Source organism: Paraflavitalea devenefica (genome assembly GCF_011759375.1).
Classification (GTDB): domain Bacteria; phylum Bacteroidota; class Bacteroidia; order Chitinophagales; family Chitinophagaceae; genus Paraflavitalea; species Paraflavitalea devenefica.
Genome location: NZ_JAARML010000003.1, coordinates 865,071 through 910,984, shown reverse-complemented (window position 1 = coordinate 910,984; position 45,914 = coordinate 865,071). Strand labels below are relative to the sequence as shown.

Here is a 45,914-nt window from a genome sequence, read left to right as displayed (position 1 = left end):
CATGGACTGCTACTGACGCCTGCGGCAATACGGTGACAGCTACACAAACGCTGACTGTAACTGATAATACGCCACCGGCACTTTCTGGTGTTCCTGCCGATGCGACTGTTCAATGTGGAAGTATACCAGCCGCTGCGACAGTTACAGCGACAGATAATTGTGATCCGACAGTATCTGTAACTTTTGCAGAGACCAGTACCGTTGTTGACGGTTGTGGTACTATTACGCGTACCTGGACAGCCACCGATGCCTGCGGCAATACCGTTACTGCTACGCAGATATTAACTGTAGTTGATAATACACCACCAGTACTCTCCGGTGTTCCTGCCGATGCGACTGTTCAATGTGGAAGTATACCAACCGCTGCTACAGTTACAGCGACAGATAATTGTGATCCTACAGTTCCTGTGACCTTTAATGAAATAGTTAGTGTTACCGATGGTTGCGGAACTATCACCAGAACCTGGACTGCCACCGATGCCTGTGGCAATACGGTGACTGCCACACAAACGCTGACTGTACAAGACAATATACCACCGGTATTAACGGGCGTTCCTGCAGATGCTACAGTTCAATGCGGTGCTATTCCTGCTGCAGCAACAGTCACCGCAACAGACAATTGCGATCCTACTGTGCCGGTATCAATGACCGAGACTAGCGCTATTGTTGATGGTTGCGGTACGATTACCAGAACCTGGACTGCTACTGATGCCTGCGGTAATACAGTGACTGCAACTCAAACGCTGACTGTCGTTGATAATACACCACCAGTATTAACCGGTGTACCAGCTGATGCAACGGTTCAATGCGGTGCAATACCTGCAGCAGCAACAGTGACTGCCACAGATAATTGCGACCCGACAGTACCGGTTACAATGACCGAGACCAGCATTGTGGCTGATGGTTGTGGCACTATAACCAGGATCTGGACTTCGACCGATGCTTGCGGTAATACCGTGACTGCGACACAAACGCTTACTGTACAAGACAATGCACCCCCAGTTCTCACCGGTGTACCTGCTGATGCGACAGTGCAATGCGGTTCAATACCAACCGCCGCCACAGTAACTGCGACAGATAATTGCGATCCGACTGTGCTTGTAACCTTCAATGAAGTAAATAGTGTAACCGATGGTTGTGGAACCATTACCCGCACCTGGACAGCGACCGATGCCTGTGGTAATACCGTTACTGCAACTCAAACACTGACAGTACAAGACAATACTCCACCGGTATTAACCGGTGTTCCAGCCGATGCCACTGTTCAGTGTGGCGCAATCCCAACTGCCGCAACCGTAACCGCCACTGATAATTGTGACCCGACCGTGCCGGTTACAATGACAGAAACAAGCGCCGTAACCGACGATTGTGGCACGATTACCAGAACCTGGACAGCGACCGATGCCTGCGGCAATACGGCGACTGCGACTCAGACATTAACTGTTGTTGACAATATTCCTCCGGTATTAATCGGTGTACCTGCCAATGCAACCGTTCAATGTGGTAGCATCCCTGCAACAGCCACAGTGACTGCTACTGACAATTGCGATCCGACTGTGACGGTTACAATGACCGAGACCAGTACTGTTGTTGATGGTTGCGGCACGATTACCAGAACCTGGACAGCTACTGACGCCTGTGGTAATATGGTAACAGCAACTCAAACGCTGACTGTTGTTGACAACACTCCACCTGTATTATCTGGTGTGCCGGCTGATGCGACTGTGCAATGCGGCAGCATCCCTGCTATAGCTACAGTTACTGCCGCAGACAACTGTGATCCAACAGTTCCTGTAACGATGACAGAGACCAACACTGTAGTTGATGGATGTGGTACAATCACGAGAACCTGGACTGCAACCGATGCCTGCGGTAATACGGCGACTGCAACTCAGACATTAACCGTAGGAGATAATACGCCGCCAGTATTATATGGTGTTCCTGCCGATGCCACCGTACAATGCGATGCTATACCAACCGCCGCAACAGTGACCGCTACAGATAATTGTGATCCAACAGTACCTGTAACTTTTGGGGAGACCAGTACTGTGGCGGATGGATGTGGTACGATTACCCGCATCTGGACCGCCACCGATGCCTGTGGCAATACGGTGACTGCGACTCAGACCTTAACTGTAGTCGATAATACTCCACCTGTATTATCTGGTGTGCCCGCTGATGTAACGGTTCAGTGTGGAAGTATACCCACCACTGCTACAGTGACTGCAACAGACAATTGCGCCCCAACTGTCCCTGTAACCTTTGCTGAGACTACTACCGTTGTTGATGGTTGCGGTACGATCACCAGAACATGGACCGCTACGGATGTTTGTGGCAATACAGTGACTGCGACTCAGACTTTAACGGTTGTTGACAATACGCCACCGGTATTAACCGGTGTACCTGTAGATGCGACCATTCAGTGCGGTAATATACCAGCCGCAGTTACGGTGACTGCTACTGACAATTGCGATCCTACTGTACCGGTGACAATGACTGAAACAAACGCCGTAACTGATGGCTGTGGCACCATTACCCGCACCTGGACAGCTACCGACGCCTGCGGCAATACAGTGACTGCGACACAAACACTGACAGTAGTTGATAATACGCCACCGGTATTAACCGGTGTTCCAGCTGATGCGGCTGTTCAGTGTGGCGCTATTCCTGTTGCAGCAACTGTGACTGCCACAGATAATTGTGATCCGACTGCGGCTGTAACATTTAATGAGACTACCACAGTTGTTGATGGCTGTGGCACCATTACCCGCACCTGGACAGCTACCGACGCCTGCGGCAATACAGTGACTGCGACACAAACACTGACAGTAGTTGATAATACGCCACCGGTGCTCTCTGGTGTTCCTGCCGATGCCACTATTCAGTGTGGTTCTATTCCTGCTGCAGCTACCGTAACTGCAACAGATAACTGCGATCCTAGCGTTCCTGTAACTTATAATGAGACCAGTACTGTTGTTGATGGTTGCGGCACGATCATCAGAACCTGGACAGCTACTGACGCCTGCGGCAATATAACGACAGCTATTCAGGCACTTACTGTAACCGATAATACACCGCCAGTATTGACCTGTCCACCTGTACAAACTTTCTGTAAAGTACCAGGTAATAACTATAATATCCCCATTTTAGTTGCATCTGATAATTGTAGTGGGAGTGTGGTAATCACATTTGATATCACAGGAGCAACAACGGGAAATGGATCTGGTAATAATGCTAGTGGAACATTTAATGAAGGGACAACAATAATAATCTGGACTGCAACAGATAAATGCGGTAATACTTCCACATGTACAACATCTGTAACAGTAAATCCAATTGTTACCACTGCAATAAATGCTACCATTTGCTCTAATCAATTACCATATACCTGGAATGGCAATAATTATAATGCCGCCGGAACATATAAAGATACTTTAACCAGTGCTGCCGGTTGTGATTCTATCATAACGCTGACATTGAATGTAAACCCGGCCGTAACAGGAACTCAGGCTGTTACAATTTGCAGCAATCAATTGCCATATACCTGGAACGGAAACAGCTACAATTCCGCTGGCATTTATAAAGATACGCTGGCCAACGCTGCCGGTTGCGATTCTGTAGTTACTTTAACATTGAATGTGACCCCAGTAGTAACCGGTGCACAGACAGTTACTGTTTGTAGCAATCAAATTCCATACATCTGGAATGGCAACAGTTATAATTCAGCTGGCACTTATAAAGATACCCTGACCAGTGCTACCGGTTGCGACTCTATCGTAACGCTGACATTGAATGTTAATCCTGTAGTAACCGGTTCACAAACAACTACTATCTGTGACAATCAAATTCCATACATCTGGAATGGCAACAGTTATAATTCAGCAGGTACTTATAATGATACTCTGACCAGTACTACTGGTTGCGATTCTATCGTAACCCTGACATTGAATGTGAACCCAACAATAACCGGTTCACAATCGACTACCATTTGCGCCAATCAATTACCATACACCTGGAACGGAAATAATTATAATATCGCAGGTACCTATACCGATACACTGATCAATGCCGCCGGTTGTGATTCTATTGTAACTCTGATCTTAAATGTCAATCCTGTAGTAACCGATGCTCAGACAGTTACAATCTGTAGCAATCACTTACCCTATATATGGAACGGCAACAGCTATAATACAGTCGGTACTTATAAAGACACTTTGATTAGTTCCACTGGTTGTGATTCTATCGTCACTCTTACATTGAATGTCAATCCTGTTGTGATCAGTACCCAGACCGCAACAATATGTAGCAATCAACTGCCTTACACCTGGAATGGCAATAGCTACAATGCCACCGGAACTTATAAAGACACATTGACCAGTGCCGCCGGTTGTGATTCGATCGTAACCCTGACTTTGAATGTTAATCCAACAGTAACTGGTTCTCAGACAGTTACTCTGTGTGCTAATCAACTTCCATACTCCTGGAACGGCAACAGCTATAACGCAGCAGGTACTTATAATGACACTTTGACGAGTGCCACTGGTTGTGACTCTATTGTAACCCTGACCTTGAATGTGAACCCTGTATTGACCAGTGCTCAGGCGGTTACTATCTGTAGTAATCAACTCCCCTATAGCTGGAATGGCAACATCTATAATGCGACCGGTACTTATACAGATACACTGACCAGTGCTGCAGGTTGCGATTCTGTAGTGACACTAACCTTGAATGTGAACCCAACACTGACTGGCTCAGAAACTATCACAATCTGTAACACCCAATTGCCATACATCTGGAATGGTAACAGTTATAATGCAGCTGGAACTTATAAAGACACATTGACAAGTACTGCAGGTTGTGACTCTGTAGTTATACTGACATTGAATGTTAATCCTACAGTAACCGGCTCACAAACGATAACTGTGTGTGCAAGCCAATTGCCATACACCTGGAATGGCAATAGCTACAACGTGGCAGGTACCTATAAGGATACATTGGCCAGTGCCAGCGGTTGTGACTCTATCGTCACGCTGATCTTGAATGTGAACCCGACACTGACTGGCTCAGAAACCATTACAATCTGTAATAATCAACTGCCATACACCTGGAATAGCAACAGTTATAATGCAGCAGGCACATATAAAGACACTTTGACCAGTGCTGCCGGTTGTGACTCCATTGTAATCCTGACCCTGAATGTGAACCCGACACTAACAGGTTCAGAAACCATCACTATCTGCAATAACCAATTGCCATATATATGGAATGGCAATAGCTTCAATGCCGCAGGCACATATAAAGACACTTTAATGAGTGCAGCGGGTTGTGATTCTGCCGTAACCCTGATTTTGAACATAAACCCGACCGTAACAGGAACTCAGACTGTTACAATTTGCAGCAATCAATTGCCATACACCTGGAATAGCAATATTTACAACGCAGCTGGTACATATACAGATACTTTGATCAGTGCTGCTGGTTGCGATTCGATTGTAACCCTAATATTGAATGTGAACCTAGCAGTAACCGGAGTGCAGGCAGTTACTATCTGTAGCAATCAACTGCCATACACCTGGAATGGCAATAGTTATAATGCAGCAGGCGCTTATAAAGACACCTTGATCAGTGCTGCTGGTTGTGACTCTATTGTAACCCTGACCCTGAATGTGAGCCCGACACTGGCAGGTACAGAAACCATCACAATATGTAATAACCAGTTGCCCTATACCTGGAATGGCAATAGCTACAACGCAGCAGGGACCTATAAAGATACTCTGACCAGTGCTGCCGGTTGTGATTCTATCGTAATACTTACTTTGAATGTGAACCCGACAGCAACGGGTGTCCAGACAGTTACTGTTTGCAGCAATCAACTTCCATACAACTGGAATGGCAACAGTTACAATATCGCAGGAACCTTTAAAGATACTCTGGTCAGTGCCGCCGGTTGTGATTCTGTTGTAACTCTGACCCTGAATGTTAATCCGACATTGACGGGTAGTCAAACAGCAACGATTTGTTCAAATCAACTTCCATATATCTGGAATGGCAATAGCTATAATGTTGCAGGAACATATAAAGATACTTTGATCAGTGCAGCGGGGTGTGACTCTGTGACAACTCTTACATTGAATGTTAATCCAGCATTGACTGGTAGCGAAATAGTCACAATTTGTAGCAATCAGCTACCGTACACTTGGAACGGCAATAGCTACAATTCTGCAGGAACTTACACAGATACATTGACCAGTTCCGCTGGTTGCGATTCTGTAGTGACTCTAACGCTGAATGTGAACTCAGTTGTGACCGGTTCGCAAACAGTTACAATCTGCGCTAACCAATTACCATATACCTGGAACGGTAACGGCTACAATGCAGCCGGCATTTATCAAGACACATTGATCAGCGCTGCCGGCTGCGATTCTGTAGTGACACTGATATTGAATATTAATCCGACATTGACTAGTACGGAAGCTATCACAATATGTAATAATCAACTGCCTTATACCTGGAACAGCAATATCTATAATGCGGCGGGAACCTATAAAGATACTCTGACTAGTGCAGCAGGTTGTGATTCTATCGTAACTCTTACTTTGAATGTGAACCCGGCACTCTCCGGCACTGAAAGCATTGCAATATGCAACAATCAATTGCCATACACCTGGAATGGCAACAGCTATAATGAAGCAGGTACTTACACAGATACGCTGGCCAGCACCGCTGGTTGTGATTCGATCGTCACTCTGACCTTGAATGTGAACCCGACACTGACAGGCTCGGAAACCATCACAATATGCAACAACCAGTTGCCTTACACCTGGAACGGTAACAGCTACAATGCAGCAGGCACCTATAAAGATACTTTGACGAGTGCTTCCGGTTGCGATTCTGTAGTTACGCTTATGTTGAACGTTAATGCTGTAGTAACCGGTGCACAGACAATTGCAATATGCGCAAATCAACTTCCGTACACCTGGAATGGTAATAGCTATAATGCAGCTGGATCTTATAAAGATACTCTGACGAATGCTGCTGGTTGCGATTCTATCGTAACGATGACTTTAAATGTAAACCCGGTACTTACAGGTTCAGAGACAATAACCATTTGTAACAATCAACTGCCGTATACCTGGAATGGCAATAGTTATAACGCAGCTGGCACATATACTGATACATTGATTAGTGCTGTTGGCTGCGACTCAGTAGTTACTCTGACATTGAACGTAAACCCAACATTGACTGGTACTAATACTATCACTATTTGTAACAATCAACTGCCATACACGTGGAATGGCAACATCTATAATGCAGCAGGTACTTATGCAGATACGCTGGCCAGTGCTGCCAGTTGTGATTCTATCGTAACTCTGACTTTAAATGTGAATCCTGTATTGACTGGCGCAGAAACGGTTACTATCTGTAACAATCAACTACCATACACCTGGAATGGTAGCAACTACAGCGCAGCAGGAACCTATAAGGATACATTGACTAGCTCTAGCGGTTGTGATTCAGTAGTTACGCTCACATTAAATGTTAATCCAATACTAACCGGTTCGCAAACAGCTACGATTTGCTTTAATCAACTACCATACACCTGGAATGGCAACAGCTATAATGCGGCCGGCACTTATACCGATACTCTGACCAGTACCGCTGGTTGCGATTCTATTGTCACTCTGACATTGAGTGTTAATCCAACAGTAACCGGTACGCAGACAGCTACGATCTGTACTAATCAACTGCCATACACCTGGAATGGCAACAGCTATAATGCAGCAGGTACTTATACAGATACTCTGACTAATGCCGTCGGTTGTGATTCTGTAGTTACACTGACATTGAATGTAAACCCGATACTGACAGGTACAGAGACAATCACCATCTGTTCTAATCAACTTCCGTATATATGGAATGGCAATAGCCACAACGCAGCAGGTACTTATAAAGATACGCTGACCAGTGCCGCTGGTTGCGACTCTGTAGTTACTTTGACATTGAATGTTAATCCAACCTTGACCGGCGCACAGACAGTTACGATCTGTTCTAATCAGTTACCCTATACCTGGAATAGTAATAGTTATAATGCAGCAGGCACCTATAAAGATACTTTGACGAGTGCAGCTGGTTGTGACTCTATCGTCACGCTGACCCTGAATGTGAATCCGACACTGGCAGGTACAGAAACCATCACAATATGTAATAACCAGTTGCCATATATCTGGAATGGCAATAGCTACAACGCAGCAGGGACTTATAATGACACTCTGACCAGTGCTACTGGTTGTGATTCTGTAGTTACGCTGACGTTAAATGTAAACCCTGGAGTAACCAGTACCCAGGCCGTTACAATTTGTAACAACCAGTTACCCTATACCTGGAACAGCAATATCTACAACGCAGCAGGAACATATAAGGATACTTTGACAAGTACTGTAGGTTGTGATTCTATTGTAACTCTGATCTTAAATGTCAATCCTGTAGTAACTGGCGCTCAGACAGCTACAATCTGTACTAATCAACTGCCATACACCTGGAATGGCAATAACTATAATGCAGCAGGCACATATCAAGATACCCTGACCAGTACCGCTGGTTGTGATTCGGTAGTTACGCTCACATTGAATGTGAACCAGACACTGACTGGCTCAGAAACTATCACAATTTGTAACAACCAATTGCCATACACCTGGAACGGCAATAATTATAATACATCCGGAACTTATAAAGACACATTGACCAGTTCCGCTGGCTGTGACTCTATTGTGACACTGACATTGAACGTTAATCCGGCATTGACTGGTTCAGAAACGATTACACTCTGTAACAATCAATTGCCATACACCTGGAATGGAACCAGTTATAATGTAGCAGGTACTTATAAGGACACTTTGACGAGTGAAGCGGGTTGCGACTCTGTAGTAACCCTCACATTGAATGCAAATCCTGTAGTAACCGGCGCCCAAACAGTTACAATTTGTGCTAACCAATTACCGTATAGTTGGAATGGCAATAGCTTCAATGCCGCAGGCACATATAAAGACACTTTGCTGAATGCAGCGGGTTGTGATTCTGTAGTTACTCTGACATTGAATGTCAATCCTGCAGTAACCGGTTCGCAGACTGTTACAATCTGTAGCAATCAACTGCCGCACACCTGGAACGGCAACAGTTACAATGCAGCAGGAACCTATAAGGATACTTTGATCAGTGCAGCTGGTTGTGACTCAGTAGTTACACTGACATTGAATGTAAACACAACATTGACTGGTTCAGAAACCATTACTATCTGTAACAATCAATTGCCATACACCTGGAATAGCAATATTTACAACGCAGCAGGTACATATACTGATACTTTGATCAGTACGACCAGCTGTGACTCTATAGTAACTCTGACCTTAAATGTGTACCTGGCATTGACTGGCTCAGAAACCATTACTATCTGTAACAATCAACTTCCTTACACCTGGAATGGTAATAGTTATAACACAGCTGGTACGTACACTTACACTTTGATCAGTGTTGCGGGTTGTGATTCTGCGGTTACCCTGACCCTGAATGTGAATCCGACTTTGACCGGTTTGCAGGCAGTTACTATTTGCTCTAATCAACTTCCATACTCCTGGAATGGAAACCAATACAATGTTGCAGGCATTTATGCCGATACGTTGACTAGCTCCACTGGTTGTGATTCTGTGGTTACGTTGACCTTGAATGTAAGCCCGACGCTAACTAGTTCAGAAACCATCACAATATGTAGCAATCAACTTCCATACAACTGGAATAGCAATATTTATAATGTAGCAGGTACTTATACAGATACACTGACCAATGCTGCGGGTTGTGATTCTATTGTCACGCTGACTTTAAATGTGAACACAACTGCCACAGGTTCTCAGACTGTTACGATCTGTAACAACCAGTTGCCATATATATGGAATGGCAACAGTTATAATACGGCTGGAATCTATACAGATACTTTGATCAGTGCGACCGGCTGTGACTCTGTAGTTACCCTTACACTAAACGTTAATCCAACTGTCACGTATTCTCAGACCGTTACGATCTGTAGCAACCAGTTGCCATATACATGGAATGGCAACAGCTATAATGCTGCCGGAACATATAAAGATACTTTGATCAGTATCACTGGTTGCGACTCTATTGTTACTCTAACCTTGAATGTGAACCCAGCATTGACTGGCACAGAAACTATCACAATATGTGATAACCAATTACCGTACACCTGGAATGGAAACAGTTATAATGCCGCTGGAACTTATAAGGATACTTTGATCAGTACTTCCGGTTGTGATTCTGTGGTTACCCTGATCTTGAATGTGAATCAAACTTTGACCGGTTTGCAGGAAGTTACTATTTGCTATAATCAACTTCCATACTCCTGGAATGGTAACCAGTACAATGTTGCAGGCACTTATGCCGATACACTAACTAACTCCACTGGTTGCGATTCTATCGTAACTCTGACATTGGTTGTGAACCCTGTAGTAACCGGCGCACAGACAGTTACAATTTGTAGTAATCAACTCCCATACACCTGGAATGGAAACAACTACAACACAGCTGGCATTTATAAGGATACTTTGACGAGTGCTGCTGGTTGCGACTCCATCGTAACATTATCCTTGAATGTAAATCCGACCCTGACTGGTTCAGAGACTATCACAATCTGTAACAACCAATTACCGCATAGCTGGAATGGTAACAGCTATATTACGGCTGGAACCTATACAGATACATTGATAAGTGTTGCCGGGTGTGATTCTATAGTTACATTGATCCTGAATGTAAATCCGATACTGACCGGTACAGAAACGATAACCATCTGCAACAATCAATTGCCCTATACCTGGAATGGTAACCAATTCACAGCCGCTGGAATTTATGCTGATACGCTGACCAGCGATGCCGGTTGCGACTCTATAGTTACCCTTACATTGAACGTTAATCCAACTGTCACGGGTTCTCAGACTGTTACGATTTGCAACAACCAGTTGCCATATACATGGAATGGCAACAGTTATAATACGGCTGGATTCTATACAGATACATTGATCAGTGCGACCGGCTGTGACTCTATAGTAACTCTGACCTTAAATGTGAACCCGATATTGACTGGCTCAGAAACCATCACAATCTGTAACAATCAACTTCCATACACCTGGAATGGTAATAGTTATAACGCAGCTGGTACATATACTGATACTTTGATCAGTGCTGCGGGTTGTGATTCTGTAGTTACGCTGATCTTGAATGAAAATCCCACACTGACAGGTACCGAAACTATCACAATATGTAATAACCAATTGCCATACATATGGAACGGCAATACATACAATGCGACTGGGACTTATACCGATACATTGATCAGTGCGACCGGCTGTGACTCTATAGTAACGCTGACGTTGAATGTGAACTCAATACTGTCCAGTACTGAGGCCATAACCATCTGTAACAACCAATTACCGTACGCCTGGAATGGCAATAGCTATAATACAGCTGGAACGTATACTGACACATTGACTAGCATTAGCGGTTGTGACTCTATAGTTACATTGACATTGAATGTTAATCCTATATTGATTGGGGCAGAAACTGTAACCATTTGTAACAACCAACTGCCGTATAATTGGAACGGCAACCAGTACAATGCGGCCGGAACTTACACAGATACGCTGACCAGTACTGCCGGTTGTGACTCTGTAGTTACGCTAACCTTGAACGTCAACTCAATTGCAACCGGAACAGAGACCATTACTATCTGTAACAGCCAATTACCATACACCTGGCACGGCGACAGCTATAACACAGCCGGAACCTATAAAGATACTTTGGTCAGTACATTTGGTTGTGATTCAATCGTTACACTGACGTTGAATGTGAACCCGACATTTACTAGCTCAGAAACTATCACAATATGTAACAACCAGTTGCCCTACACCTGGAACGGCAACAGCTATAGCGCAGCTGGTACTTATACAGATACTCTGACCAGTACAACCGGCTGTGACTCTATCATTATTCTGACTTTGAATGTGAACCCGACATTTACTAGCTCAGAAACCATCACAATATGCAACAACCAATTGCCCTATACCTGGAATGGTAACCCATTCATAGCCGCTGGAATTTATGCTGATACGCTGACCAGCGCTGCCGGCTGCGACTCTGTAGTTACCCTTACGTTAAACGTTAATCCTACGGTTACCGGTGCACAGACCATTACGATCTGTAGCAACCAATTACCCTATAACTGGAATGGCAATCAATACAACGCTGCCGGAACTTACACAGACACGCTGATAAGCGCTGCTGGCTGTGATTCTATAGCTATGCTGACCTTGAATGTAAATCCGATACTGACCGGTACAGAAACGATCACCATCTGCACTAATCAATTGCCATACACCTGGAACGGCAACAGCTATAATGCCGCTGGAACTTATAAGGATACTTTGATCAGTACTGCTGGTTGCGATTCTATTGCCACGCTGACATTGAATGTGAGCCCAACACTGACTGACTCAGAAACTATCACAATATGTAATAACCAATTACCATACACCTGGAATGGAAACAGTTACAATGCTGCCGGAACTTACACAGATACGCTGACCAGTGCTTCCGGCTGTGATTCTGTAGTGACTCTATCATTGAATGTTAACCCTGTAGTAACCGGTGCTCAGATAGTTACAATATGTAACAATCAACTACCATACACTTGGAATGGCAACCAGTACAATGTTGCAGGAACTTATGCTGATACCCTGATCAACATAGCCGGTTGTGACTCTATCGTAACCCTGACATTGAATGTGAACTCAACTGTTGCGGGTTCTCAGATTATTACAATCTGCAACAACCAGTTGCCGTACGTCTGGAATGGCAATCAATACAATGCCGCGGGAACATATATAGATACCCTGACCAGTTCTGCCGGTTGCGACTCAGTTGTTACCCTGGTGCTGAATGTCAGTCCAACGATAACCGGTATTGAAACCATCACTATCTGTAGCAATCTGCTACCTTACACATGGAATGGAAACACATATAATGCAGCAGGAACCTACACTGACACACTGATCAGTGTCGCTGGTTGTGACTCTATTGTAACGCTGACGTTGAATGTGAACCCGGTATTGACTGGCTCAGAAACCATCACAATCTGTAACAATCAACTTCCATACACCTGGAATGGTAATAGTTATAACGCAGCTGGTACATATACTGATACTTTGATCAGTGCTGCGGGTTGTGATTCTGTGGTTACGCTGATCTTGAATGAAAATCCCACACTGACAGGCACAGAAACGATCACAATATGTAACAACCAATTACCGTACATCTGGAACGGAAACAGTTATAATGCCGCTGGGACCTATACAGATACATTAACCAGTTCTGCCGGTTGTGATTCAATCGTTACACTGACGTTGAATGTGAACCCGACACTGACAGGCTCAGAAACTATCATCATCTGTAACAACCAGTTACCCTATACCTGGAATAGCAACATTTATAGCGCAGCTGGTACTTATACAGATACCCTGACCAGTGCTTCCGGCTGTGACTCTATCATTACTCTGACTTTGAATGTGAACCCGACACTTACTGGCTCAGAAACCATCACAATATGCAACAATCAACTGCCGTTTACATGGAATGGAAATCAGTACAATACAGGAGGGCTTTATACGGATACACTGATCAGTACTGCGGGCTGCGATTCGGCAGTTATACTGACATTGAACGTCAATTTAATTGTAACCGGTACAGAAGCCATCACCATCTGCAACAATGAACTACCATATACTTGGAATGGCAATAGTTATAATGCAGCAGGTACGTATACCGATACACTGCTCAGCGTTTCGGGTTGTGATTCAGCAGTTACTCTTACCCTGAATGTAAACCCGATATTAACCGGCACAGAAACCATCACCATCTGCAACAACCAATTACCGTACACCTGGAACGGTAGTAGCTATAATACTGCTGGCACTTATACTGATACATTGACCAGCGCCGCCGGCTGTGATTCAGTAGTTACACTGACATTGAACATTAACTCAATTATAACCGGTACACAAACCATCACAATATGTAATAACCAACTTCCATACATCTGGAATGGTAATCAGTACAATACCGCAGGCACTTATACAGATACCCTGATCAGTATTGCTGGATGTGATTCTATGGTAACCCTGACTTTGAATGTAAATCCGACATTGGCAGGTACAGAAACCATCACAATCTGTAACAACCAATTGCCTTATACCTGGAATGACAGCCAGTATAATTCTGCCGGAACCTACATTGATACCCTGATCAGTGCTACCGGCTGCGATTCTATTGTTATCTTGACATTGACTGTAAGTCCGGTAGTGACAGGTACACAGACCGCTACTATTTGCTCTAATCAACTGCCCTATACCTGGAATGGTAATCAATATACAGCCGCTGGAGTTTATACTGATACGCTGACCAGCGCTGCTGGATGTGATTCAGTAATAACCCTGACATTGTCCGTTAACTCAATTGTAACTGGTACAGAGACTATCACAATTTGTAGCAACCAATTGCCATACACCTGGAATGGTAATCAGTACAATGCCGCCGGAACTTATACCGATACCTTGTCCAGCGCCGCTGGATGTGATTCTGTGGTTACGTTGACATTGAATGTGAACCTAACACAGGCTGGCACAGAGACCATTACCATCTGTAACAATCAATTACCATACACCTGGAATGGTAACCAGTACAATACCGCAGGCACTTATACTGATACTTTGACCAGCGCTGCCGGTTGCGACTCAGTAGTTACTCTGACATTGAATATAACCCCGATATTGACCAGTGCTCAGACAGTTACTGTGTGTCCAAACCAATTTCCGTTTACCTGGAACGACAACAGTTATAATTCTGCAGGAACTTATACAGATACCCTGACCAGCGTTGCCGGTTGTGATTCAGTGATTACACTGACCTTGAATGTAAACAAAATACTGACCAGTACAGAAAACATCACCATCTGCAACAATCAATTACCATATGCCTGGAATGGCAATCAGTACAATGCCGCAGGCACTTATACTGATACTTTGATCAGCACTACCGGTTGCGACTCCGTAGTCACCTTGACCCTAAATGTAAGCCCGGCATTGACTGGCACAGAAATCATCACCGTTTGCAACAACCAATTGCCATACACCTGGGGTGGTAACAGCTACAATGCGGCAGGAACATACACAGATACGCTGACCAGTGTTACCGGTTGCGACTCTGTAATTACATTGATATTGAATGTGAACCCGATATTGAATGGCTCAGAAACCATCGCCATTTGCAATAACCAGTTACCTTACACCTGGAATGGCAATCAGTACAATGCTGCCGGAACGTATACAGATACGCTGATCAGTGCTGCGGGTTGTGACTCCGTAGTCACCCTGATATTGAATATCAATTCAATAGTAACCGGCACAGAAACCATCACAATCTGTAACAACCAATTGCCCTACACCTGGAATGGAAACAGTTATAATGCCGCCGGAACCTATACAGATACCCTCACCAATGCCACTGGTTGTGACTCTGTAATCACCTTGACCTTGAATGTAAATCCGATACTGACCGGTACAGAAACCATCACTATTTGCAATAATCAATTACCGTACACCTGGAATGGCAACGTTTATAATGCAGCTGGAACTTATATAGATACCCTGACCAGTGCAGCGGGCTGTGATTCTACCGTCACTCTTACTTTGAATGTGAACCCAATCCTGACAGGTGCAGAGACCATTACCATCTGCAACAACCAATTGCCATACACCTGGAATGGCAATACATACAACGCAGCGGGGACTTACATTGATACTTTAATCAGTGGTGCTGGCTGTGACTCCGTAGTTGCTTTGACATTGAGTATCAATTCAATAGTAACCGGTACAGAAATCATTACCATCTGCAACAATCAACTTCCATACACATGGAATGGCAATCAGTACAATGCTGCCGGAACTTACATGGATACATTGACCAGTACTTCCGGTTGTGATTCAGTAGTCACCCTGACCTTGAATGTGAACTCAATATTGACTGGTGCAGAAACGATTACTATATGTAACAATCAGCTTCCATATACATGGAATGGTAACAGCTATAGTACAGCAGGTACATACACAGATACGTTGATCAGTGCTGCCGGATGTGATTCCGTGGTTATGCTAACCTTGGATGTGAACCCGACCCTGACCGGCACAGAAACCATTAGCATCTGCAATAACCAATTACCATACACATGGAATGGTAATACTTACACTGCAGCGGGGGCCTATACCGATACGTTGATCAGCGTTTCGGGTTGTGATTCTGTTGTTACCCTGATCTTAAATGTGAACCCGATATTCACCGGCACAGAAGTTGTCAAAATCTGTAGCAATCAATTACCATACACCTGGAATGCTAACCAGTACAACGCCGCCGGAACTTATACAGATACGCTGACCAGTGCAACTGGTTGTGATTCCGTGGTGACGCTGTCACTGAATGTTAATCCGACCCTGGCTGGTTCAGAGACTATCTCAATCTGTAACAACCAATTACCGTATAGCTGGAATGGCAACAGCTACGTTACGGCTGGAACCTATACTGATACATTGATCAGTATTGCCGGGTGTGATTCTGTAGTTACATTAATCCTGAATGTAAATCCGATACTGACCGGTACAGAAACGATCACCATCTGCAACAATCAATTGCCATACACCTGGAATGGCAACCAATTCACAGCCGCTGGAATTTATGCCGATACGCTGACTAGCGCTGCCGGTTGTGATTCAATAGTTACCTTTACCTTGAATGTAAATCCAATATTGACTGGCACAGAGGTTGTCACAATCTGCACCAACCAATTGCCTTATAGTTGGAATGGCAACGCTTACAATACAGCAGGCATCTATATTGACACACTGGTTAGCGCTGCCGGTTGCGACTCAGTCGTTACCCTGGCGCTGAATGTCAACCCAACGATAACCGGTACTGAAACCATCACTATCTGCAACAATCTGCTACCTTACACATGGAATGGGAATACATACAATACTGCAGGAACTTATGCTGATACACTGACTAGCACAACTGGTTGTGATTCTGTGGTTACGTTGACCTTGAATGTGAGCCCGACACTGACAAGTACAGAGACCATCACAATCTGTAACAATCAATTGCCATATAGCTGGAACGGCAACAGCTATAATGTCGAAGGAACATATATAGATACGCTGACCAGTGCTGCCGGTTGTGATTCGATCGTAACTCTTAGTTTGAATGTGAACCCGACACTGGTTGGCACAGAAACAATCACAATATGTAACAACCAATTGCCGTACACCTGGAATGGCAACAACTACACCACAGCAGGAACTTATAATGATACTTTGACCAGCGCTGTCGGTTGCGACTCCGTAGTTACCTTGATCCTAAATGTAAGCCCGGTATTGACTGGTACAGAAACAATCACTATCTGTAATAACCAATTACCTTATAGCTGGAATGGCAACAGCTATGATGCCGCAGGTACTTATATGGATACATTGATTAGTATCGCCGGATGTGATTCAGTAGTTACGCTGACATTGAACGTTAACTCAATTGTAACTGGAACAGAGACCATCTCGATATGTAACAACCAGTTTCCATACACCTGGAATGGCAATCAGTACAATGCCGCCGGAACTTATACAGATACACTGGCTAGTTCCGTCGGTTGTGATTCTGTAGTTACCCTAACCTTGAATGTAAACCCAATTTTGACTAGTACAGAGGTTATCGCCATCTGCAATAATCAATTGCCGTACACATGGAATGGTAATCAGTACAATGCTGCCGGAACTTATACAGATACGCTGATCAGTGCTGCGGGTTGTGATTCCGTAGTCACCCTGATATTGAATATCAATTCAATAGTAACCGGCACAGAAACCATCACCATCTGTAACAACCAATTGCCCTACACATGGAATGGAAACACATATAATGCAGCAGGAACCTACACTGACACACTGATCAGTGCCGCTGGTTGTGATTCTGTGGTGACGCTGTCACTAAATGTTAATCCGACCCTGACTGGTTCAGAGACCATCGCAATCTGCAACAACCAATTACCGTACACATGGAATGGCAATGTGTACAATACCGCCGGTACTTATACCGATACGCTGATCAGTGCAGCTGGTTGTGATTCAGTAGCTACCCTAATATTGAATGTAAATCCGATACTGACCGGCGTAGAGACTATTACCATATGCAATAATCAATTACCATATACCTGGAATGGTAATCAATTCACAGCCGCTGGAATTTATGCCGATACGCTGACTAGCGCTGCCGGTTGCGACTCTGTAGTTACATTGACATTGAATGTGAACGCGATATTGACTGGCTCAGAAACCATCGCTATTTGCAATAACCAGTTACCTTACACCTGGAATGGTAATACTTACAATGCAGCGGGTACTTACAGCGATACTCTAATCAGTGCTGCTGGCTGTGACTCCGTAGTCACCCTGATATTGAATATCAATTCAATAGTAACTGGCACAGAGACCATCACCATCTGTAACAATCAATTACCCTATACCTGGAATGGTAATACATACAATACAGCAGGAACCTATACAGATACCCTGACCACTTCCGCGGGTTGTGACTCTATAGCAACCCTGACATTGCATGTAAACCCGACACTGGCAGGTACAGAAACTATCACTACCTGCGCCAACCAATTGCCGTACACCTGGAATGGCAACCAGTACAATGCGGCAGGAACTTATACAGACACCCTCACCAGTGCTGCCGGTTGCGACTCCCTGGTAACGCTGATTTTACATATCAACTCATCCTATACCAAAACAGAGAATATATCTACCTGCGCAAGTTCCTATATATTACCCAGCGGTGCAATAGCAACGGCCAGCGGGGTTTATACATCCGTATTTACAAATACCATAGGTTGCGATAGTACAATTATCACCAACTTAACATTACAAGGTTCACCAACGTTGATGGTAACCAACCCGGCTTCGGTTTGCGGACAAGGCACGGTGGATCTGACAGCTCCGGCCATTTCTGCCGGCAGTGACACAGGTTTGATCTATTCATATTGGTCAAATGCTGCGGCCACCTCACTAATGCCAAATCCCAATGCCATAACAACCAGCGGAACCTATTATATTAAAGCCACAAATGCTGCAGGCTGCTACACCATCAAACCGGTCGTTGTACAAATAATACCATTACCAACAGCCATTATAGCAGGAGGCAATATTTGTGCCGGCTCAAAAACCATTTTAAACATTACACTTACAGGAAAGGCGCCGTTTACGATCACTTATAACGACGGAACTTCCAACCGCACTATTCCTGCTATTACAGGAACAATTTATCGACTGGAAGTGTCGCCAACTACCAATACAACATATACCATAACAAGTGTTTCCGATGCCAATTGTACAAATAATGCAGTCAGCACTGCTGCGGTAGTCAATGTAACACCGGCGATTGCCTCCATCAGATATCCGGATGTAACCACTACGGTGAATGTTCCTACTCCACTGAAGGCAAGAGTATTGGGCAGCAATTATTCGTACAGATGGGCACCATCTATAGGATTGAGCAGAACCAATATTTACAATCCTGTGTACAAATATTCGCAACGGATAGAATACCTGATCTACATAACTTCTGATGCCGGATGTATTATCGTAGATACCCTGGTTGTAAAAGTTATTAGTCAGCCACGAATAGATGAACCGCCAAATCTTTGGGTACCCAACGCCTGGACACCCAACAAGGATGGTCATAATGACTTCCTGTTCCCGTTCACCCTCAACATCGTTGAACTTAAATATTTCCGTGTATTCAACAGGTGGGGGCAGTTGATGTTTGAAACACAGGAGTTGGGCAAAGGATGGGATGGAATATTTAAAGGGGTGCCGCAGGTAATGGATACCTATACCTGGACAGTAGAAGCTATTGGAAACGATGGTACCGTATTCAAGCGGGCCGGTAACGCAATGTTATTAAGATAAAAAATGTGCATTATGAAACAGCAACAAATTTTGAAATCATTTTTGTTTTTGCTCATTTTGCCGGGGTATGGATTTACCCAGGACCCGAGCTTTTCACAGTTCTTTTCATCGCCCTTAAATATCAACCCGGGGCTTACGGCAAATATCAATGGCAAATGGAGGCTTATCACCAATATCCGGGATCAATGGATCGGCCCTGCCAGCCCCTATGCCACGGGAACAATTTCTTACGACAGTAAGATCATGAAAGACAAACTTCCTGAAACAAGTACGTTTGGATTGGGAGGTATGCTGATGTATGATTATGCCATGTCGGGTATCCACAAAAGCATATATGCATCGCTCAACGTTTCGTACAATATAACACTGGCCAGGGATGCCGGCGATCACAGGTTTGGGATCGGAGTGGGTGGCATTTATGGCAGCAAAACGATAGATTTTGACCGGCTCGTTTTTGGAGAACAGTTTACCGGGCATGGTTTTAATACCAACCTGCCTACAGGTGAAGCAGCGCTGATCAACATGAAACCCTATATTTCCTCCAGTGCAGGAGCCACCTATAGCTATACCACCGATTATTCCAATATTGACCTGGGGGTTGCCTTTTTCCACCTGAATAAACCCAAACAAACCTTTTTGAACGATCCGCACCAATATCTTGCCATGAGAAAAGTGGTGCATGCCAATTTTGAAACACGCCTGAATAACAACATACTTTTTAATGCCAATGGCATTTATCAATATCAGTCGGCTGCGAATTATTTTTCCATCGGTGGCGCATTAGGGTTTTTCATTGATGAAACTGGCGATGATCAGATATTGAACCTGGGTGTTTGGTATTGGTCAAAAAATGCTATCATCCCCTATATCGGAATGCGGTACAAAAGCCTGCAATTCGGTTTCACCTATGATATCACCATTTCAAAACTCAGCGAGGCCGAGCGAAAGCCCAAGACCTTTGAAGTGTCATTTATAATAAGAGGAGATGACAATAAAAAAGGCTATATCTGGTGTCCCTGGAAATAGTCTTACTATTTCAAAAAATCCAGCACAGTTTTGTTGAAAAGCCGGGCATTTTCCTGTGGCATATAATGGCTGCCCTTGGAAAAAATAACCAGTTGTGCGCCATTGATGTGCTGTGCAATGCCTTTCGTATGTTGTTCTTTAATCAGGTCATTTTCCCCGGCCATTACCAATACCGGGCAATGGATGGCGGCCAGGTCGTCGAACTTCAAGTTCGGCTCCTCCAGCAACAGGTTCATTAGCCGTAGATCATTCCGGCTGCGGGCGGAAGTATCTTTGGCCAGTTGCTTTTGCCGGGCATGTATTTCTTTGAAAACAGCCGGTATCACTGCGTCCTTATTAATGAAAATATTGGCGCCCATCACCGCCAGCCTTTTTACTTTCCGGGGATATTGCATGGCCATGATCAGACCGGTATTTCCGCCATCACTCCACCCCAGGATGTTCACACTATCCAATTGAAGGTGATTGAGCAGTTCATACATATCACGGGCAAATAAATGATACGTATACCGGGTGCCATCTTCAGATGATTTACCCTGCCCACGGGTATCTACCGCAATCACTTTATAATGATCCTTAAAAAAGTCTATCTGCTGTTCGAATTCACCAATGTTCTGTCCATTGCCATGCAGCAGCAACAGGGGTTCACCCTGGCCATAGGTTTCATAATAGATGTTGGTACCATTAACGTGGGCAAACCGGCCTGCTGCCGGATTGTTACCATAGGTAACAGAGGCCGTATTGTTCTTGCCATCATACCAAAAAGAGCGGGCGCCTTCAACAGGATTGGCCAATGAAAAAGTAAGCGGCAGGATCTGTTGTGCATGAAAGAAATACCAGCCGCTGTTGGCAGGGACGGTATCTTCAAAGCCGGCATTGATGATGGGCACCGCTTCCCATTTACCCTGGTTATATACACTGAGCCGGAAATTGTCAAAATAAAACTGTCCCCTGCCCTGGAATAATCCGCCGAGTATGATCACATCAGCATCTTTTTTACTCACATTACCTTCGATGGTAAAGGTTTTCCATTCCGGCAGTACCGGCATATTATAGGTGTTCCTGAAGAAACCTATCTTTCTGTCTTTTTTATCTACGCGCAGCCATATCCCGGCCTTGCCGGTAGAGTCAAGCTGATCCATGCGCAGGTCGGCTTCCAGCTTTATCTTTTTGCCGGCATAGGGGGCAGCCTGGATGAGTTGGCGGAAAGCAAAGAAGTCCTGTTTACGTTGGGCATCAGACAATAAGGGGATCAATAAGCAAAGGAGACAGCCTAGGTACTTCATACAACCGGACAGATTTCGTGTTATTTTAATTATCCCTTTGACGAAAATAACAGCCGTAAGGTTGGGTATCTTTTGAGGAATCGTATCAAGCACTTTTGATTATAATAATTTGGCTTTAAATGTATTAGAATTCGGCAAAAGTCCTGTCATCCTTGTACCATCCATGTACTGAGTGCGCTTTAACCTACCAGGATGACACAAGGTTGGTACCAGGATGGCAGAAGGATTATCGGATGTCCATTATATTAATTTATTTACTAATTTTAAGCAAATAAGCATGGCGCGCTACGACACCATACCACCGGTAACGGGTACCATTGGTCCCATCTGCATCTATAAGATGTATGGGCAGTATTTTTTGCGTTCCCGCAGCTCGCTTACCGGCGAGCGGGTGAAGAAAGATCCCGCTTTTCGCAAAACGATGCAATATGCTGCCCTGCTGACTAAAGCTTCCCGAATTGGTTCTGCTGTGTATGCTTTAGTGTCTGCAGAGCGAAAGCAACATACTCTCTACCGCAAACTCACCGGTGAAGCCATGACCTGGCTAAAGTACCAATGGAAGGAAGAAGACATCATCGCTTATTTGACCAAACAATACACCGGTAAAGAGATGCCGGTGCAGGAGCCTGCCGTAACAATACTGAAAGCGCCCCATCGTCGCCGCTCACGGCGCATCAGAAGCACACTACGGGACCTGCTGGAAACAACACCGGTAAAGAAGCTGTCGCGCCACCTGCTTGACTGGCGTGAACGGGAGCGGGCATGCCGAAGGCGATATAATGAAACGATTAGGGCGTATCCCTGGGGGGAATATGTGATGACGTGAATACTAAAAATTGTATCCAACTCTAAACTTCACCGCTTGTGCCCGCGGTTGCTGCTGATAGCTGAGGAAGTCCCACAGCAATTGCAGTTTTGTTTTCTTGAATGTTTTACTTTTTAAGGAAATGATCTTGCTGATGCCTACCAGGCCGCTTTGCTGCCATTTGTCGCCCTGCGCTGCTATGTCCGGCGTAACCGTTTCGTTGGTGGTCAGCGGCTGGTAGTTGTATTCAAAGCCACCGGAAGCAAAGAAGCTGCCTTTGAGCTTTACGTCGAGAAAAGAACGCAGGCCCGCTCCCTGGCTGCTAATGGCGATGTTTCGGATGTCTTTACCCCAGCCTACCTTGTAACTGCCGCCAAGGCCTATGACGCTTTTATCGCTGAGTTTATACCCTACCGACAACCCGACATCGGAGGTAGTCGGGAAGAAGTTATTGGATTTCTGGGTTTGCAGGTTGGTGCCATATTCCAGCCGTTTCCAGAAGGATTTTGTTTTTTGGTTGTTCGGCTTAAAATCAGGCATGTCCATATCGGCCCCACCGGCGCCCAGCTTGTTGATCTTGTCTTTGAGCTGGTTCAATTGCGCCTGGGCGGCCTGCAGATTTTGCTGCAGCATTTGCTGGGCATTGGGACCTGCAGCCGCAAACTGGGTTTGCATGAGTTGCTGTACCTGGCTGCGGGTTTGCAAACCGGCCAGGCTTTGGTTGCTGCCATAACCCGCCGGCACGGAAAAGAGTCCGGCCAATTCGGAGTGCTGTTGCATAAAGCTCTGAAAAGCAGGGAGTTTATTTAAAAGCCCCAATGCTTTTTGCAACATTTTATCGGGATCGTTCAGCATGTCTTTGTATTCCTGTACCTGCTGGGAATAATAAAATAGTTCCTTGTTAAAATCCTGGTAGCCTTTGGTAAGCCCCTTCGGAAGATTCGTATAGCGACTGAGGGTGGCCTTGATCTGTTCTTTGCGTTGCCTGATGAACGCTTTTATCTGTTCAGTCTGCTGCAGTTTGCCCTGTAATTGCTGTACCTGCTGCAGGGAGCTGGTAACCTGTTTGGCTTGTTCGGACTGGAGCAGGTTACTGTTCTGTTGAAGAAAGGACAGGGAAGTTTTTAATGAATCTACATAGGGCAGGTATTGGCCGCCTGCACGGCCGGTAACAGTTGTTGGATTTTTGAGTTGTTCACCAAGGCGTGCATACTGTTCAGCAGAACCCTCAAAGAGTTGTTTGGCGGCGGCAGAATCGGTCTTTTGTAATTTCCTTCTGAGCTTTTCTTCCTTCCTGGCCAGTCTTTGCAGGTACTTTTCGGTTTGCCGCGTGAGTTGGGCCTCTAGCTTTTCCGTCTTCTTTTGAATACGGTCGTTAAAACGGGCAGGGAAGTTGATGAGTTTATCTGTAAAAGAGGGAGACTCCTGTGCAGCAACATATTGCAGACAGGTAAGGTTTATTAAGAGGATAAGCAGCCATGGACTTCTCATGGACTATCAGGGTTTGGTTGTGATCGACAAAGGAAACGCTTTTACAAACAGTAACAATACCCCGAAGGGGTAATTGTTGTTTTATTAATACGAACGGTATAAAAACCAGAAAGGTGAATAGACGTCAATCTTTTCACCTTTCTACAGCGGGAAATATCACCCGCCTGCTTTAAGTAGTACAAAGACTACATTCACTATTTGAATACTGTTAAGTTACAACAATTCAGCATTTCATTCCAAATTCTGGAAGACGTACTTATGCACACAACTGTTAAACGTGTAATTTCTCTTTCTTGGCCATCAGCTCTTCCACTGTTTCCACATACATTTCATCGGGCACACAGCAATCGACCGGGCAAACGGCCGCACATTGCGGTTCTTCGTGAAAGCCCTGGCATTCAGTACATTTATTGGGCACTATATAATAAATATCCACACTAACGGGCGCCATACGTTGGTCGGCATCCACTAAAGTTCCATCCATCAGGGTAAAAGATCCTTTTATAGTGGTACCGTCGGAAATGGCCCATTCAACGCCCCCTTCATAGATGGCATTGTTGGGGCACTCAGGCTCGCAGGCGCCGCAATTGATGCATTCTTCAGTTATTTTAATAGCCATATTTTGCTTGAATTTAATGGATCGAATACAGTTATTTTGCACGACAAATATACGCTGTAATGAATTTACAACAACGGATAGATTTGCTGAAGCGGTTGGGAGAATATATTTTATCGACTGACAATCAATGGATGGCAGCAAAGGAGCGGGCCTTCCGGGAAAACGGCTGGTTTACGCCGGCCTTTATTGAACTGGCTACCCACAGCATTTCCCATACTTTTCTAAACCCGGCGGCGCTTACCGGCTGGGCTACCCAATATGCCATCCCTGCCGTACAGGTTGCCCCCAAAAATGTGGGCATCGTGATGGCCGGCAATATCCCCCTGGTGGGGTTTCATGATTTCCTGTGTGTATTCATTTCGGGCCACCGGCAAACGATTAAACCCTCTTCCAAAGATGAAGTATTGATCAGGCACCTGGTGGAGCAACTGCATGCCTGGGAACCTGCCACCCAATCGCTCATCGGCCTGCAACCGATGCTGAAAGGGTGCGATGCCTATATTGCCACCGGCAGTAATAATTCGGCCCGCTATTTTGATTATTACTTCGCCAAATTCCCGCATATTATCCGGCGCAACCGCACTTCCGTGGCCATCCTGGATGGTAATGAAACCGTGGAGCAACTGGCTTTACTGGCCGACGATGTGTACCAGTATTTTGGCCTGGGTTGCCGGAATGTGACCCAGCTTTATGTGCCCGAAGGGTACGATTTTGTGCCCCTGCTGGAAACCTTCAAGAAGTACAATGAGCTGGCCGACCACCACAAATACAAGAACAACTACGATTACCAACTGGCGATCCTCATTCTCAATAAGCAGTATTATATGACCAATGGAAGTATTATCCTGCATGAAAACCCCTCCCTCTTTTCCCCCATCAGCCAGTTGCATTATACGTTCTATATGGTGGATCGTGAGACACGAACCACGGCTGAGCAGGAGATCGCAGCTTCCTTACAGAACCATGCGGATATTCAATGCCTTGTAGGCAAAAAATGGCTTCCCTTTGGCCAGGCGCAGCAACCGGGCTTAACGGATTATGCCGATGGGGTAGATACCCTGCAATTTTTACTGTCGTTATGAAATAAAGACAGCTGGAGGGAGACAAATTAACCGGTCCGAAGGACTCCTTTCGGTCCGCAGGACTCCTATGGAGAAGAAGGCGGTAAATAGTCCGAAAGTCCGGAAGTTAAAAGGTCGTCTAACCTCCCTGATCATTAGGATAAGCGTGCAGTTTTCGTATGCATAACTCACTGAGTTCCCGACTTTATTTGTTAGATTTGTATCAGCAAGTACGAAGACTTTAGTAAATTAATTGTTAAACCGGCTGCCCGGTATAACCCTTATAGATTTTGTGGTGTTAATTTGTTTGTGATCGGGCATATAATTTGAATTTGTATTTTCAATCAGAAAAAATTACACAGTATATGAAGTTTAAACAGATAGCAGCTATTGTATTGCTGAGTGCAACCACAACGTTTGCTACTATGTGGGGATACCAACGGTATGCAAAACAGGATACCTACGTTTACCAGAACGATAATAACGACAGCGGTAAGGTGCCGGCTAATTATGCCGACTTTAAAGGAATGACAAACGCTCCGGCCGATTTTGTGCCGGCTGCCAATGCTGCCATACCTGCCACTGTACACATCAAAACAAAAGCTACCCGTACGGCCAGCAATAACCTGCCCCGCAGGAGCCCCTTCGGCGATCTGTTTGATATGGACCTGGATGATTTCTTTGGCGACCGCTTAAGGTCTGTTCCGCAGATGGCTTCCGGTTCAGGTGCTATCATCAGCGAGGATGGATATATTGTTACCAATAACCACGTGGTAGATGGTGCCGATGAGATCAACGTTACGCTGTACAATAAAAAAACTTTCAAGGCAAAGCTGCTCGCTTCCGACCCCAGCAGTGACCTGGCTGTTATTAAGATTGAGGCCAAGGGTCTCCCCTTCCTGATCTATGGTAACTCAGACGAGGTGAAAGTAGGTCAGTGGGTACTGGCAGTAGGTTATCCCTTAACGCTCGAAACTACGGTTACAGCCGGTATTGTGAGCGCCAAAGGAAGGACCCTGGATATTAACGCCCGCCAGAGCCGTACTCCTGTAGAATCATTTATACAAACTGATGCTGCGGTGAACCCCGGCAACAGTGGTGGCCCGCTGATCAATACAGATGGCAAACTGATCGGTATCAACTCAGCCATTGCTTCCCCTACAGGCGCTTATGCCGGTTATTCTTTCACCATCCCGGTAAATATTGTGAAGAAGATCGTAGCCGACCTGATGAAGCATGGTACCGTGCAAAGGGCTTACCTGGGTATTGAATATCCCCGTGAAAACCTGAGCGATGAAGTGAAAGAACAAAATGGTATTAGAGAAGGTGAAGGTGTATATGTACTGAATGCCCGCACTGAAGGCGCTGCCGCCGCTGCAGGTATCAAGAAAGGTGATATCATTACCAAGATCAATGGCGTGCCTGTAATAAGTGGCGCCGATATGGTAGGACAAATTGCAACTTACCGCCCCGGCGATAAAGTAAATATTTCCTACAAACGTGATGGCAAGGAATACTCCGCTGCAGTAACCCTGCGCAATGAGTCGGGCTCTACCGATATCGTACGCACTTCTGTGCTGGATAAACTGGGCGCCGAACTGCAAACGCTGAGCAAAGAAGACGCCAAAGAACTGGGTGTGAATGGTGGCGTGGTGATCAAAGCCATTACCGGTAAAGGAGCCCTGAGCAAAGTAAGGGTACAGGAAGGATATGTGATTGTAAAGGCCGACGGCAAGGAAGTAAAAACAGTAGATGATTTCAGGAAGATCATGGAAAGCGCCAGCGGCAATGTGAAGGTGGAAGGTATGTATCCCGGTTACGAGGGTATCTATCCCATCGTGATCCCCATGAACAGCGCGAACTAAGCTTTAATCATAATAAAGGTGCCGCGGGACTTTCGAAAGGAGGTCCCGCTTTTTTTATTTAATCGGTTAACACCAGGTAATCCCAGGGTTTACAGCCGATGGTGAGTTGCGGGGTAATGATGAACGGCCGCTTATCGAAGATATTGGTGAAGGTACCCTGTACCTTGCCTTCGGGCAATTGTATGGATGCAGGTTGCGGGGAAAGGTTCAGCACTACCAGCACCTGCCTGTTTTCATAATAACGTGCATAGGCAAATACCTGCTCATTATTCGTGGTAGCTATGCGTACAGGCCGCGTTTCGAGGGTATTGCCCAGAGCCGGATGCTGCTTACGCAACTGGTTGAGGATTTTATAGAAGTCGTGCAGTTGATTACGGCCGGTCCACTCAATCGTATCCCTGTCAAAGAATTTCAGCCGTTTCAGGTTGGGCAGTTCCTGTCCGCTGTAAATAAGGGGTATACCATGCCAGGTGGCATCAAAAACAGCGAGGGGCCTGGCAGCGCCGTCATACTTTTCGTATTCGGTGCCATTCCAGCTATTTTCATCGTGGTTGGCAGTAAAGAACAATGGACAAGTGAACGCCGGATAATCCTCCCGGTACACCTGCAACAGCCCCACCAGGTTTTCCAGGGTCAGTTGCCCCTTGCAGAATTTTTCTGTATGGTGCATCCAGCGCCAGGCATAGCAGGTATCAAATACATCGAGGTAAATAATGTCTTCAGTTTCGGCCAGCCAGAATAAATGCTTGACCTGATCCAGGGCGAGACGCGCCTGCCGCCAGAAATCGAGCGGCACCAGGTGCGCCATATCACAACGGAAGCCATCAATGTTGCATTCTTTTACCCAGAACTCCATGGCGCTGATCATGGCGGCCCGCATGGGCTGGTCGTAGTAGTTGAGGTCTATTACATCATCCCAGCCATGGGTATCATAATATTTACCATTAATATCTTTTTTATAGTATTCGGGATGGGTGGTAGTCCACACATGATCGAGCCCGGTATGATTGGCTACCCAGTCAATGATCACTTTCATGCCCGCTTCATGCGCCTGCTGCACCAGCTTTTTGAAATCATCCACCGTACCAAATTCAGGATTGGTGGTGCTGTAATCGGAACAGGCATAGTAGCTGCCCAGGGTGCCTTTGCGGCCGGCTTTACTGATGGGCGTAATGGGCATGAACCAGAGTACCTCCACGCCCATATCGGCCAGCCGGGTCAGGTGCCGGGCAAAAGCGGCAAAAGTTCCCTCCGGCGTATATTGACGGATATTCACTTCATAAACGTTGGTATTACTGCTCCAGGCTACCGGTGTAAAACGTCTCAGCATGATACGAATATATAGCTTCTGCCGCTATGTGATGCATTCACTGCCAACTTTGTACCTTTGCGGAGATGAAAACATTCAACGTTCCCATCATCTACCGCAGCCCGCTTCTTCATGCCATTAAGGCCCAACGGAAGGCGGAAGATAAGATGAAGAAAGATTTTACCCCTACCCTGCTGAACCTGGGCCCCCTGCATATTTACCTGGCGCGCCATTTTGGTTTTTGCTATGGGGTAGAGAATGCGATTGAGATCTCTTTCCGCACGATTGAAGAGAATCCCGGCAAACGCATTTTCCTGTTGAGTGAAATGATCCACAACCCTCAGGTAAATGCCGACCTGCAACAAAGAGGCGTGCGCTTTTTACAGGATACGTATGGTCAGCAACTGATTCCCTTTGAAGAATTGAATCCCGATGATGTGGTGATCATTCCCGCTTTTGGCACTACACTGGAAATAGAAGAAAAGCTCAACAGTTTTGGTATCCCCACTGAGAAATACAATACTACCTGTCCCTTCGTGGAGAAGGTATGGAACCGCAGTGAGCAGATCGCTAAGAAAGGATATACGATCGTTATCCATGGCAAACCCAAACATGAGGAAACGAGGGCTACTTTTTCCCATGCTGCAGAGAATGCGCCTTCAGTAATCGTGAATGATATGAAGGAGACGATACTGCTGGCGCAATACATTACCGGCGAGCAGGACCCGGCCCATTTTTATACTGCCTTCGCCGGCAGGTATTCACCGGGCTTTGATGCCGCCAAAGACCTGCAGCGCATCGGTGTAGTGAACCAAACGACCCAACTGGCTACCGATACACAGGCGATTGCCGATTACCTGAAACAAACCATGCGCCAGCATTACGCGCTGACAGATGTTACTATCGGGGAACGCTTTGCTGATACCCGGGACACTTTGTGCTATGCCACGAATGATAACCAAACGGCCATTACGCATATGCTCAATACCCCGGCCGACCTGGCCATCGTAGTGGGAGGGTATAACTCTTCCAATACTACCCACCTGGTGGAGCTATGCGAAGAAAAACTGCCCACTTATTTTATTAATTCAGAAGAGAAGCTGATCTCCAACAGCAGTATCCTGCATTATAACTATCATACGAAGCAGGAAATATTATCCGCCAATTACCTGCCTAACCAACAGCCGGTACGCATGCTGATTACCAGTGGCGCTTCCTGCCCCGATGCATTGGTAGAAGGCGTGATCAGAAGGCTGGCGTCGTTCTATGGAGCAACGGATGCAGTGGATGAACTGACAGCACAGTTTGAAGGGAAGTTATAAAACAGGTGTTAGCTGTTAGCTTTTAGCCTTTAGCGCTTCTTTACCTAATTGCCATTTTTTGATGAGCTGCTGAACTGTTTTTTTATAGCTCTCCAAGGCAGCCTGCTCCTGTTTGATGAAGGTATTATCAGTCAATTTGCCGACCACTTTATCCATTGCTTGCTGGCTTTCATACACCATTTTGCGGAAGGGATTACGGTAGTCTTTGGCCCGGGAATCATAGATGCCCTTTGCCATCCATTCTTTGGTAGCGATGCTTTGCTCCAGCAGCGCTTTAATAACAGCAGGAGCCACTTTCTTTCCCTGAATGCCATGCACCTCTTTCAAAGCCGCAAAGGCATGCAACAGCTTTTCCTGGCCGTAGCTTGCTGCCTGTTGCTGGTAAAAAGTATGGATATCATTCCAGCTCTTCACGCGCCCGGCATGCACCTGCTTAATGAGCTTGTCAATAGCTGTGCGCAATATAAGCTGGCCGCCGGCATTCACCCATTGGGAAATGACTGGTTTGGCAGGAATGATTTCCTGTAGCTGCTCCCAGGATTTAATACCATGAGCGCGGGTATATTCCAGCACCTGCTGTACCGCATAATATGTTACCAGCTCCCTGAAAATACGGTAAGCGGCAGGTACTTTGATCAGCACTGCCGGCCTTGTAGTATTTTCAAATCCCTCTGCCAGTATTTCCAGTTGATTGACTACAGGATCATTATTGTCCAGCAGCTTTTTACCGATGGCAATGATTTCTTCTGCGGTAAGTTTTTTATGATTGCCTTCTTTCCTGAGCCACGCTTTACCGGTGTAAAGCTGCAATAAAGAGAGGGACTGTACGATCTCATTCACAGAATCAGGCGCCAGGAAATTGAACTCAATAGGTTGGGTTTTATTGATGCGCTTATCACGGTCCACATACTTCCAGGAGTTGCGGGCAAGGGCATACATATTATAGAGGAACCAATAGGCAGGCATTACCACCAGCCTGTTATTGGTAACATCATTACTAACCAGTGAAAAAGGCACCGGTATATCCAGCTCGGCCGGGAAATCGCCTTTGGCCAGGATGGTAAAAGTAGCAAAGCGTGAATTGTGTTTAATACTTACACACAGGCCCGGCCAGAAACCACGGCCGGCAACCAGTTCTCCGTCCGGACTGCGCGAGTTGTGGTTGGAGCCAATGGTAGCGCCTGCCGCCATATTGCTCTGTCCCTGTACCAGGGCAGCACACAGGAAGGAGTTATTATGGTGTTGCTCATGTGCCGGAAAGATGAGCGAATTCAATACCTCACAACAGGAAATCGTTGAGTTATCGCCCAAATAGGAATTGATCAACCGGGCGCCATATTTTAATTGGGAATTCGAAGCCAGGAAGAAACGGACGGCTTTTACGCCATAGAACAGGCGGCATCCGTAATCGATGATGCCATTCACCAGCTCACATCCCTCGCCTACCTGGGAGGGCGCTTCCGCCGAGGAGTTGATGGTCACATTCTTGATCTTGTTGGCGCCTTTGATATAGGCATCCGTACCCACCTTCACATCTTTTACAATGCGGCAGTTCTTGATCACCGTACGGTCGCCAATAGTGCCGTAGTAACCACGGCGGGTATCGAACTTTTGCTGTGTGAACTGTTTTAGCTTATTCTGTAATATTTCATCATCCCGGAATTGCGTCCATAGCCAGGCATCGCCAGGCAACATACCATCAAAAGGCATAATGCGCCGGCCACCATTCTCATTGCACACTTCCAGCCAGATGCGTATGCTTTCTGGTTCTCCTTCTTTGAGGATACCACTGCCAAATTTAGCATGGTCGGTAGCATCAATTTCGTTCACATTCACCAGTATCACTTCATTGCCGGTGATGTAGTGCGATAAAAAGTTGACATTATCTACCACTACATTATCACCAAAATCACAACTGATGATCGTGCTGTTGTACAGTCCTACCGGCCTGCGGAGGTTATGGAATTCCAGGTAATAAGGCTCCAGCTTGCCAATGCGTACCAGGCCAAAGAACTTACAGTTCTGTACCAGTTCGGGATTGAAGGCATCAGATACCAGGATATTGTTCCAGTTGTCGGAAGTATTGCGGTTGCGCACCAGCATTTCTATTTCATAAGCGGTGAGCTGGCGGTAACGAATATTGCTCTCATTTTGCTGGTTGCGCAGGTAATATTCATCCTTTCCCTTAGGAACGTATTCTGCGGGAATGAAGTGGTATCCCAGTGTATGGAGCGGGCTTTTTTTGATGATATTCATAACACAGGTTTCTGGTTACTGGCAACTATTCGACAGTTACACTCTTGGCAAGATTTCTCGGCTTATCTACATCCAGTTCTTTGGCTACGCCGATATAATAAGCCAGTAGCTGCAGGGGTATTACACTCAGCATAGGCGCTACCAGCTCATCAGCAGCAGGTACGATGATCACATCATCGGCCATTTTGGTGATGGTATCGTCTCCCTCTGTAATAACGGCAATAACCTTTCCTTTGCGGGCCTTGATCTCCTGGATATTGCTGACGATCTTTTCGTGGTAGGAATCTTTGGTCGCTACAAACACCACAGGCAGGGTTTCATCTACCAGGGCAATGGGACCGTGTTTCATTTCAGCGGCAGGATAACCTTCTGCATGTATGTAAGAGATCTCTTTTAGTTTCAGGGCTCCTTCGAGCGCTACGGGGAAGTTGTATCCGCGGCCGAGGTACAGGAAATCTTTGGCATCCTTGTATTTTATAGCCAGCTTACGGATGGCCTCGCTGTCTTTAAGCGCTGCAGGCACTTTTTCCGGTATCTCATGCAGCTCATTCAGGAGGTGCATAAAACGCTTGTTGTCTATCGTACCTTTTTCCTGCGCTATCTTCAAAGCGATCATCGTGAGCACTGCCAGTTGGGCCGTAAATGCTTTGGTGCTGGCCACGCCAATTTCGGGACCGGCGTGCGTATAAGCGCCTGCATGGGATATACGGGCTATGGAAGAGCCCACCACATTGACCACTCCAAAGATCATAGCGCCCTGCTCTTTGGCCTTTTCGATGGCCACCAGGGTATCGGCCGTTTCCCCGCTCTGTGATACAGCAATGATCACATCGCCTTTATGGACAACAGGATTGCGGTACCGGAATTCAGAAGCATACTCTACTTCTACCGGTATGCGGCATACTTCTTCAATAATGTATTCAGCGATCAACCCGGCATGCCAACTGGTGCCACAGGCCACAATGATGATGCGGGAAGCATTTTTCAACTGTTCAATATTGTTCTGTACCCCTGCCATGGTAATAGTACCGGCAGCAGCATCGAGGCGGCCACGCAGACAATCAAAGATGGTATGTGGCTGTTCAAATATTTCCTTGAGCATGAAATGATCATAACCGCTTTTTTCAATAGCGGCCAGCTCCATGTCCAGCTTCGTTACAAAAGGCGTGACCTTTTCATTACCGAGGTTTTTGAGAATAAGCTCATCCGGACGGATAATGGCCAGTTCATAGTCATTAATGTATACCACTTCTTTGGTGTACTCAATGATGGGGGAAGCATCGGAAGCAAGGAAGTGCTCCCCTTTGCCAATACCTATTACCAACGGGCTCCCCTTCCGGGCAGCGATCAATGTATCGGGATGGTCCTGGTCGATCAGTACAATTACATAAGCGCCTGTTACCCGTTTCAGGGCAATGCGCACAGCCTCTTCCAGGCCGCAGTCATTGTTAAGCTGGATATCTTCAATAAACTTGAGCAGTACTTCTGTATCGGTATCGCTGGTAAACGTGTAGCCTTTTTTCTGCAGCTCACCTTTGAGCTGGGCATAGTTTTCAATGATGCCATTGTGTATCATGGCCATCTTGCCGTTGGCTGAAATATGCGGGTGGGCATTGCGGTCGCTGGGTTCACCATGGGTGGCCCAACGCGTGTGACCAATGCCTGCATTGGCATGCAGGTCTTTTCCCATAAGGCTTTCTTCCAGATCAGCTACTTTACCTTTCTTTTTGTATACTTTGAGTCCTTGATTCAATACGGCCACGCCGGCGCTGTCATATCCCCGGTATTCCAATCGTTTCAAGCCTTTCAATATAACAGGATATGCTTCTTTAGGACCGATATAGGCTACAATTCCACACATATAATATGTTTCGAGTTTGAAGTTTCGCGTTCCGGGTTCTTTTGTTCAGTGTTGTTGCACAAATGGTAACACCCTGAGTTCTCCGAATCTCAGCAAACGTTTGCGCAATTTATTGAAAATTATGCCGATTATGCAAGATTATGCCAGCCACCATTAATATCCATTAATAATAAACCGTTATAGCAGGCAGAAAAAGGCAGGCTGCGAGCCGCGAGCTATGAGCTGCGAGCCGTTTGCTTCGACAGCAATGCAAGGTTTACAATAAACAAAATGGGTGGATCGTCCCAACTATACAGGACAATCCACCCTTATTTTTCACTGCTCGCAGCTCGAAGCTCAAAGCTCGAAGCTATTTAAGCTACTTCTTCAGGTGTGTTTCAAATAATTTGAATATGCGTTTGTATTCATCCGTCCAGCTACTGGGTTCCACAAAACCGTGGTCTTCCACAGGGTATACGGCCAGTTCCCAATTGTCCTTACCCAGCTCGATCAGCTTTTGGGTAATGCGTACAATATCCTGGAAATGCACATTCACATCCACCATACCATGGCACATCAATAAATGTCCTTTCAGGCCGGCGGCAAAGTTGATGGGCGAACTGCGCTGGTAGGCTATGCTGTCATTGAAAGGTTCATTGAGAATATTGGAGGTATAGCCATGGTTATAATGCGCCCAATCGGTCACAGAACGCAAGGCTCCGCCGGCAGCAAACACCTCTGGTTCGTTGAACATGGCCATTAAAGTGATGAACCCACCATAGGAGCCACCATACAGCCCGATGTTTTTAGGGTTCACACCCAGCTTTTCCACCAGGTATTTAGCACCATCCACCTGGTCGCTGAGGTCTTTACCGCCCATGTGACGATAAATACCCGTACGCCAGTCGCGGCCATAACCGGCACTGCCCCGGTAATCAATATCCAGTACAGTATATCCCTGGTCGGCCAGCAGGTTGTGGAACATGTATTCCCGGAAGTAGCTGCTCCACCATTTATGCGCATTCTGCAGGTAACCGGCCCCATGCACAAATATGACAGCAGGTTTGGAAGTGTGTGGCTGGGCAGGGCGGTACAGGCGGGCATATACTTCAGCGCCATCCCTGGCCTGGAAGGTTACCACTTCGGGATCTTTCCAGGCATAGGCTTTAAACTCAGCCGACTGCGCCTGGCTGGTCACCTGCTGTAGCTTACCGCCGGGTTTATTCTCCTGCAGGTAAAGCTCCCAGGGTTTATTGCTGTAGGAATAAAGGATCGCCAGCCATTTTTCATCCGGGGAGAGGCTTACCTGGTTGGCCCCCGTCATCGTGGTGAGGCGTTCGGCTTTGCCGCCGCCTACGGGCAAACGGTAAAAATGCTGCTCGCCGGGATGCACTTCATTCGTGGTGAGGTAAAAGTATTTTTTGTCTTTGGAAAGGGTGGAGCGTTGTACTTCATATTGACCGCTGGTGAGGGCCTTCTTTTCTTTGGTGTGCACATTGATCGTGTACAGGTGTGAGTAGCCGGTAGCTTCAGATTGGAACCAGAAGGTATTGGCATCTATCCAGCCGGTGTTGAAACTGCCGAATCCACTGGTACCGGGTCCGCCTATCCAGGCCTCGTCCCGCTGACGGTCCAGCAGGGAAAGCCGGCCGGTAGCGCCATCCAGCAACATCAGCCAGCGGTCTTTGTTATCCTGCGAGCGTACCTCTACCACTGCATAATCACCGGCCGGAGACCAGGAAGTATTCTGAAAGCTCACCGCCCGTACAGGAGGGCTCTTGCTTTTTTCGGCATATACTGCCGGGTAATCCTTTACATAATCGGGCAGGTCCCTGATGCCGGGTATAGAATCCGTTTTCACCAGGAATACCGTATCCTTCCTGGTATCATATACAAAAAATTCCTGGGTACTTTGCGGCGCGCCTACTTTCGTACGGCCGGAGATATCTTCTGTAAAGCCACTTTCTGTAACATAGTTGGGAACGATGGTAGCTTTGCCTCCCATGGCTACTTTTATCAGCCGCCAGGCAATGAACCGGCCATCTGCGCTGATGGCAGCGCCAAAGAGGGATTTGTCTTCGATGTAAATGCTGCGCAAGGTTTTTTCTTTGGGCAATGCTTTGCGCATAGAATCGGTCAGTTCCCGCTTGTCCTTACGGCTTTGTAATACCTGCGAATTTTCCAACGCCTCTTCCTGCAACCATTTTTCCTGTGTATTGCCCGTTGCAGTCCTGTTGCCGCGGGAGGCGCCACCTCCCTGTTGTGTACCGCCACGTTGAGGACCGGGGGTGCTTACCGGAGCTGCAGGAGCCGCCAGGCCCGACTGGAAATTGGTCAACTGTACCGTAACGCCGGTGGTGATGTCCCAGGCATAGAGGTTCAGTCCACGGGTGTATACCACTTTGCCCTCATTGAAAGAGAACAGCGGACTGCTTTCGTATTCGACGGTTTGCGTAATGGCGCGTTGCTGTCCTGTTTTCACTTCTACGAGGTAAATATCCCCCTGGCGGGCAAATACATAGCGGCTACGATTGGTATTGTAGCGGATATCACTTTCTTCCAGCAGGCTTTGCCGGAAGGCGTAGGTCGTTTTCTGCGGTGTAAGTGAAGAAGGCGTAATGTAATAGACCGAATCAGCAGTCGCCTTTTCCGGGTTCCAACTGAATGTTAAGTATTTACTATCTGATGACCATCCCGGCCCGGAAGGAGAAGCGCCTATCCATTGGGGATCGCGCATGATCTTTTCAACAGTTAAGGTGGTGGTAGTAGTTTGACTTTGAGCTGCTGTTACCAGCAGCAGCAGGAGGGGCAATATTAGCTTTCTCATATCATAGCAAAATACCGCGTAAAAAGATATAGGCGGCAGAAAAATATATGACAAGGCCAGTTACATCCACCAGCGTCGCTACAAAAGGAGCAGAGGAAGTGGCGGGGTCGGCGCCTAATTTTTTTAATATGATGGGCAACATAGAGCCTGATACGGTACCCCACAGCACAACACCTATGAGGGAAGCGCCTACTGTAAACGCCACCATGATGCCATGGTCGCCATAAGTATGAAAAATAGCGTTCCAGAATACTACCCGGAAAAAACCGATCAATCCCAGCATTGCGCCCAGCAGCAGGCCGGAAATAATCTCCCTTCTCAGTACCCGCCACCAGTCTACGATCGTGATCTCCCCTACCGCCATCGCCTGTATGATCAGCGTGGAAGCCTGCGAACCACTGTTACCACCACTGGATATGATGAGTGGCACAAATAAGGCCAGCACCACTGCTTTTTGTATCTCGTCTTCAAAATACCCCATGGCAGTAGCGGTGAGCATTTCACCGAGGAATAATACCACCAGCCATACCACCCTTTTTTTGAAGAGTTTAATAATAGGCATCTCCAGGTAGGGTTCATCCAATGCTTCGGTACCCCCCATCTTCTGCATGTCTTCACTGAATTCTTCACTGGCCACCCACAGGATATCGTCAATGGTCACAATACCCAGCAGGATATTTTTATCGTCCACTACCGGTAATGCCACCCGGTTATTCATTTTAAATACCTGGTTGGCAGCTTCCTGATCATCATTGACATTGAGTACTATAAAACGGTTATCGATCAGCTCCCCTACCTGTTTATCGGGACTGGCCAGTAATATCTCCCTGATCCGGATGTCATCTACAAACTCGCCTTTATCCGTCACCACATAGATCACATCAATCGTTTCACTGTCTTTACCCACTTCCCGGATATGTTCCAGTACTTCCTGTACCGTCCAGTCGACCTGTACGGCAATATAATCCGGCGTCATCAGCCTGCCCACGCTACCTTCGGGATAGCCCAGCAGGGATAGGGTAACACGGCGTTCTTCGGGGTCCAGCAGCCTGATCAGTTCTTTTACCACCTCACTAGGCAGTTCTTCCAGGAAAGAGGTACGGTCATCGGCAGGCAGCTCATTAAGCAGTTCGGCCGTTTTATAAGGAGGTAATTCCTGGATAATGGCTTTCTGGGTAGAGAGGTCCAATATTTTGAATACGCTGGCGGCCCGGTGCATATTCATGTGCTGGATGATCTGGCTCTCGTAATCGGGCAATTCATTGATGAGCTCCGCCACATCACTGATGTTCTGGTCGTTCAGAAACTCCCGGATGGAGATTTCATTACCGCTGCGCATCAGCTCTTCAAACTGGTCCTGTATCGTGATGTCTTCCATGCTCATGGCCCCAAATGTACGGAAGGCATTGTGAATCGGCAATCAGGAATCGGCAATTGACAATACGTTTGCATCCATAGGGCCGGAGGCCCTGGAATAAAGCTGCGGGACTGCAAGTCCCGCAGAGCATACCCGGCACCGGGGAAGCCCTACATTAATTTTTGATGATTGAGTAGCCAATCGGGGCCTCTTCAAAAATAATAGTTAATTTAGGCTGGTTTCAATTTCTGACCCTCATACCTCGATTTTCTTATGATCCTGCCATGTTTATTTATTGCCCCTACCCGGGACATGGGCCGCGGCGTTTTCACCTCCCAGAGCCTGGAAGCCGATAGTATTGTAGAAATATCACCGGTTATTGCGATGGGCAGTAAGGACCGCGCCTTGCTCGACCAGACCCTCCTGCACGATTATATTTTTGAATGGGGCAATGACAAGCTGCAGTGCTGCATGGCCCTGGGATATGTGCCCATCTACAATCACGCCTACGCTTCCAACTGCGAATACGAGATGGATTATGCGCATGAGATCATTACCATTAAAACGGTGCGTTTTATAAAAGCAGGCGAGGAATTGTTCATCAATTATAACGGGAACTGGGATGATGACAAACCCCTGTGGTTTGATGCGAAATGAGGAGTTAGCCGTTAGGTATTAGCTGTTAGCTTTGGGCGCCGCAACGTCCCTTACAGGAGACGCTGCGGGGAAATCTATTTGAGAGGGGGCACTGCGTTCAATCAATATATCATTTCCCCAGTTTATACTTCAGGGAGAAATAAATGCCATAGCTGTTCAGGTCCAGCTTGCCATAACCCAATCCTTTTAAGGGGAACTTGAAGTAAGGCTCTGCCTGTATTGTAAAACGCTTATTGAGCGCCCGTTCAAAACCTGCCGAGAGGTTCAGGATGGAGAACAGGTAGGTGCTGGTAGAATCTCTGTCCCAACCCCGCTGATAACGGGTTCCATTATAAGTGTAATCGTAATCGTAATACTCACTGTTCATGATGTAGGAAGAAGCGCCTGCATTGACAAACCAGCGCTGATTTTTATTGACGGAGATGTCATACCGCACATTAAGGGGTATTTCAAACATCTGGCAATAGCCTTGTACAGAATGAATATCGGTATAGCGCCACCAGCCGGTCTTTGTCCAGTCTTTGCCCTCAGCCGTATAATTCTTCCTGGTATACAGTAAGCCCGTATTGGCCGACCAGCGATCGGAAAAACGGTAGCCAATCTGTATGCCTACATTGTAGCCCACCTTATCCATGTCGGTAAACTTCACATTGCTCATATCGGGGCCGGCTACCAGGCCTATTTCAAATCCTTTGGAGGGTTGCTCTTTTTTCTTTGGCGGTGTTTTTTCAGCAGCAGTACTGTCAGCAGCCGGGACCGGCAGCGGCGGTGCTTTGATAGGCCCTATATCCCCAGCCTTTATGCCAGCACTGGTTACCAGGCTTGCCCTGAGCAAATCATCATCCTGTGCTGCATCTTGTCCATGTATCTTCGGGTTAGTAAGCTTATGCTGCAGGGGCTGGTTATTTTGATTATCGGCCACGACACTTTCACCATCTTGCCTGCCGCCTTTTTTCTTTCCGCTTGTGTGATTGGCTTTGGGGCGGGTATTGTAGGTGGTAGAGGGAAGTCCTGCAGAAAACTTGCTGTTTTTGGCTGCCGGTGTGGAAGCTGTAGGATTATCAGTATGTCCGGGTGATGCAGGTGTTGTCTGCTGTTGTTGAGCAGTGGCGCCGGTTGACGGCGTAACAGCAGCCAGAGCAGGCACATCATCCGTTGGGGCCGGCTTAGCGGCGTCCTGTTGGGGTATCCCCACATTTGGGGATGGCTGGTTGGCGGCAGGGGTTGTATTTTTAGTGTCTTGCTGAGCGGGTATTGCAGTACCATCTGTACCCTCGGTATGGGCCATCTGGATGGTAGGATTATTTTTACCGGTCATCATCCACAACAAACCGGCGCCTGCCAGTAGAACGATCAGGAATAACCAGAACAGGAAACGCCTCCTCTCCTTCTCTTCTTTGAGAGGCAGTTCCTTATTGAGCCGGTTTTCAAGCGCTTCCCAACCTGATGTGCTTGATTCCACATCATATTGGTCGGCAGCGTCCCTGCTCAAACGGTCCAGGTCGTTATCATTGAGGGGATACATACACGTTGTACTGTGTTTTATTCAACAATAGTTTTCTAAGGTTATCACGGGCTTTTGATAAGTTGGATTTGGATGCGCCTACCGATATTCCCAGTTCCTTAGCAATCTCCTCATGGCTTAATCCATCAATCACGAATAAATTGAACACTGCTCTGTAACCGGGCGATAGTAAACGGATCGCTTCTATTATTTCTTTATACGACAATACATCAATGCCGGTTGCACTATGGTCGGGAATGGATTCAGACTCATGACTTAATACGTGTCCATTGACAGATGCGTTTGCTTTACGGTAATGATCAATACAAGTATTGACCAAAATCCGCTTAAACCAGCCCTTGAGGGCCAATAACGTATCTTCCTGGCGGTTTTCATCAAACTGGTGTATGTTCTTAAACAGCTTGACAAAACCTTCGTTCATGATCTCTTCTGACTCTTCCTGTGCATTGGTGTAACGGTAGCAAATTTTCATAGCAAACCCGCGGAGCAGGTAATAGAGCTCCTTTTGGCTGTTACGGTCATTTTGGCGACAGCCGTTCAACAGGGCAGAAATTTTCGGGTTATCTGCGAGCAAGGGTGGTTGGTTTACAATTGTAAAACTTTTCTAATAAGTTACAATATTAGGTCACCCCCATAATACGTAGCGCATATTTCCCTGGTTGCTTTGCCTTTATTTTTTCTTGCCCCGTTTTATCGCTTCATACTCAACAAATTAGCTGAAGGCCGGCCTATAAGCACGATGCTGCCTTTAATATAGACCTGTACCTGGATATAGTCTTTCTGGGGCAATAACCCCACTACCTTAACGCTTTCCAACTGTCCCGCAGTACTCATCCAGGCAGTAACGGGCTGATTAAGGCGCGCCTCAATGAGGGGTTTATTTTTCTGGATAAGAGCCGCTATGTCCAGTACTGATTTACCCTGTAGCTCTTTCATGATCCTTTTACGGAACATGCCCTTAGCTATATTGACCAGGATATCCTTTGTATCGAGGGCAAAACTGATGTCGGGCATGGACAAAAACTGACGGGCCGTATCCAGCACCGGGGTACCACTCAGGTGCAATACCCCTTTCCGGTTGCCCGTAAAGGAAACATCCACCGCTATTTTACCATCATTGCTGCCCCGGATATTGATGTCTTTGATCACAAATGTTCTGCCCTCCACTTCGAAAGGCTTATTGCTCAAACTGTCATTGAGCAGTTTATTGAAGAACTTGTATTCGTATACGGCATTGAGGTAAGTGCTGATAATACCGTTATTATCGGCATTGGTAATAGGCGGCAAAGGGGCCCTGGTCACCAGCCGGTTACTATCAGAAGAGAATTGTGGCATACCCTGGAAACCCAATGAAAAATACAGGGTATCCCTGTTCACATTAAACCGGCCTACCCGCAGCATGGAAGGATTGAGGTTGAGAAAACCATAGTGACTGATGGGCATTACCCGGCTGCCGCCACTGCGCCATTGCTTCAGCAGATCATTGTTATTAATAGCCTGCACAAAATTGTCGAAAGTGGTGCAATAACTTTCTACCGATGCTTTGATACTATCCATGATCTCGGCAGTCATATCATTTTGCAGGAGGGTTACCTGGCATTTGTCTATCGGCTTCAATGTTTCCAGGCGCGTAATGGTCATGACCTGGTGATTGGGCTGCAGGTTGAGCAGGGAACTGATATTCAGGTCTACCCGGCGGAGCGCCTCATCGCCAAAGCCACAACTGCCGCTTACCCAGGGCGATACCTGCTTGTCGAAGGCACATACACAACGGCTGCCGGCTATCTGGTAATTGCCCCGGAAACCAATATTCACTTTGTTGTTAATACAAGTGAACACAAAGGGTGAACGAACGAAACGGTATTTGTAGCGGAAATCGCAACTGCTTTGCAGGTAGTTGGGCCATTTTTCACTGGTGAACTCTTTGGCCGTCATGCTGTCCATCAGGTTCAGCAGGGGCTTCATATATACTTTAACGGGAATATTGATCTGCGAAACCGGCAGGGCAGGCAATAGACGGGCGGGTGGTTCGGCCGGTGACGTGACTGCTTTTTTGGAGCTGCCGCAGGATGCCAGGAAAAATAAGGTACTGAAGATACAGCAAATGCCCGGGAAAAATTTCATGGTTGCTACTAACGGTTTAAGGCGTAAATATAAATGTCTGAACCGGGATTTTTTGGGTTTTTGGGATTGGTGGGAAGACATGGCTGGGTCTGAAGGACTTCTTTTGACCAGTCGTGCCAGCACTAACGAGGACTAAGGGTTGCTAAGGGGAGAACTGTTTTTTGTGGTGGTAATGGTTGACTGTTTGTTTGAGGAGTACAATCCACCAACAACGAATAAAGGGGGCAAAGCCCCCTTCTTATACTACTTTTTTCAATTATTTTCTCGGACAACAGTAATATTATAACGTTCTGTGGGCTTCCCAACTGCCAGAACCAGTATCCGAACTCCAACCTCCTTTAATATTGTTTCCGCTAACAATACCTGTAATTGTTGCGACCCGATTGGGATCTTCCCCGATAGTAGCTGTAATGTTATTGTTAGTTATTGAACCTTTTAAAGGGGGGATAACCTGGAAGTCAGCAGGAATAAACAATCCTTCAACTTTATCTTTTTTGATAACCAAATTCAGGGTGCCATTACCACCTTGTTCGGTAAAAGTGCCTTCAAAGCAATATGCTTGTGCATAAGACTCTTCTTTAAGTACCTGAGCAACTGCATTGCTATGACCGCTAATATGAATATTTGTAATAGTTGGGTTGCTTCCATCTGAATTCACTGTGAAATCAAAATAGTCATTATTATAGCGGAAAGTGATAGTGCTATTTGTGCCTTCTGTGGTTGAATTATTGGAGGTGTAAGTATACGATTTGTCATCAATTACCAAACTTGCCGATAACGTGGCACCGTCATTTTTAAAATTGATTAAAATATTTCCGGTTGATCCTACAAAAACTCCTTTATAAATACCATAGTTTTTGTTGTCGTATGTTGCTTTGGCAGTTGGGGTGTTTGATAAATTGCTACCAGTTTCATTCTTATCTTCATCTTTCGAGCAGGAAATAAGCATTACACTTGCTACTAAATAAGAGAACAATTTTTTCATTTAAGTTGCTTTTTAATGTAAAATGTGGTTTTTCAAAGTGGCGGACAGGTATTATTCGTACTGCAAGATGTAAAGGGTTTGCATCTTGTGAAATACTCACTTTTAGGTATTTTTTAAACCAAGCAGCGGGGCCATGCCTTAAAATACCTATTAGTGAGTATTTTTTTAATTGAAAGCCGCTCCGATATTTGCAAGCCACATGGGCAGGCAACAGTTTCACGGGAAGGTATAGCTTTAATTACATTCGGCAGGGCGTGTTTCCCTGCCGGTTGATATGAACCGCTTACCAAACGGTTTGTATTACCTGGAGCTGAAGGGATACCTCGTTAATTATGGAAAACAATTTTTGAAATAATAACTGTGCATGTCAGCTGATCTGATGGTATTATTCACTGTCAGATCAGATCAAAAGCCTGATTAATGCTTTATCAACCCGAAAGCCACGGCAAACCTGTACAATAGGGCAAAGCTTTTCAGCTCCAGTTTTTGGGTAATATTTCGGCGGTGCGTGTTAATGGTCAGTCGCGAAATGCATAAGGTATCAGCAATCTGCTTCGAACTTAATCCGCTTGCCAGCAGGGTGATGATGTCTTTTTCTTTTTTTGTGAGCAGGCTGAATTTTTTAAAATTCTTTTTCACCCAATCGCTTTCTTCCAGCACATTGTTGATTTTTGGGGCGATGGCGCCTAGCGAATTCACATCGTTTACCATCAGCAAAATTATATGCGAGTTTTCCTCGCCGGGCGTGTATAACAATTTCGCCGTGCCAAAATACCAGTTATAAGTGGAAGCGCCTTTGGGTTTTACGCGGTGGGTAAAACTAAAGACACGGGAAGGATCCTGCTGTTGCAGCAAAAAGGCATAGCCGGACATGATCCCTTCCGATTCTTCCCGAACAAAAAAACGTTGGAAATAATCAGGTCCCATCGCCTGTAGTTCCTCTACACTGTGCATCAGGATATCGCAACCTCTCTTGTTCATGTAGGTTACTGCATTTTGGCTCAAATCCGTCACCAACAGGTTCCCCGGCAGGTAATCGCCGATCTCCTCAACAGCACACTCACCGCTGCTTATCTTTTGGCTTAATGTAAACACCTGCTGGCCACTGGCATCTACAAGTTCATCGGTGGTAATTATTTTTTTCATGGGTTGTTCACTCGTTATGATCAGTTGAACTAATGAAACCCAAAACTTCGGCGAACTTCAACAGGTCGGCGGAGTTTTGTATGGATAATTTTCGATAGATGTTTTTGCGGTGTGTATTTACTGTGTGACGAGAAAGGTGAATGGCTTTTGCTATTTCATCGCTGGTCATTCCTTCGGCCACCAGTCCCAGTATCTCTTTTTCCCTATTGGTAAGCAAAGCAACTTTCTCCACGTTTTGCCTGAGGAAATCATACTGTTCCAGCACCCGATGCAGTTTTATCTTTACA

General features: G+C 46.1%; 21 protein-coding genes (1 of these 21 only partly in view). 7 read left to right on the top strand and 14 right to left on the bottom strand.

Features of this window, described 5'->3' with window-relative positions; genetic code table 11:
• Positions 1-32 precede the first annotated feature (32 nt).
• On the top strand, positions 33-20,126 hold the full coding sequence (locus HB364_RS21910) for an HYR-like domain-containing protein (RefSeq protein WP_208420037.1): 20,094 nt from the start codon (positions 33-35) through the stop codon (positions 20,124-20,126).
• Between the two features lie 12 nt (positions 20,127-20,138).
• On the top strand, positions 20,139-21,152 hold the full coding sequence (locus HB364_RS21905) for a PorP/SprF family type IX secretion system membrane protein (protein ID WP_167290447.1): 1,014 nt from the start codon (positions 20,139-20,141) through the stop codon (positions 21,150-21,152).
• Positions 21,153-21,157: 5 nt separating this feature from the next.
• On the opposite strand, the gene HB364_RS21900 is transcribed toward HB364_RS21905, so the two are convergent.
• Positions 21,158-22,438: an alpha/beta fold hydrolase gene (locus HB364_RS21900; RefSeq protein WP_167290446.1), complete on the bottom strand. Its 1,281-nt coding sequence runs from the start codon at positions 22,436-22,438 to the stop codon at positions 21,158-21,160.
• A 277-nt stretch (positions 22,439-22,715) separates the two neighbouring features.
• Here HB364_RS21900 and HB364_RS21895 point away from each other — a divergent pair, with 277 nt between their 5' ends.
• Complete coding sequence (locus tag HB364_RS21895; RefSeq protein WP_167290445.1) at positions 22,716-23,264, top strand: hypothetical protein; 549 nt, start codon at positions 22,716-22,718, stop codon at positions 23,262-23,264.
• 3 nt (positions 23,265-23,267) lie between these two features.
• Here the strand turns inward: HB364_RS21895 and HB364_RS21890 are convergent, their stop codons facing one another.
• On the bottom strand, positions 23,268-24,734 hold the full coding sequence (locus HB364_RS21890; RefSeq protein WP_167290444.1) for a hypothetical protein: 1,467 nt from the start codon (positions 24,732-24,734) through the stop codon (positions 23,268-23,270).
• Between the two features lie 271 nt (positions 24,735-25,005).
• Positions 25,006-25,353 carry a 4Fe-4S dicluster domain-containing protein gene (locus HB364_RS21885; RefSeq protein WP_167290443.1) on the bottom strand — a complete coding sequence of 116 codons (348 nt, stop codon included), beginning with the start codon at positions 25,351-25,353 and terminating at the stop codon, positions 25,006-25,008.
• A gap of 59 nt (positions 25,354-25,412) precedes the next feature.
• Between HB364_RS21885 and HB364_RS21880 the strand changes: the two genes are divergently transcribed.
• Both HB364_RS21880 and HB364_RS21875 read left to right on the top strand, forming a co-directional pair.
• On the top strand, positions 25,413-26,435 hold the full coding sequence (locus HB364_RS21880; RefSeq protein WP_167290442.1) for an aldehyde dehydrogenase family protein: 1,023 nt from the start codon (positions 25,413-25,415) through the stop codon (positions 26,433-26,435).
• Positions 26,436-26,779: 344 nt separating this feature from the next.
• Positions 26,780-28,279: a trypsin-like peptidase domain-containing protein gene (locus HB364_RS21875; RefSeq protein ID WP_167290441.1), complete on the top strand. Its 1,500-nt coding sequence runs from the start codon at positions 26,780-26,782 to the stop codon at positions 28,277-28,279.
• Positions 28,280-28,337: 58 nt separating this feature from the next.
• On the opposite strand, the gene HB364_RS21870 is transcribed toward HB364_RS21875, so the two are convergent.
• Entirely contained in the window at positions 28,338-29,609 is a 1,272-nt protein-coding gene (locus tag HB364_RS21870; RefSeq protein ID WP_208420036.1) for an alpha-amylase family glycosyl hydrolase, read from the bottom strand.
• A 65-nt stretch (positions 29,610-29,674) separates the two neighbouring features.
• Between HB364_RS21870 and HB364_RS21865 the strand changes: the two genes are divergently transcribed.
• The gene (locus HB364_RS21865; protein WP_167290440.1) at positions 29,675-30,910 is read left to right on the top strand and encodes a 4-hydroxy-3-methylbut-2-enyl diphosphate reductase; all 1,236 of its coding nucleotides are present in this window, start codon (positions 29,675-29,677) and stop codon (positions 30,908-30,910) included.
• A 15-nt stretch (positions 30,911-30,925) separates the two neighbouring features.
• Here the strand turns inward: HB364_RS21865 and HB364_RS21860 are convergent, their stop codons facing one another.
• The 4 genes from HB364_RS21860 to mgtE all read right to left on the bottom strand — a co-directional run bounded on the left by HB364_RS21860 (position 30,926) and on the right by mgtE (position 39,217).
• Entirely contained in the window at positions 30,926-33,166 is a 2,241-nt protein-coding gene (locus HB364_RS21860) for a DUF4954 family protein (protein WP_167290439.1), read from the bottom strand.
• A gap of 25 nt (positions 33,167-33,191) precedes the next feature.
• Positions 33,192-35,027 carry a glutamine--fructose-6-phosphate transaminase (isomerizing) gene (glmS, locus tag HB364_RS21855; RefSeq protein ID WP_167290438.1) on the bottom strand — a complete coding sequence of 612 codons (1,836 nt, stop codon included), beginning with the start codon at positions 35,025-35,027 and terminating at the stop codon, positions 33,192-33,194.
• A gap of 358 nt (positions 35,028-35,385) precedes the next feature.
• On the bottom strand, positions 35,386-37,833 hold the full coding sequence (locus tag HB364_RS21850; protein ID WP_167290437.1) for a S9 family peptidase: 2,448 nt from the start codon (positions 37,831-37,833) through the stop codon (positions 35,386-35,388).
• A 1-nt stretch (position 37,834) separates the two neighbouring features.
• Entirely contained in the window at positions 37,835-39,217 is a 1,383-nt protein-coding gene (gene mgtE, locus HB364_RS21845) for a magnesium transporter (protein WP_246228569.1), read from the bottom strand.
• A gap of 246 nt (positions 39,218-39,463) precedes the next feature.
• Here mgtE and HB364_RS21840 point away from each other — a divergent pair, with 246 nt between their 5' ends.
• Positions 39,464-39,847 (top strand): SET domain-containing protein-lysine N-methyltransferase, encoded by a 384-nt coding sequence (locus HB364_RS21840; protein ID WP_167290436.1) that lies wholly within the window; start codon positions 39,464-39,466, stop codon positions 39,845-39,847.
• A gap of 109 nt (positions 39,848-39,956) precedes the next feature.
• Here HB364_RS21840 and HB364_RS21835 read toward each other — a convergent pair whose 3' ends face one another.
• The 6 genes from HB364_RS21835 to HB364_RS21810 all read right to left on the bottom strand — a co-directional run.
• Positions 39,957-41,372: a porin family protein gene (locus HB364_RS21835; protein WP_167290435.1), complete on the bottom strand. Its 1,416-nt coding sequence runs from the start codon at positions 41,370-41,372 to the stop codon at positions 39,957-39,959.
• A complete protein-coding gene (locus HB364_RS21830) occupies positions 41,356-41,946 on the bottom strand; it encodes an RNA polymerase sigma factor (protein ID WP_167290434.1) in 591 nt (196 codons plus the stop codon). The genes HB364_RS21835 and HB364_RS21830 overlap by 17 nt, the downstream gene beginning before the upstream one ends.
• 116 nt (positions 41,947-42,062) lie before the next feature.
• The gene (locus HB364_RS21825; protein ID WP_167290433.1) at positions 42,063-43,496 is read right to left on the bottom strand and encodes a DUF4403 family protein; all 1,434 of its coding nucleotides are present in this window, start codon (positions 43,494-43,496) and stop codon (positions 42,063-42,065) included.
• Between the two features lie 280 nt (positions 43,497-43,776).
• Complete coding sequence (locus HB364_RS21820) at positions 43,777-44,481, bottom strand: hypothetical protein (RefSeq protein ID WP_167290432.1); 705 nt, start codon at positions 44,479-44,481, stop codon at positions 43,777-43,779.
• A 417-nt stretch (positions 44,482-44,898) separates the two neighbouring features.
• On the bottom strand, positions 44,899-45,627 hold the full coding sequence (locus tag HB364_RS21815) for a response regulator transcription factor (protein WP_167290431.1): 729 nt from the start codon (positions 45,625-45,627) through the stop codon (positions 44,899-44,901).
• A 7-nt stretch (positions 45,628-45,634) separates the two neighbouring features.
• A protein-coding gene (locus HB364_RS21810) for a response regulator transcription factor (RefSeq protein ID WP_167290430.1) crosses the window boundary here: on the bottom strand, positions 45,635-45,914 show its 3' end. The gene runs 332 nt beyond the window's last position; only the last 280 of its 612 coding nucleotides appear in the window; the start codon falls outside the window, past its right edge — the gene reads right to left on this strand; its stop codon occupies positions 45,635-45,637.

Coding starts and splice junctions, on each gene's coding strand:
- HB364_RS21905 (WP_167290447.1), top strand. CDS start 20,139: ATGAAACAGCAACAAATTTTGAAATCATTTTTGTTTTTGCTCATTTTG.
- HB364_RS21900 (WP_167290446.1), bottom strand. CDS start 22,438: ATGAAGTACCTAGGCTGTCTCCTTTGCTTATTGATCCCCTTATTGTCT.
- HB364_RS21895 (WP_167290445.1), top strand. CDS start 22,716: ATGGCGCGCTACGACACCATACCACCGGTAACGGGTACCATTGGTCCC.
- HB364_RS21890 (WP_167290444.1), bottom strand. CDS start 24,734: ATGAGAAGTCCATGGCTGCTTATCCTCTTAATAAACCTTACCTGTCTG.
- HB364_RS21885 (WP_167290443.1), bottom strand. CDS start 25,353: ATGGCTATTAAAATAACTGAAGAATGCATCAATTGCGGCGCCTGCGAG.
- HB364_RS21880 (WP_167290442.1), top strand. CDS start 25,413: ATGAATTTACAACAACGGATAGATTTGCTGAAGCGGTTGGGAGAATAT.
- HB364_RS21875 (WP_167290441.1), top strand. CDS start 26,780: ATGAAGTTTAAACAGATAGCAGCTATTGTATTGCTGAGTGCAACCACA.
- HB364_RS21870 (WP_208420036.1), bottom strand. CDS start 29,609: ATGCTGAGACGTTTTACACCGGTAGCCTGGAGCAGTAATACCAACGTT.
- HB364_RS21865 (WP_167290440.1), top strand. CDS start 29,675: ATGAAAACATTCAACGTTCCCATCATCTACCGCAGCCCGCTTCTTCAT.
- HB364_RS21860 (WP_167290439.1), bottom strand. CDS start 33,166: ATGAATATCATCAAAAAAAGCCCGCTCCATACACTGGGATACCACTTC.
- glmS (WP_167290438.1), bottom strand. CDS start 35,027: ATGTGTGGAATTGTAGCCTATATCGGTCCTAAAGAAGCATATCCTGTT.
- HB364_RS21850 (WP_167290437.1), bottom strand. CDS start 37,833: ATGAGAAAGCTAATATTGCCCCTCCTGCTGCTGCTGGTAACAGCAGCT.
- mgtE (WP_246228569.1), bottom strand. CDS start 39,217: ATGAGCATGGAAGACATCACGATACAGGACCAGTTTGAAGAGCTGATG.
- HB364_RS21840 (WP_167290436.1), top strand. CDS start 39,464: ATGATCCTGCCATGTTTATTTATTGCCCCTACCCGGGACATGGGCCGC.
- HB364_RS21835 (WP_167290435.1), bottom strand. CDS start 41,372: ATGTATCCCCTCAATGATAACGACCTGGACCGTTTGAGCAGGGACGCT.
- HB364_RS21825 (WP_167290433.1), bottom strand. CDS start 43,496: ATGAAATTTTTCCCGGGCATTTGCTGTATCTTCAGTACCTTATTTTTC.
- HB364_RS21820 (WP_167290432.1), bottom strand. CDS start 44,481: ATGAAAAAATTGTTCTCTTATTTAGTAGCAAGTGTAATGCTTATTTCC.
- HB364_RS21815 (WP_167290431.1), bottom strand. CDS start 45,627: ATGAAAAAAATAATTACCACCGATGAACTTGTAGATGCCAGTGGCCAG.